Below are 56654 nucleotides of genomic sequence, written 5' to 3'. Positions count from 1 at the left end.
CACCAGGAAGGCCAGCGCCTGCAGCGGGGACAGCACGATCAGGAGCGCGGCGGCGTACCCGATGAAGTGGAGCCCCAGCAGCGCGGACTCCAGGCCGCGCCGCTTGACCGACCCGGCACGCAGCGCGCGGACGCTGTCCCGCTTGAGCGACATTCCCAGCAGGGTGAGCAGCGGGAAGAAGAACCAGGCCTGATAGCGGACCAGGAAGCCCTTGCCGCGGGCGTGCTCCACCGACCAGACCAGCGCGGCCGGGCTGACGTCCGGGTCGAGGTCGTCGTGGTTCGGATTGGCGTGGTGCTTGGTGTGCTTGTCCATCCAGTAGCCGTAGGACATGCCGATCGCCAGGTTCCCGGCGATCAGCCCGGCGCGGGCGCTCGGCGCGTTGGTGCGGAACACCTGCCGGTGCGCCAGGTCGTGTGCCACCAGACCCACCTGGGTGAAGACGACGGCCAGGAAGACGGCCACCGCCAGCGTCCACCACGAGGCGCCGACCAGGGCGAACACGGTCCAGCCGCCGAGGTAGGCGAGGGCGACCAGAATCAGGCGTACGGCGTAGTGGCCGGGCCGGCGGCGCAGGAGGCCGGCGGCGTTGATCCGGCGGTTGAGTTCGGCGAAGTCGCTGCCGGACCGTGTTTCGGCTGTCGTCGTCATGCATACAGATAACCAACGTGGCACCACCGGGACAGGAGTGTCAGCCCCCAGTGCTCCGGTAGGGCTGGCACTACCGACATCCTGGCGGCGTACGGCCAGGATGGGGGCATGGACTCGCGTGACTGGATCCGCGACGGCCTGCACGCCGTAGCGGGCGCGGCGCTGGCCGTCCCCCTGGCCATCGTCAACATCCCGCTCTTCGTGCTCTTCGTGGTGTCGCTCGTGCTGACTCCGGTGCTCGGGCTCGGGCTGGTGCTGCTGCCGCTGGTGACCATGCTGATCCGGGCGCGCGCCGACCTGGCCCGGCGCCTGGCGGCCGGCTACCGGGTGGTGATCGCCCGCCCGTACCGGCCGCGCCCGGAGCGGGCGGTGCCGGGCGGCATCCGGCACTACCGGTGGCTGGTCACCGACCCGGCCACCTGGCGGGACGCGGCGTGGCTGCTGCCCGGGGCGATCGCCGGGCTGGCCCTCGCGCTGGTGTCACTGGGCATCGTCGCCTACGGGGCGGAGGGCATCCTGCTCATCCCGCTCTGGGTGTCGCTCGGCGTCGACGGCTACGGCTACGGCGTGATCTGGCCGATCGACACCATCGGCGAGGGTTTCCTGTCCCTGCCGCAGGGCGCGGCGATCCTGGCCATCGGTGTGGCGGCGGCGCCCCACCTGCGGCAGGCGGAGGCGTACACGGCCCGGCTCTTCCTGGCCCCGACCCGCGCCGCCGAACTGCGCCTGCGGGTCAGCCAGCTCACCGTCACCCGGGCCGACACGGTCGACGCGCAGGCCGCCGAACTGCGCCGGATCGAACGGGATCTGCACGACGGAGCCCAGGCCCGGCTGGTGTCGCTGGGCATGACCATCGGGCTGGCCGAGGAGATCATCGACGCCGACCCGGCCACCGCCCGCAAACTGCTCGCCGAGGCCCGGGAGAACAGCACGACAGCCCTGCACGAGCTGCGTCACCTGGTCCGCGGCATCCATCCGCCGGTGCTCGCCGAGCGCGGCCTTGCGGGTGCCGTGCGGGCGCTGGCCATGGCGTGTGCGATCCCGGCCACGGTCACCGCCTCGCTGCCCGGCCGGCTGGACACGCCCGTCGAGTCGGCCGCCTACTTCGCGGTCGCCGAGGCGCTGGCCAACGCGACCCGGCACTCCGGCGCCGGCAACGCCGCCGTGGAGCTCTGGCACACCGGGGACCTGCTGCTCCTGCGGGTCAGCGACGACGGGCGGGGCGGGGCCGACCCGGACCGCGGGACCGGGCTGCGGGGGATCGAACGCAGACTCGCCGCCTTCGATGGCACGATGAGCCTGTCCAGCCCGCTGGGCGGACCGACCGTCGTGACCATGGAGCTGCCGTGCGCGTTGTCATCGCCGAGGACCTCGCCCTCCTCCGGGACGGTCTGACCCGGCTTCTGCGGGCGTACGACTTCGAGGTGGTGGCCGCCGTCGAGGACGGGCCGTCCCTGCTGCCCGCCCTCGTCGAGCACCGGCCGGACGTGGCCGTCGTCGACGTCCGGCTGCCACCGACCTTCACCGACGAGGGCCTCCAGGCGGCCATCGAGGCCCGGACCGTGGTCCCCGGCCTGCCGGTGCTCGTCCTCTCCCAGCACGTCGAGCCGCTCTACGCCCGGGAGCTGCTCACCGACCGCCGGGGTGGGGTCGGCTACCTGCTCAAGGACCGGGTGGCGAACGTGGCCCAGTTCATCGACGGGGTGCGCCGGGTGGCGTCCGGCGGCACCGTGATGGACCCCGAGGTGGTCGGTCAGCTCCTGGCCCGGCACCAGCCGCCGCTGGCCGCCCTGACCGTCCGCGAGCGGGAGGTGCTCGGGCTGATGGCCGAGGGGCGGTCCAACGGGGCGATCGCCACCAAGCTCTTCGTCGGCGACAAGGCGGTCAGCAAGCACATCAACAGCATCTTCACGAAGCTGGGGCTGCCGCCGTCGGACGACGACCACCGCCGGGTGCTGGCCGTCCTGGCCTATCTCAACGGCTGAGCCTCGCTATCCGGCCGTCCTGCCCGGAGGCCCAGCAGGAGCCGTCCGCGGTGCAGGCCACCGCGTCGAAGCTGCCGGTGTCGAACCGTCGCCAGGTGACCCCGCCGTCGTGGGAGACGTCGCTGCCGGTCGGCCCGACCGCCAGCGCGGTCCGGCCACGCCAGGCCACCCCGGACCGGTACTCGCCGGGAACCGTGCGGGAGACGGTCCAGTGCCGGCCGCCGTCCCGGGTGACCGCCGAGCCGTCCGGCGCCGCCGTGGGCGCCGCGTAGTCGCCGCCGACCGCGAGTCCGTGCCGCGGGTCCCGGAACGCCAGCGAGTAGATCCCGGCGCTCGGGCCGCTGGGCACCGGTGACCCGGTGACCGTCCAGCTCCGGCCACCGTCGCGGGAGGCGAACACCCGGGCGGTGGCGTCGCCGCCGGTGGCGAACCAGGCGTGCCCGCCGGCCGAGACCAGGCAGGTGCCGCTGGCCGCGAAGGCGAACTCGCCGGGCAGCGCGTCCGGCATGCCGTCGGTGGGACGGACCCGCCAGGTACGGCCGCCGTCGGAGGTGGCCAGGATCCGGAACCTCCCGCCGACCGGGTCGGACAGCGCCAGGCCGTGCCGGCGGTCCAGGAAGGTCATGCAGTCGTAGAAGGCGGCCGGTTCGTCGTTGCGGAACGTCTCGGTCCAGGTGGCGCCGCCGTCCGCGGTCGCGTAGATCCGGGAGTCCGCGCCGTTGCCGATGGTGAGGGCGACCGCGTGCCGGGCGTCGGCCGCCTCGATGTCGCGGAACTGGAGCGCGGCGGCCTCGGGCGGCCCGACCGAGGCCCAGGTGCGACCGCCGTCGACGGTGCGCAGCACGGTTCCGGCGGAGCCGGCCGCCCACGCGACCTTCCCGCTGACCGGGGCCAGACCACGGAACCGGGCGGTGACCCCGGTGTCGGTGAGCTGCCAGGAGGGCCCGCGGTCCGGGGTGAATCCGAAACCGCCGAGCATGACGAGAGCGAGCGCTGCTATGGACAGTTTTCGATGCGGCGTCATGTCCGCCGAACCTACCGGGTCAAGCGGCGGATTTCGATGGACTCGGGGACGGCGTGGGTGGCCGCCGGTCGTCCTCACCGGACAGCAGACGGTTCGCGAGCAGCCCGCCGCCCAGCACCGCGACCGCGGCGATCATGGCGGCGATGCCCTGGGTCACCGGGCGCGGCCGCTGTCCGGGCATCCGCCGGAACCCGTCCGGTGGTTCGGCCATCGATGTCTCCCTCCAGCGCCCCTCGTCAGTTACTAACGTTCCGAGGTCTCCTTCGGGTGTCACCCGTACCGGGTCGCCCGAACAACCGGGTATGAAGCCATGTGTCCGGCATTCACGATTGAGGGAGGTTTCGTCAGGAGGTGTGCTGATGGATGACCGGTTCCGATCAAACTTCCGGCGGGGTGCCGTGGCCGGTGTGGCGGTCATGTCGGTGGTCGCCTTCCTGGCCGGCCTGGCGGTCCGGGCCTATGCCGGCGCGGTGCCCGACCGGCCCGCCGTGGTGGACTCCCGTTTCGGCGACCGGCCCGGCCTCAGTCGTCCAGCAGCGCCCGCAGACGAAGACTGTCCGCCGTCGTCCAGCCCGGCGGTGGAGCGATAGTGGCCCATCCGTCCACCGTCTCCGACTTGTAGACGTGGCCGTGCCCGGTCGGGACCTTGTTGGAGAAGACCAGGTCGCAGCTGATCTGCCAGAAGGTGATGCCCGGGTACCAGTGCATGTCGGGAGTGACGTCGGGGGCCCGCCGCCCGTTCAGCCACTCCGGCTGCTTCCAGAGCAGGTCCCAGCTCCACCAGACCACCGGATCGGTCGCGTTCTGGAGGTAGACCACCTTGGGCCGGGTGCCGGTCAGGGTGCGCAGCTCGGCCGCGTCGTCGGCGAACTCGACGGCCAGGCCCGGGTAGTCCGGGTCCCAGACCGGGCTGCCCTCGGCGCGGCCCTCGGTGAGCGCCCGGTGCGCCGGGTTCGCGAAGGTCGGCCCGAGCAGCAGCGCGCCGTCGGCCCCGTCGACCAGGCTCTGCGGGGTGCCGAAGGTCTTCTCCATCCCGTACGTCCCGAGGCTCTCGCCGAACAGCAGCAGCCGGGGCCGCTCGCCCACCGGCATGGCCGCCCACCGCTCGCGGACCGCGCCGATCAGAGCGTCGGCCGCGTCCACCACCTCGGACCGGTCGCCCAGGAAGGCGAAGAAGCTCGGCAGGTACGAGTACTGCATGGACACCAGCGCGGTGTCGCCGGAATACATGTACTCCAGGGAGCGGGGCACCTTGCTGTCCACCCAGCCGGTCCCGGTCGGCGTGATGATCGCCACCACCGCCCGGTCGAAGGCCCCGGTCCGGTCCATCTCCCGGACCACCAGGTCGGCCCGCTCCTCGACGGTGTACGCCGAACTCAGGCCGGCGTAGAGACGGATCGGCTCCAGGGCGGGCCGTCCGGCGAAGGCGGTCAGCTGCTCACCGGTCGGGACGCCGGCCACGAACGCCCGCCCCTGCCGGCCCAGCGAGTCCCAGGAGACCAGTGACCGTGGCCCGCCGGAGCGCAGCGGTGACTGCGGAACCCGCACGCCGTCGCCGGTCCCGCTGTTGACCACGGCTGCCGACCGGTCGGCCATCGAGAACATCTGGGTGATCAGCAGGCTGTCCACGGCGCCGTACGCGAGCAGGGCCACCACCACCGAGCCGGCGCACCAGGCGGCCGGGGCCGGGACGAACTGCCGGAAGAGCCAGGCGCACCCGTGCGTGGACAGCCGGAGCAGCCGGGCGATCAGCAGCAGCAGGCCGAAGGTGAGCAGGCTCACCCCGACGGTGCGGACCACGTCGTGCTCCTCGGCCGGCGGCATGCCCAGGCGGATCCGCAGGTCACGCTGCCAGCGGGTGCCCAGCCAGAGGAAGATCACGACCAGCAGCGGCACCACGGCGAACAGGATGCTCCAGGCGATCCGGACGGTCCGGGCGGTGGGCTGCCGCCACCCGCGGCGGCACAGCGCTCCCAGGGCGGCGCCCAGTGCGTACCCCATGGCGGCGGTGATCCCGGCCACCACGCCCTGGAGGGACCATGCCCGGGGCAGCAGGGACGGGGTGAAGGAGAGGCAGTAGAAGACGGCCGCGAAGGCGGCGCCGGTGAGGCTGAGGCCGGAGCGGACGATGCGCCGCCGGGCCGGGGTGAGCGATGGCTCGGTGGTGTGTGGAGGGGCCTGCCCGGGTGACGGGCGCGGGACGGGAATCCGGCCACGGAAGGGCGCCAGCCAGCCTGTCGGCGACGCCACCACCTGTCTGCGCATCCGGTGCTCCGTTTCGTCGCGGCCGGCCTCGTGCCCGGGGTGACGGAAGCAACCCGGCACGTTCCTCTCCATCATCGGGGGTCTATGCCACCGAGCGCCGCCCCATTTCCCCCTGAATTCCGGCCGCCCAGGTTCGTTCAGCCGGGCCGCCGATTGCCGATGACAAGCGGTGAGGAGGAACTTCATGCGGCTGCGCAACTGGATCGCGGTGCTGGTCAGCGTGCTACTGCTGGCCGGTGCCGGTGTCGTCGGCATTCTGGTCAACCGTTCGACCGTCAAGGCGGTCGAGACGGTGCATCAGAACGACACCACCGCGCTCGGCACCAACAACGGCACCCTTACGGGCCAGCTCCAGAAGAACTCGGCGAGGGAGCTCGCGCTCCTCCTCGGCCAGATCGCCGTCCGCCTGGCCGCCGACGACGCCAAGGACCGCACCTCTCTCGCTGTGGCCGCCAAGAAGAGCACCACCTTCCAGTACGGGATGATCACCACGGATCTCGACGGGAACTTCCTGACCGCGAGCCGGACCGGCGGCCTCCCGGCGCAGAACGACGCCGCCTGGGAGCCGCTGTGGAAGCAGATCAAGACCGAGAAGTTCGGGTTCTCCGGCGTGATGAACGCCGGCGACACCTACGTGGCCGCGGTGGGCATCCCGGTCTCGGTCGGCGGTGGCCCGGTCGGCTACCTGATCGGCCTCAACGAGGTGGGACAGACCCCGCTGCAGAACTACATCCGCGAACTGCGCGGCACGACCCACAAGACGATGATCGTCGACACCGCCGGGCGCGTCGGTGCGGCCAGCGACGACACGCTCATCGGTGAGGTCGTACACCCCGCCATCAAAGCACGGCTGGACCGCGGGGAAGCCCAGTTCGTCGAGTACACCGAGAACGGCCGGGACATGATCGCGGTGGTGGTCGGCGGTCTGACCAGTGACTGGTCCTATGTGCGGACGCAGACCCAGGCCTCCTTCGACGGCGCCGTCTACAGCCGCAGCCAGACCCTGAACCTCACCCTGCTCGCCATGCTGGCGATCGGTGTGGTGGGAATCACCCTCCTCGGCTACCGGACGCAGATCCAGCGGCGCCGCGCCGACGAGCGGTTCCAGGCGCTCTTCCAGCACGCCCCGGACCTGGTGTCGGTCCTGGACGGAACCGGCCGGATCGTCTTCAGCAGCCCCAGCACCACGTCGGTGCTCGGCTTCGCGGCCGGCTCGCGGACCGGGCACAGCGTCTTCGAGGTGGTGCACCCCGAGGACCAGCAGCAGATGCGCGAGGGGCTGACCGCCCTGCTGGCCGACGCGTCCGGCGTGCTGCGCCTGCAGTGCCGGGTGCGGACCGCCGGCGGCGAGTACCGCTGGTTCGACTTCACCGCCTCCAACCAGATGCAGAACCCGGCTCTCAGCGGCGTGGTGATCAACGCCCGGGACATCTCGGAGAACCGGGCCTTCCAGGAGCGGCTGGAGCACGAGGCCCAGCACGACCCGCTGACCGGCCTGCCCAACCGGCGCCGGATGCAGGACAAGCTCCACTCGTCGCTGCGTGCCGACGCGGTGGCGGTGCTCTTCGTCGACCTGGACGGGTTCAAGCCGGTCAACGACGCGCACGGCCACGAGGTCGGCGACGAGCTGCTGCGCCAGGTGGCGGACCGGCTCAGCGCGTGCGTACGCTCCAGCGACGTGCTGTCCCGGGTCGGTGGCGACGAGTTCGTCATGCTGATGCCCGGGGTGGTCGACCCGGGGGACGTCGACGCCATGAGCAACCGCCTGCGGTACGTTCTCGGGCTGCCGTTCCGGATCGACGGGCACGAGATCCAGATCGGCGCCAGCGTCGGGGTGCACCTGGCCCCGGCCGCCGGTGACCCGGACGAGGCCCTGCGGGCCGCCGACCACGCCATGTACGAGATCAAGCACTCTCGGCGGGTCCCGGCCGGCACGGTGACCCGGGTGGGACGACACCGCGCGTCGGACTAAACTTCGTGCACACTGGGTGCACGAAGTTTCCGGATGAACGGTGGTGGCTGCGGTGTCCAAGGTCCTCTCCCGGCGAGACCTCGACTTCCTGCTGTACGAGTGGCTCGGCGCCGAGTCGCTGACCGCCCGTGAGCGGTTCGCCGAGCACTCGCGGGAGACGTTCGACGCGTTCCTCGACGTCTCCCAGCAGATCGCCGAGCGCGACTTCGCGCCGCACAACCGGGCCGGTGACCTGGCCGAGCCGACCTTCGACGGCGAGAAGGTCACGATCATCCCGGAGGTGAGCCGGGCGCTGCGGGTCTTCGCCGAGTCCGGGCTCCCGGCCGCCGGCATGGACGCCGAGCACGGCGGCCTCCAGTTGCCGCACGTGGTGCAGCGGGCCTGCTTCCTCTGGTTCCAGGCCGCCAACACGGCCACCTCGGCCTACGCCATGCTCACCGCGGGCAACGCCCACCTGCTGCTCACGCACGGCACCGAGGAACAGATCCGGCGCTACGTGCACCCGATGATCGAGGGCCGGTTCACCGGCACCATGTGCCTCTCCGAGCCGCAGGCCGGCTCGTCGCTCAGCGACGTGACGACGAAGGCCACCCCGCAGGCCGACGGCACCTACCGGATCGACGGCGGCAAGATGTGGATCTCCGGCGGCGACCACGAGCTGAGCGAGAACATCATCCACCTGGTGCTGGCCCGGGTGGAGGGCGCGCCGGCCGGGGTGAAGGGCCTGTCGCTGTTCATCGTCCCGAAGCGGAACCTGGAGACCGGCGAGCGCAACGGCGTCGTCCTGGCCGGGCTCAACCACAAGATGGGCTACCGGGGCACCACCAACGCGGTGCTCGCCTTCGAGGGCGCGGCCGCCGAGCTGGTCGGCGAGGAGGGCCGCGGCCTGGCCTACATGTTCCACATGATGAACGAGGCGCGGATCGGCGTCGGGTCCGGCGCGGTGGCCCTCGGCTACACCGGATACCTGCACGCCCTCGCGTACGCCCGGGAACGTCTCCAGGGCCGCCCGGTGAGCGGCAAGGACCCGCTGGCCCCGCCGGTGCCGATCGTCGAGCACCCGGACGTCCGCCGGATGCTGCTGGCCTCCAAGTCGTACGTCGAAGGCGGTCTCGCCCTGGTCCTCTACGCGGCGAAGCTGCTGGACGAGCCGTCGCCGGAGAACGACCTGCTGCTCGACGTGCTCACCCCGATCGTGAAGGCCTGGCCGTCGCAGTGGTGCCGGCTCGCCGACGACCACGCCATCCAGGTCCACGGCGGCTACGGCTACACCCGGGAGTACCCGGTCGAGCAGTTCTACCGGGACAACCGGCTCAACTCGATCCACGAGGGCACCGACGGCATCCAGGCCCTCGACCTGCTCGGCCGCAAGGTGACCATGCGGGGCGGCGCCGGTCTGGGCCTGCTGCTCGACCGGATCCGGGCCACCGCGTCGAAAGCGCCGGCCGAGCTGGGCGGCCCGGTGCTGAGCGCCGCCGACCGGCTGGCCGCGACGACCGCCAAGCTCTGGGCGACCGGCGACCCGTCGAGCGCCCTGGTCAACGCCACCGCCTACCTGGACGCCGCCGGCCACCTGGTGATCGCCTGGCTCTGGCTGGAGCAGCTGCTCGCCGCGGAGGGCAAGGATGGTGACTTCTACCAGGGCAAGCGGCTGGCCGCCCGGTACTTCGTCACCCACGAGCTGCCCCGGATCGGCCCCATGCTGGACCTGCTCGACTCCGGCGACACCCTTCTTCGGGACATGGACGACGCCTGGTTGGGATAGGTTCAGGTCATGGCCGGTGAAGCCACGACCATCGAAGTCGGCGACTACGACGTCCGGATCTCCAACCCGGATCGCGTCTACTTCCCGGAGCTCGGCGTCACGAAGCTCGACCTGGTCGAGTACTACCTGGCGGTGAGCGACGGGATCGTCCGCGCGCTGCGGGATCGCCCGTGCATGCTGCACCGGTTCCCGGAGGGCCTGGCCGGGGAGAAGGTGCACCAGAAACGGGTGCCCAACGGCGCGCCGCCGTGGCTGGAGACGGTGCGGGTGACGTTCCCGCGCTACAACCGGCACGCCGACGAGCTGTGCGTGACCAAACCGGCCGACGTGATCTGGGCGGTGCAGATGTCCACCGTGGAGTTCCATCCGTGGAATTCCCGGCGGGCCGACACCGAGAAGCCCGACGAGTGGCGGATCGACCTGGACCCGATGCCGGACTGCCCGTTCGGCACGGTCCAGCGGGTCGCCACGGTGGTCCGCGAGCTCCTCGACGAGCTGGGGATCACCGGCTATCCGAAGACCTCCGGCGGCCGGGGGATGCACGTCTACGTGCGGATCGAACCGAGCTGGAGCTTCTCCGACGTGCGGCGCGCCGCGCTCGCCTTCGCCCGCGAGGTGGAGCGGCGCGCCCCCGACGACGTCACGACCACCTGGTGGCGCCGCGACCGCGACCCGTCCGCGCTGTTCATCGACTACAACCAGAACGCGCGCGACCACACCGTGGCCAGCGCCTACTCGGTCCGCGGCGTGCCCACCGCCACCGTCTCCACCCCGGTCGCCTGGGACGAGATTCAAGATCTGGACCCCAGAGACTTCACCATCCGTACGGTGCCCGCGCGCTTCGCCGAGCTGGGGGACCTGCACGCCGCCATCGACGACCACGCGCACTCCCTGGACGCCCTGCTGGAGTGGGCCGACTACGACGAGCAGTCCGGCCTGACCACCCCCGAGGACTGACCGCCGCGCCCACTGTCAGTCGCAAACGGCCGAAGCATCGGGCGTGAGGCGACGTTTCTCCTCGGCGAGAAGGCGATGTTTCGTCAGACGCTCGGCAGCCAGCCGGATGTGTGCGTCAGTGAACAGCCGGGCCTTTCGAAGACTCCATGCCGACACTCGGTCGCTGAGCGCCCCGATGTCCCTGGTAGGCGGAGGCTGAATGGACGCCCAGTGCACGGTGGCCAGCAGTTCCAGGCTGTAGGGAGCCTCGAAGCCGGCGACGAGATCCAGCACGGCGGACAACTGCGCCCGGTGCTCGGGATGCCGTTCCAGCAAGTCGGCCGAACTCTCCGGGGTCCCGGTCGTGGGCGTGATGGGCGCCAAGTCGGTGACCCTCGACGATCTGTCCCCGAGGCCGGTCAGGTAGTGCCCCTCCAGAGCGGTGAGCACCTGCCCGATACGGTCCGAGTAGGGGCCGTAAGTGCCACGCACGAACCGTAGGTTGAACGGTGCTCCGGCGAGCTGAAGGAAGTAGGCCAGCTTCTGGATCTCCAGCTCACTTACGCCCTCGCGGAACTCCTGCAACCGGGCGCGGTCGAGGTAGACCGCGATCGCGCTCAGCAGCAGCGCGCGTGGGCCGGTGAGCGGTGGGCGAGGAGTGGCATCCGGCATCGTGCTCGGCGGTGGTGCGCCCTCGGGTGCGAAGATCACGCACCGAACATCCGGAATCGTCTGACAAGCGGCCTCGATCAGTGGGCGAACCTCCAGCCACTCCAGGCCGCCGTTTCCGCAACCGAGGGCGGGTATCGCGATCGACTGGACGCCCGTCCGCCGAACGGCGAGGAGTAGGTCGTCGAGCCCAGAGCGGATGTCATCGAGCCGGGCCGTGTTCCGCCAATGGCCTTTGGTGGGGAAGTTGAAGATGTATCGCCGTGGCCCGAACATGCCACGGTCGAAGACGAACATGTGACCGAGTGCGACCTCGCCGCGATCACACGCAGCCCGATAAGCCCGGTAGGCCAGTCCACCAGGGTGTCGAGTTCGCCCAGGTCGACCGTGAGCACGGTGGTCGCGTTGGCCGCGTTACCGTCCGTGCTCACCCAGGTCAGCCCGGCGTCGATCACTGACCCGATGGTGCTGGCGAGGTACACGAGCGGGCGATCGCCGCCCGAGTACCGGCCCGGGGTGTGGTCGCGGTGATCGCACGCGATGCGGTACATCATCGGTGAGCGCGGAGCGAAGTAGAACGGGACATAGTCGCCGACGCAGCCGCCCGGGCCGGTCGGAACGCGTCGCCCACGCCGCATCTCCTTGATACCCGGATCGCCGACCTCCGCCCGCGTGAGACCGCCGCGGGCGGTCACAGCGATGAGCGGCCAACCGTACCGGCGCGAAGTCCTTTGTGGGCGATGGTTACCCCGGGGTGGATCGCCCGGCCGTGCTCTCCCTGATGATCAGCTTGTGCGGCGCGCGCAGCTCGAGCCCGGCGGGTGGGGTGGGGCTGCTGATGCGCAGCAGCAGCCGCTCCACCGCGGTGGTCGCGATCATCTCCTTGTCCGGCGAGATCGTGGTGATCGTCGGGTTGGAGAACCGCCCGTCCTCGATGTCGTCGTAGCCGACCACCGCGACGTCCTCGGGCACGCGCAGCCCTCGCGACAGAAGCGTCCGGATCGCCCCGAGCGCCACCAGGTCGCTGTAGCAGAACACCGCGTCCGGAGGCTCCGCCAGGTCCAGCAGATGCTCCATGGCCTGGGCGCCGTCCGGCCGGTTGAACCGGGGGGTGCTGATGATCAGGTCTTCCCGGGGGGTGCGCCCGCGGGCCGCGTGCGCCTCGCGGAAGCCCCGAGTGCGCCGTTGGGCCGCCTCGCCGGTGGCGTAGGGCTGGTCGCCGATCGCCGCGATCCGCTGCCGGCCCAGGTCGATCAGATGCTCGGTGGCCTGCCGGGAGGCCGCCACGTCGTCTATCCCGACGTGGTCGAAGCTGCCGTCGCTGGACCGCTCGCCGAGTATGACCAGGGGCAGCCTGCGGTCGCGGTTCGTGAGTGCCTGCTGGTCGAGGCCGAGGGGGCTGAAGATGACCCCGTCGAAGAGCAGCCGGCGTGACCCGTCGGCGATGAACGCCCGCTCGTGCTCGGGGTCGCCGTCGGTCTGGTCGATCAAAACGTTATAGCCGCTGACCCGCGCCGCGCGGATCACGCTCTGCAACAACTCGGAGAAGTACGGCGTGTCCAGATAGGGCACGACGACCGCGATCTGGCCGGACCGGCCCTGTGCCAGGTTCCGCGCGAGCACGTTGGGTCGGTAGCCGAGCTCCTCGACCGCCCGTTGAACACGCTCTCTCGTACGCTCCGTGACATTGGCATAACCGTTGACCACGTTGGAGACGGTTCGGCTGGAAACGCCGGCCAACTCCGCGACGTCACGCAGAGTGACTTCTCGACGCATTCTTGCCCCCTCTGGCCGCCCCAAGTTTCCGGCAGGTTACCCCTTGCCGTCGTTATAGGGTCCCGTGCATGCTTTGCTTTGCAGCGCTGCAAAAGCGTAGCAACTCAGTTCGACCATCGGTAAAGACTTAGCTCGGCCCAATAGCCGACCCCCGATGTGCCAGCACCGGAGGTCGGCCCTCTGAGCCCCGTGGGCCTCAGAACTGATCAACTGGATACGCATCTACTTGTCTGTGAGGACCCAGTGAACATCGGCAACTTTAGTGCACGGAGAGTCAGTCGGCGATCAGTTGTGGCGGCCATCGCGGCGACGGCCACCGCCGTGACGCTCGCGGCTTGCGGCAGCGGCGACGACAAGCCGGACGCCGCCGCGAAGCCGACCGGCACGGTCACCGTGAAGGTGTGGGCCTGGTACCCGGAGTTCAAGGCGGTCGTCGACCAGTTCAACGCGACCCACACCGACGTCAAGATCGAGTGGACGAACGCGGGCACCGGCCAGGACCAGTACACCAAGCTCCAGACCGCGCTGAAGGCCGGCAAGGGCGCGCCCGACGTGGTGATGCTGGAGCTCCAGGAGATCCCCACCTTCGCGCTCACCAAGCACCTGGTCGACCTCGGCAAGTACGGCGCGGGCGCCGTCAAGGGCGACTACGCCGGCTGGGCGTGGGACCAGGTCAGCTCCGGTGACCAGGTCTACGCGATCCCGGTCGACGCCGGCCCCATGGCGATGATGTACCGCGAGGACATCTTCAAGAAGTACAACCTGACCGTGCCGACGACCTGGGACGAGTACAAGGCGCAGGCCGAGAAGCTGAAGGCCGCCTCCGGTGGCAAGAGCTTCATGACCGACTTCGGCGCCAACGACGGTGGCTTCATGACCGGTCTGTTCTGGCAGGCCGGCGCCAAGCCGTACACCTACGACATCGCGAACCCGGGCAGCATCGGCGTGAACGTCAACAGCGCCGAGGCCAAGAAGGTCTTCGAGTACTGGGAGGGCATGGTCAACACCGGCCTCGCCGACACGACCGCCTTCCACACCACCGACTTCTACAACGGCCTCGGCTCGGAGAAGTACGCCACCTACCTCGCGGCCGGCTGGGGCCCCGGTTACATCCAGGCCAACGCCGGTGGCGCGGCCGGCAAGTGGAGGGTCGCCCCGCTGCCGCAGTGGACCGCCGGCGCCAACGCCCAGGGTGACTGGGGTGGCTCCTCGTTCGCGGTGACCGACCAGGCCCAGTACCCGGAGATCGCGGCCAAGGTCGCCCTGGAGATCTTCGGCGCCAAGAACAGCGAGGCCTGGAAGATCGGCATCGACAAGGCGTTCCTGTTCCCGACCGTCACCCCGGTCCTGGAGGCGGACACGTTCACCGGCAAGACGTACGACTTCTTCGGCGGCCAGAAGGTCAACGAGGTCTTCGTGCCGGCCTACAACGGGGTCGGCGACCTGGACTGGAGCCCGTTCAACAGCTACAACTTCAACCAGCTGACCACCAACCTGGGCCAGGCGATCGAGAAGAAGACCTCCTGGACCGCGGCGCTGGACACCGCGCAGGAGAACATCAAGACCTACGCCACCCAGCAGGGCTTCAAGGTTCAGTAATGACCGAGGTACAGACGTCCCCCGCGGCCGCTCCGGCGGCCGCGGGCCCCTCGGCCAAGACGGGCACCCAGCGGTCCGCGCGGGTGAAGGAGGCGGCCACCGGCTGGCTCTTCGCCCTGCCGTTCACCGTCCTGCTGGTCGCCTTCCTGCTGCTCCCGATGGCGTACGCCTTCAAGATCAGTCTGTACCGCTCCACCCTCATCGAGGGTGAGGTCTTCGCCTGGTTCGACAACTACAAGCAGGCGATCGACGACCCGCTGGTGCGCGAGGGCGTGGTCCGGGTCCTGATCTTCGGTCTGCTCCAGACCCCCGTGATGATCGGGATCGCGCTGGTCGCGGCCCTGCTGATCGACGCCGCGACCTCGAAGTTCTCCCGGTTCTTCCGGCTGGCGGCGTTCGTGCCCTACGCCGTGCCGGTGGTCATCGGCACGCTGATGTGGGGCTTCCTCTACAGCGACAGCATCGGCCCGTTCGCCTGGACCGGAATCGACTTCACCTCCAGTGACACGGTGCTGGCGTCGCTGGGCAACATCGTCACCTGGCAGTGGGCCGGCTACAACATGATCGTCCTGTACGCGGCGCTCCAGGGTCTGCCCCGGGACGTCTACGAGTCGGCCCGCATCGACGGCGCGAGCGAGGTGCAGATCGCCCTGCGGATCAAGACACCGATGATCTCCTCGGCGCTGGTCCTGGCGACCCTCTTCACCATCATGGGCACCCTGCAGTTCTTCACCGAGCCGCTGATCCTCCAGCCGCTCAACCCGGGCGCGATCACCCAGCACTACACACCCAACGTGTACGCCTACAACCAGGCGTTCTCGTTCCAGCAGTACAACTACTCGGCGGCGATCTCGTTCCTGCTCGGCGCGGTGGTCTTCATCGGGTCGTACATCTTCCTGTTCGCCACCCGGAAGAGGAGCGCGCTGCGATGAGCTTCAGAAAAGGCAGCGTCGCCGCCCACGTCGTGATGGGCCTGCTGGCGATCTACTTCCTGCTCCCGTTCTGGTGGCTGCTGGTCGCCGCGACGAAGGACAACACCGGGCTCTTCCAATCGGCCTCGCTCTGGTTCTCCGACTTCCACCTGATCGACAATCTGCGGATCCTGTTCGAGCAGGACGGCGGGGTCTACCTCACCTGGCTGCGCAACTCGGCGTTCTACGCCGTGATCAGCGGCGTCGGCGCGACGGCCATCTCGGCGCTGGCCGGCTACGCCTTCGCGAAGCTGCGCTTCCCCGGCCGTAACGCCCTGTTCGCGCTGCTGCTCGGCCTGATCATGGTGCCGGCGACGGCGCTCGTGCTGCCCACCTACCTGCTCATGTCGCAGGCGAACCTGGTCGACACGATCTGGGCGGTCATCCTGCCGTCGCTGCTCAACCCGTTCGGCGTCTACCTGCTGCGGGTCTACGTGCACGACTCGATCCCGGACGAGATGCTCGAGGCGGCCCGGATCGACGGCGCCGGCGAGTTCCGGGTGTTCACCAGCGTGGCCCTGCCCGCGATGAAGCCCGCCCTGGTCACGGTTCTGCTGTTCAGTATGGTCGCGTCCTGGAACAACTTCTTCCTGCCGCTGGTGATGCTGAGCGACGACCAGCTCTACCCGCTCACGGTCGGGCTCCGGGCCTGGTACATGTCCGCGATCATGGGCAACGGCGGAGCGGCGACCTTCAGCGTGATCGTGACCGGCGCTCTCGTGGCGATCGTCCCCCTGATCGTCGCCTTCCTGATGTTGCAGCGGTACTGGCGCGGTGGCCTGACCATCGGCTCCGTCAAGTAACCGGTACGCGCATCTCCTCTTCTCATCGTTAAAGGGAACAACCATGCTCCGTGCGCGTGTCGCATTGAATCCGGGTGCCGTCGTGGCGCCGGTCAGCCGCCGGACCTTCGGCTCCTTCGTCGAACACATGGGCCGCTGCGTCTACACCGGCATCTACGAGCCGGGCCACCCGCTCGCCGACGAGGACGGCTTCCGTACCGATGTGCTGGCTCTCGCCCGCGAGCTCGGCGTCACCATGGTCCGGTACCCCGGGGGCAACTTCGTCTCCGGCTACCGCTGGGAGGACGGCGTCGGACCGGCCGGGAAGCGGCCCCGCCGGCGCGACCTGGCCTGGCGCAGCATCGAGACCAACGAGGTCGGCATCGACGAGTTCGCCAAGTGGGCGGAGAAGGCCGACGTCGAGATCATGTACGCGGTCAACCTCGGCACCCGTGGCGTGCAGGAGGCGCTCGACGTGCACGAGTACCTCAACCACCCGGAGGGCACCGCGCTCTCCGAGCAACGGCGGGCCAACGGCGCCGAGAAGCCGTACGGCGTCAAGATCTGGTGCCTCGGCAACGAGCTGGACGGTCCGTGGCAGACCGGGCACAAGACCCCCGAGGAGTACGGCCTGCTCGCGGCCGCCACGGCACGGGCGCTGCGGTCCGCCGAGCCGGATCTCGAGCTGGTCGCCTGTGGCAGCTCCAGCTCGACGATGCCGACCTTCGGGACCTGGGAGTCGACGGTTCTGGAGCACGCGTACGACCTGGTCGACTACGTGTCCTGCCACGCGTACTACGAGGAGCACGACGGCGACCTGGGCTCGTTCCTGGCCAGCGCGGTCGACATGGACTACTTCGTGAACAGCATCGTGGCCACCGCGGACGCGGTCGGCGCCCGGCTGAAGAGCAAGAAGAAGATCAACCTCTCGTTCGACGAGTGGAACGTCTGGTACCTGTCCCGGTTCCAGAGCGCCCCGCTGCCGGAGGAGTGGAAGGTCGCCCCGCCGGTGATCGAGGACCGGTACAACGTGGCCGACGCCGTGGTGGTCGGCAACCTGCTGATCTCGCTGCTCCGGCACAGCGACCGGGTGACCGCGGCCTGCCAGGCGCAACTGGTCAACGTGATCGCCCCGATCATGACCGAGCCCGGCGGCCCGGCCTGGCGGCAGACCATCTTCCACCCGTTCGCCAAGACCGCGGCCCTGGCCAAGGGCGAGGTGCTCCGCCTGCACATCGACGCCCCGACCTACGAGACCGCCCGGTACGGCGTGGCCCCGGTCGTCGACGCGGTCGCCACGCACGACCCGGCCACCGGGGACGTGACGGTCTTCGCGGTGAACCGGGACGTGACGGATCCGGTCGAGTTCACCGTGGACCTGAGCGCGTTCGGCGACCTGGCCGTGGCCGAGGCGTGGACCCTCACCGACGAGGAGGACCTCTACGCCGCCAACACCAGGGAGAACCCGGACCGGGTCACCCTGCGCCCGACCGCCGAGGTGCCCACCGGGGCCGTGACCGTCGAGGGCGGCGCCGCCACCCTGACCCTGCCCCGCGTCTCCTGGAGCGCCATCCGTTTCGCCCGGACCGCCTGATCACGACGTGGGACGGTAGGCGGTCTCCGGGTCGAGCAGCGTGACCCAGGACGGCCGCCACGCCGGCCCCCGTGACGTCATCTCCTCCTGGAGGTTGGTCCGCCACGGCCCGGAGACGCCGTCGTCGTGCCACCACGGCGGCCAGGAGTCGTAGCGGCGTTCCACCTGGACGCCGGTGGCGCTGATCTCCATCCGGAGGAAGAGCCACCGCCCGTACCGTGGATCGGACTCGGTGTGCCGCAGGGCCCGGACCAGCTCGGTGAGCCGGCGGAAGGCGGCGTAGCGCTCCTCGCCGGGCCGGTCGCCCGGCGGGAAGCCGCCGGGCTGGGAGCTGAAGCTGGTGGAGTCGGCGTAGGCCAGCAGGGTGCACCGCCCGTCGCCGTGCGGCGACCGCTCCCGCAGCCAGGAGATCAGGGTGTCCAGCTCCTCGCTGGCGGGCGGCGCCGGCCGGGTCAGCTCCGGGGAGTCCTGCATGGCCGCCCAGACGAGCCGGTCGTGCTCGCCCTTGCTGAGCCGGCGGACCCGGCGCATCGGCGGGCGCCGGCCGGGCTCGATCCGGGGCGGGGAGCTGCCCGGCGCCAGCCCGCCCCGGGTGGCGACGGCCACGGCCGACGCGATGTCCGCGTCCGGGCCGGTGATCAGGGCGGCGATCTGGTCCGCGGTCACCGCACCCCTTATCGCGGCGGCGATCAGCTCCTCGGCGGCGGGGCGGGCGCCGAGCCGGCCCAGCGCGGCCAGGATGTGCTCGGCGGTGAGCAGCGGGGCGAGCATGCCGGTCATGCCGTCGTCGAGCCGGCCCGGGTAGCGGACCCGGGACCAGCGGCCGTTCTCGTGCCAGATCACGAAGCCGAGCCGGTCGCCCTCGGCGAGCGGGGACAGTGCGTCCCAGGGCAGCCAGTCCGGCGTGCCGGTGAGCAGGTCGACCGGCGGATCGGCCCGGGTGGTGGCGCTGTGCTCGTGATGCCCGTAGACGACCGCGCGACGGCCGTCCAGCAGGGCGAACCGTGCCCAGTTCCGCTTGCCCTCGGCGAACTCGGCGCCGCGACCGTCGATGGTCCACGGCCCGGCCTGTCCGGTCGCGGCACACGTCGCGCTCAGTGTCGCCCAGCGGGTCCAGAGCAGTCCGGGCGCGGGCAGATCCACGTCGGTCAGCATCTGTCCACTGTGCCAAATGAGGACGAGGCAGTGACAACCACGGGTACGGCTCCGAAATGGACGGTCTCCTCGCATCGGTCTTCTACGATGCGATCGTCCTTTGAGAGGGGGCTGTATGCCATCAATCCGACCGCGTCTGCTCATCGCGGGCGTCCTGGCTGTCGCCGTCGCCACGACGGCGGTGGTCTCGGTGCCGGGAGCCGCGTCGGCCGCGCCCAAGTCCGCCACCACCAGCGCCGCCGAGAAGCGCCGCATGGACCGCCTGCCCACGCCGAAGCTGGGCTGGTACAAGTGCTACCAGATCGCCGAGTGCGCCACCGTGAAGGTGCCGCTCGACTACGACAAGCCCAAGGGCGCCAAGACCGAGCTGGCCGTCGTACGAATCAGGGCCAAGGACCAGAAGCGCAAGATCGGCAGTCTGTTCGTGAACCCGGGCGGCCCGGGCGGCTCGGCCACCCAGTTCGCGCTCTTCGCGCCGGACTTCCTGAGCGACCCGGTCCTGGAGCGCTTCGACGTCGTCGGCGTCGACCCGCGCGGCATCGGGTTCAGCGCCAACATCAAGTGCTTCAAGTCGGTCAAGCAGCAGACCGCCGTCTTCGACAAGATGAACGTCGCCTTCCCGTTCGGGTCGGCCGAGGAGAAGCGGTACATCGCCGGCGCCAAGGCCTTCGGCAAGGCCTGCTCCACCACCGGCAAGACGCTGGCCGGCGCGATGTCCACCGCCGAGGTGGCCCGCGACATGGAGCTGATGCGCCGCGCGGTCGGTGACAAGAAGCTGACCTACCTGGGCTTCAGCTACGGCACCGCGCTCGGGCAGTACTACGCCAACCTGTTCCCGGACCGGTTCCGCGCGCTCGCCGTCGACGGCAACATCGACCCGCGGCAGTGGGTCGGCGCGGGTAGCAGCGGCAACAAGATCCTGGACGCCCGGATGCACTCGGCCGAGGGCGCGAGCCGTGCCCTCCGGGAGATCCTGATCCGCTGCGACCGGGTTGGTGCGGAGTACTGCGCGTTCGCCGCCGGTGACCCGGTCGCCAACTACGCGGCGATCGCCCGGAAGCTGCGGGCCAAGCCGCTGGTCGTCACCGACGAGTTCGGCACCTTCAAGATCACCTACGCGGACTTCGTCGGCGCCAGCCTCAACTACCTCTACAGCACGTACGCCGGGGAGATGGTCACCCAGCTGGCCGCCGAGGTCGCCGCGTTGCAGGCCGGTGGCACCGCCGCGGCCGCCGCCGAGGTGTCGCTGCGCAAGCGGGTCCAGGCCGCCAAGGAGATCGGGTACGACTTCCCGTACGACAACGGCTTCGAGGCGCAGAGCGCGGTCATCTGCACCGACGGCAAGCACCCGAAGAACGCGAACGGCTGGCCGGTGGCGACCGCCTCCCGTGACCTCCAGGCGCCGTACTTCGGCCGGATCTGGGGCTGGCTCAGCGTCCAGTGCGCGAGCGGCACCTGGACCGTGCGGGACGAGGACGCTTACCGCGGCCCGTTCAACAAGCGGACCAAGGCGACCGTCCTGGTGATCGGCAACTACTGGGATCCGGCCACCAACTACGCCGCGTCCGTGTCGTCGAGCCGGCTGCTGCCGAACTCGCGGCTGCTGACCAGCGACAACTGGGGGCACGCGGCCTACGGCACGGGAGTCTGCGTGACCGCCGCCATCGACCGCTACCTGCTGACCGGCAAGGTGCCGGCCAAGGGCACGGTCTGCAAGGCCGAGCACCAGCCGTTCACCGAGAAGCTGGTGACCGGTGAGGAGCCGGGCGAGCTGTCGACCAAGTCGGCCGTGGCGCCGGGCAAGACGCTGCCGCCGGTGGTGGCCCCGAAGCCGGTCTCGGTCCTGACCGGGGGCCGCTGATCTCCGCCGCCGGGCCGGTGTTCGTGGGCGGTCCGGCGGCGCTGTGACGGACGCCGGGTCATACGGCCCGGCGTCCGCCGTCAGTGGGCTTCCAGTCGGCGCTGTCGTGGCTGTCCGCGGTGAGGCCGGTGACCGAAGCGATCAATAGCAGGACGAAGAAGACAAGCATCGCGATTTCCATACATCAAGGGTCGCGCCGTTCCGGCCGCCGGAACAGTGGCAGGAATGCCATACATCTTCAAGATGCTGCCAACCTCGGGTACGGTGGCCACATGTTGAGAAGCGTCGCTGTGATCGCCCTGCCCGAGGTGGCGGTCTTCGAGCTCGGCGTGCTCTGCGAGCTGTTCGGCTACGACCGCACCGCCGAGGGCCTGCCCGGTTACGACTTCCACGTGTGCGGGGTCGGCGGCGCCCCGGTGCGGACCCACGCCGGCTTCAGCATGACCCCGGAGTTCGACCTCACCCCGGCCGAGACCGCCGACCTGGTCGCGATCGCCCCCAACGACATGCGCGAGGTGCCGTCCGAGGTGCTCGACGTGCTGCGCCGCGCCCACGAGCGCGGCGCCTGGGTGATGAGCGTCTGCACCGGCGCGTTCACGCTCGGCGAGGCCGGCCTGCTCGACGACCGCCGCTGCACCACGCACTGGCGCCACACCGACGACCTGGCCGCCCGATACCCGCGGGCCAAGGTCGACCCGGGCGTCCTCTACGTGGTCGACGACAACATCATCACCAGCGCCGGGACGGCCGCGGCCATCGACTGCGGCATCCACCTGATCCGCGAGGAGCAGGGTTCGGCGGTGGCCGCCCAGATCGCCCGCCGCATGGTGGTGCCGCCGCACCGCGACGGCGGCCAGGCCCAGTTCATCCAGACGCCGGTGCCACCGATCTCCTGCGAGACCCTCCAGCCGCTGCTCAACCACGTGCTGGAGACCCTCGACCACCCGCACACCGTGGACACCCTGGCCGACCTCGTGCACATGGCCCCGCGCACCTTCGCCCGCCGCTTCCGCTCCGAGACCGGCGCCACCCCGCACGACTGGCTGACCGCACAGCGTGTGCTGCTCGCCCGCCGGCTGCTTGAGGACACCGATCTCGGCATCGACGCGATCGCCGCCAAGGCCGGTTTCGGCAGCGCCCAGACGCTGCGGCACCACTTCACCCAGCGCCTGAGCACCACCCCGCAGGGCTACCGGAACACCTTCAAGACCAAGAACTGAAGAGCTTTCCGGTCCAGGTCCGCGTTGGCTTCCGGCTTCTTTTTCCGGTACGCGTGTCCTCGCCCCGCCTTTTCAGGGCCGTTCCGCCCGCCCGGCCACTCTCGCTGCCCGCTCCAGCCTTTGCCGCCCCCGCCGGGCTGAGTCCCTGCCGCTCCGCTGCGCGAAGCGGCCCTAATCGGGAGGAAGTAGGTCTACTTTCGAGTTAGATCGGTTGGACACCCCCGCATGTGCCGCCACTCGCGCCGGGTGCGGGCATATTGCATTGAAGGCTTTCGGAGGTGGGCGCACACGAAAGCCGCCACGTGGGCGGCCATCGCGGCGACAGGCCACGTAGGCGACCACGACGCCGCCGCTGTGTGCGCCGGGTAAGCGCGACCACCCGCCCGGCGCGACCGAAAGCTGATCGGACCTCTCTGAACCCTTCCCGGGCTCATTCGCCTGCCGCGGCCCGCCAGTCCGCCAGCGTGGTCGGCGCCAGGTCGGCGGACGGCCCCGCCACCAGGGCGTCCACCGGGATGTCCGCGCCGAAGAACGGTCTGCCGTCGCTGGTGACCCGCTGCCCCGGGGCGGCGAGCAGACGGCCGATCTCGTCCAGGGCGAACACCTCCGGTCCGGCCATCTCGACGGTCCCGTTCGACGGCGTCGCACCGGCCAGCCCGGCGAGACGAGCGACCAGATCGGACAGCGCGATCGGCTGCACCCGTACCGGCGCCAGCCGGATCTCGTCGCCGTCGGTGTTCGCCCGCATGAGCACGTCGAGGAACTCGAAGAACTGCGCGGCCCGGACGATCGTGAACGGCAGCCCGCCCGCCCGGACGGCCGCCTCCTGGGCCAGTTTCGCCCGGTAGTACGCCAGGTCCGAGGCCCTCTCCAGCCCGATGATCGACAGGGTAACGAGATGCCGTACCCCGGCCTCGCGCCCGGCCGCCGTCAGGTTCTCGGACGAGACCCGGAAGAACTCCGCCGCCTCCTCCCGGGCCGGCGGATTGGTGACGTCGAAGACCACGTCCGCGCCGGTGAGGGCCTCTTTCAGGCCCATCCCGGTGAAGGCGTCGATCCCGGTCGACGGTGACGCCGGCACCACCTCATGGCCGTCCTCGCGCAGCGCTTCCACCAGCAGTCGCCCGGTCTGGCCGGTGCCGCCCACCACTACGATCCGCATCGCGTTCTCCCTGCTTCGGTGTCGCTTCCGCGGAAACGACCTGTCGCCCCCGCGGAAACGACCTCGGTGTCGCTTCCGCGGACACGACGAGGCAGCCCAGCGGGATGTGACAGCCGGGTTCAGCGGCGGGGCAGCTCGCTCTGTGCGGCGCTGAGCCAGTCGAGGGCGTATTCGAGTTCGGTGGCCGCGCCCCGGCGACGGTGTGAGCGGTGGTCACGGGCCGCGGCGGCGCAGGTCTCGATCCGGCGGCGCAGGGCGGCGTACAGATAGGGGTCGTCGATCGGCGCCCGCCCGGGATGCGTGTCCCGGTCCCACCGGCGGCGGAGCCGGCGCAGCACCGCCACCGCGGCCGGCGCCGCCCAGAGCCCGGCGACCGCCACCAGGGCCAGCGGAACCGGCCGGACCGCGACGGCCCCGCCGGCCCACAGCAGCCCGCCCGCCACACCGGCCCACAGCAGCCCGCCGGCCACACCGGCCGCGGCGGCCGCTCCGATCAGGACCGCGACCGGATCCGCGGGACCGGCCACCGGGAACCGCCGTGCCGCCCGCACCCGGCGCCGGGCCTGCGCGAGCCGGGCGAAGACCACCTGGTCCGGCCGGTCCGCCGACCAGTCCCGGCTCTGCGCGTCGGTGATCACCGCGTCCAGGTCCCGCTCGATGTGCCGCAATCTCGGCACGACGGTCCCGGAGAACGGATCGTTGCGCGCCCGCAGCCGCCGGAAGACCCGCTCGTTCATGCCGGCGCTCCGCCCGGTCGATCGTTCGTGCCGGCGGCTCCGGCCGGGCGCTCGTTGGTGCCGGCGGCCCTGGCCGGTCGATCGTTTACGTCGGCGGGCCTGGCTGGTCGCGTGCTCACGGCATGTCCTTCCGCAGGTCGCCGAGGTGGCGGTCCAGGCAGTCGATCGCCTGGCAGAGCAGCAGGTCGGCGTGGGCGAGGCGCCGGACCACCGGGTCGGTGCGAATGGCCCGCCGCAGGTGGGGCGCCGTCCAGTGATCCGCGCCGGCCCGCCGCAGCGCCGCCGACACGAGCCGCACCCGGGCTCGCAGGAGATGCTCCGGAACCTCGGTGAGCGTGGCCGCGCCCCGAACGGGGGACGGCTCCGGGCCCAGCCGGCGACGGCCCAGCGCGACGCGGACGCGGCGGCCGGCCCACGGTCCGGCGGCCAGCGTGCCGAGCAGTGCCGTGCCCGACACCGCGAGCACCCCGGCGACGCCGAGCCCCAGCGCCTCGGCGGCCGCCGCGGAGAGGACCACCACCACGAACGTCACCGCGGTCACCGCCACCACCCACACCGGGGTGGCGATCATCCCGGCGGCCTCGACCAGAACGCCGTCGAGCGAGGTCAGCCGGGTGCACGCGGAGCGGAGCCAGACCTGACCGGCGCCGGCCGCGTCGCCGACCTCGGCCAGCCCGTCCGCGACCAGCGCGCGCACGGCGGTGAGTTCGGCATGCAGGGCGCGGCCAGACATGCTACGAGCCTCGCATCGCGACGCCCGCCGCGCAGCTCCCGGAGTGTCGTGTTTCAGCGTCCCAGGGCCCGCAGCCAGGTGACCGCCGCGTCCGCCGTGGACACCAGTGGGGCGTCCGGCGCGGGTGGCCGGTCCACCATGAGCACCGGTACGCCCAGCTCACGGGCCGCCACCAGCTTGGCCGCCGAGCCGCCACTGTCCTTCGTGACCAGTACCCCGACGCGGTGCCGGATGAGCAGCTCCCGCTCGCCGTCGACGGTGAACGGGCCACGGTCGAGCAGCACCTCCAGATTCCGCGGCGTCACTCCGGTGGGTGGCTCCACCGACCGGGCCAGGAACCAGCATTCGTCCAGCCCGGCGAAGGCCGCGATGCCCTGCCGCCCGGTGGTGAGGAACACCCGCCGCCCGAGCCGGGGCAGCAGCGCGGCGGCGGCGTCCAGCGACGCGACCCGGTGCCACTCGTCGCCCGGACCGGCGGTCCAGCCCGGCCGTCGCACGACCAGCAGGGGTACGCCCACCGCCGCGCACGCGAGCACCGCGTGGCCGCTCATCGTCGCCGCGAACGGATGGGTGGCGTCGACCACCACGTCGACGTCCGCGTCCCGCAGGTAGCCGGCCAGCCCGTCCACCCCGCCGAACCCGCCGATCCGGAGCTCTCCGGCGGGGCGCAGCGGATCGGTGGTCCGCCCGGCCAGCGAGGTGATCACCGTGTGCTCGCCGGCGACCAGCCCGGCCAGCCGCCGCGCCTCGGTGGTCCCGCCCAGGAGCAGGATCCTCATGACCGGCAGCGGTCCACCGAGTACAGGTGGCTGTCGGGGAACTGCCCGGCGGTGAGCGCCGCGCCCACCACGATCACGGCCGTCCTTCGTACCCCCGCGTCTTTGACCTTGGCCGCGATGTCGGCGAGCGTGCCGCGCAGCACGACCTCGTCGGGCCGGGAGGCCCGCGCCACCACCGCGACCGGGCAGTCCGGCCCGTAGTTGCCGGTCAGCTCGGCCACCACCGCGTCGATCCGCTGGACCGCGAGGTGCAGCACCATGGTCGACCGGCTGGCGCCGAGGGTGGCCAGGTCCTCGCCGGGCGGCATGGCGGTGGCCCGTTCCGCGGTCCGGGTCAGGATCACCGTCTGCGCCACCCCGGGAACGGTGAACTCCCGGCCGAGGGCGGCGGCGGCAGCGGCGAAGGCGGGCACCCCGGGCGTCACGTCGTATGGCACCCCGGCCGCGTCGAGGCGGCGCATCTGCTCGGCGACCGCACTGAACACCGACGGGTCGCCGGAGTGCAGCCGGGCCACGTCCTGCCCGGCCCGGTGCGCCGTCACCATCTCGGCGACGATCTGGTCCAGGTTCAGGTCCCGGGTGTCGACCCGGCGGGCGCCCGGCGGACAGGCCTCCAGCAGTTCGGCCGGGACCAGGCTGCCGGCGTAGAGACAGACCGGCGACGAGGCGATCAGCCGGTGGCCACGCAACGTGATCAGATCGGCGGCGCCCGGCCCGGCCCCGATGAAGTGGACGGTCATCGGGTCACCGACCAGATCGTCACCGGCATGAACGAGCGCCAGCCGGTGAACCCGCCGACCGGCGACCCGCGCTGCACGGTGATCCGGCTCAGCTCGCCGCCGAGTTTCGCGTACGCGGCCGCCAGCACCGCCTCCGACTCGACCGTCACCGCGTTCGCCACGAGCCGCCCGCCGGGGCGCAGCGCGGCCAGGCAACGGTCCAGTACGCCGTCGCGGGTCAATCCGCCTCCTATGAAGATCGTGTCCGGTTCCGGCAGCCCGTCGAGAGCCTCCGGGGCCCGGCCGTGCACCACGCGCAGACCGGGTACGCCGAGCGCCGCCGCGTTCGCCGTGACGGTCGCCGCCCGCTCGGCCGACGATTCGATCGCGACCGCCCGGCAGGACGGGTGCGCGCGCATCCACTCGATGCCGATGCTGCCCGAGCCGGCGCCCACGTCCCAGAGCAGCCGGCCCGGCGCGGGGGCGAGCGCGGCCAGCGTGACGGCCCGCACCTCGCGCTTGGTGAGCTGCCCGTCGCCCTCGTAGCGGTCGTCCGGCAGGCCGGGCACGATCGGCAGTTCCGGCCCGTCGCCGCACTCGACGGCGACGATGTTGAGCGGGTCGCCCTCCGGCAGCGCCCAGCCGTCCGCGGCGCCGGTCACCGCCCGCTCGCCCGGCCCGCCGAGCTGCTCCAGGACGGTCATCGACGCGGTGCCGTGGCCACGGTCGGCGAGCAGCGCCGCGACCGCCGCCGGGGTGGCCGCGCCCGCGGAGAGCACCAGGATCCGGCGGCCGGGATTGATCAGCCGGCCGAGCGTCTCGACCGGGGCTGTGACCAGGCTCACCACGTCGACGGCGGCCAGATCCCAGCCGAGGCGGGCCGCGGCCAGCGACACCGACGACGGGTGCGGCACCACCCGGATCCGGTCCGCGCCGAACAGACGGACCAGTGTGGAGCCGATGCCGTGAAACATCGGGTCGCCGCTGGCCAGCACGCACACCCGCTGCCCGCGCTCCGCCCCGATCAGCCCGGGCAGGGCCGGCACCAGCGGAGACGGCCACCGGACGCGACGCGCGGCGACCACCTCACCGGGGAGCAGATCGAGCTGCCGGGCGGCGCCGAAGACCACGTCGGCGGACGCCAGGGTCCTCCGCGCCGTACCGGAAAGTCCGGGCCACCCGCCGGCGCCGACGCCGATCACGGTGACCACGTCCTGGTGTTCCATGCCCTGAACCTAGCGCCCGGGATTTTTCCCGATCTCGTTGAGCCAACCGGGCGTGATGCGCGTACGACACTGTGACGGCTTCTGATGCGGACCGGGGCCGTCACGTCGGCCGCATGGGGTGGCAGGCGCCGCGAGACGACTGCTGAGCAGGTGAGGACGTTGACCATTCCGGCCTTCCGGGATCAGCGCGAGATCCCCGACGACGACGGGTATTTCGCCGGGCTGCGCTCCGACGACGGCCCGAGCTGGGACAACCCGTCCATGCCCCCGTGGCCGGACACCCAGTACGCCGCCGAACCGGCCCAGCCCCAGTACGGCCAGCCCTACAACACCCCGGACGGGTTCCGCCGCGGCGAGGTCACCGAGGTGTCGATGACCGACCCGACCGGCTGGAAGGCCGGCACCGGCGTCCCGGTCGTCGACGACCGGCCGCCCGGCGAGTCGACCAGCGGCAACCGGCTCTTCACCGTCCTGCTGTTCTTCTCCGGCCTGGGCACCAGCATCGCGCTCTGGCTGTTCAACACGCGGGCCGGCGCGGTCAGCGACACCGCCAGCACGATGATCGCGGCCGGCCGGGTGACCGGGCTGATCGGCGGCTACCTGCTCTTCGTCCAGCTGCTGATGATGAGCCGGGTGTCCTGGCTGGAGGAGTGGGTCGGCTCCCGCGACCTGCTGCGCTGGCACCGCTGGCTGGGCACCTCGCTGCTGGCCGCGGTGGTCGCGCACATCGTCTTCATCGTCTACGGCTACGCCCTCACCGCCGGCACCGGTGTCGTCGACCAGGGCTGGACCGTGATCACGACGTTCCCCGAGATGATCAGCGCCACGATCGCCACCGGGCTGCTCGTCTTCATCGCCCTGATCTCGATCCGGTTCGTCCGCAACCGGCTCAACTACGAGCTCTGGCACCTGGTCCACCTGACCAGCTACGGCGTCCTGCTGCTCGGCTACGGCCACCAGATCGCGGCCGGCGCCGACATGAGCGGCCGGTACGCCTCGGTGTTCTGGCCGGCGCTCGGCTGCATCACCATCGCCGCCCTGTTCTGGGGCCGCATCGTCGAGCCGGTCTGGCTGAACGCGCGGCACCGGTTCACCGTGGCCGAGGTGGTCGCCGAGGGCGCCAACACGTTCTCGATCTACATCGAGGGCAAGCGGCTCGACAAGCTGCCGGTCCAGGCCGGCCAGTTCATGCGCTGGCGGTTCCTGACGGCGAACGGCTGGTGGCAGTCCCACCCGTTCTCGCTGTCGGCCGCCCCGAACTCGCAGTGGCTGCGGCTCACCGTCACCATCGCCGGCGGCCACACCCGCAAGCTGGCCACCATGAGCCCCGGCACGCCGATCTGGGCGGAGGGACCGTTCGGGACGTTCACCGCCGAACGGCGTACCCGGCGGCGGGCCCTGCTGATCGCCGGTGGCAGCGGCATCGCCCCGATCCGCGCCCTGCTCGAGGACATGCCGCCGGACACCATCGTGATCTACCGGGCCAGCCGTCCGGACGAGCTGGTCTTCCGGACCGAGCTGGAGGAACTGGCCGAGGAGCGGGACGCCTGGGTGCGCTACATCGTCGGTGGCCGCAACGACCCCGGCCCGCGCCGGCTGTTCACCCCCGACGGGCTGCGCGGCCTGGTCCCCGACGTGAACCGCCGTGACGTCTACCTGTGCGGCCCGCCCGGGCTGGTCAACGCCGCCGTCGACACGCTCAAGCAGCTCGACGTGCCGGAGAGCCAGCTGCACCTGGACCCGTTCGAGTTCTGACCCCTATCGACTGGGAGTTTTCGCGATGCGACGTAGTACCGCAGCAGCCGTCGGCACCCTCACCGGTGCGGCCCTGATCCTCGGGGTCCGCCTGAGCGTGCAACCGCCGGCCGTCCCGGTGTCCGCCGCCGCGCCGGACGACGCGGGCGGGGAGCCCGAGGACGCCGCCGCCGAGTCGACCGCCGAACCGGACCCGGGCACCACCAAGAAGCCGTCCGGCAAGAAGACCAGCGCCCCGGCGGACGACGAGAAGGCCGGGCTCAAGGCCGGCACCTACAAGGGCAAGGCCGTACAGAACCAGTACGGCACGATGCAGGTCACCATCAAGATCAGCGGCGGCAAGATCACCGCGGCGGACTCGACCTTCCCGACCGACGGGTTCTCCGGCACGATCAACCCGAAGGCCGTGGAAACGCTGTCGGCGGCCACCCTCAAAGCGCAGAGCGCCGACGTCGACGCCGTCTCCGGGGCCACCTTCACCAGCCAGTCCTACGTCACGTCCCTCCAGGCGGCGCTGGACAAAGCCGGAGCGTAGGGTTCGGGCCGTGCGCCACACGGAGCAGGTCATGGGTACGGTCGTCAGCATCGAACTGGCCGACGACCTGCCACCGGCCCGGCTCACCGAGCTCGTCGGCGAGACGTGCGCCTGGCTGCACGAGGTCGACGCCCGGTTCAGCACCTACAAGGACGACAGCGAGGTGTGCCGGTTCCGCTCCGGCGCGCTCCGGCTCGAGGACTGCTCCGCCGACCTGCGCCACGTCCTCGACCGCTGCGCCGACCTGTGGCGCGACACGGACGGCTACTTCGACGCCTACGCGGGCGGCCCCCTCGACCCGTCCGGCTACGTCAAGGGCTGGTCCGTCGAGGTGGCATCACAGCGTCTCGCCGCCGCCGGCTCGGCCCGGCACTACATCGGCGCGGGCGGCGACATCCGGATGCGCGGCGCGGGCCCCGGCGGCCGCCCCTGGCGGGTCGGCGTCCGCCACCCCTGGGAGGCCGACAAGCTCGCCTGGGTCCTCTCCCTGACCGACGGCGCGGTGGCCACCTCCGGGACGTACGAGCGCGGCGCCCACGTCTGGAACCCGGTGGCCGGGCGCCCCGCCAGCGGCCTCCGCTCGGTCACCGTGGTCGGCCCCGACCTGGCCGTCGCCGACGCCTACGCGACCGCCGCCCTGGCCATGGGCGAGCCGGGCCTGTCCTGGCTGGCCGGGCGAGTCGCCGACGGCTACGAGTCCGCCGCGGTCACCGACGACGGTCGCGCTTTCACGTCCGCCAACCTCCCGATCGTCTCCTGACTCCCGCCCGCTCGGCGCTTCCCGGCCTCCGCGTCCGATCAACCCCATTCCCGGTACGGCGTACCCGCACCCGGCACCCACCCCGTCCCGTGGCACCGAAGGACCTTTCTGCAACACCGGCGTGTGCCCCGCTTCCGGGCTGACCTCGGTGGCCGGGCTCGCGATCTCCCCGCGACTCCATGTCTCCGCGCGGCCTCAGGCCGCCAGGCATCCGGGCTGCCGCTCCCGGCCGTCACGCCGGCCGCGCCAGGCGGGTGGTGGCGCTTCTACCGGTCGCCCCGAGGAACCCGCCGAAAGTCACTCACCGCTTTGCGCGCTTTGCCCGGCAGCTTTCGTGATCTTGGTGAGTTGACCACCTTCCGAGGTGGTCAACTCACCAAGATCGGCCCGAAAGGCCGCTGGATGGGTTCGTCGCTCACGCGGAGTTTCGGCCGGTCGGGGTTTCGGAGGTGAGCGCACACCAAAGCCGCCACGTGGGCGGCCGTCACGGCGATAGGCCACGTAGGCGACCACGACACTGCCGCCGTGTGCGCCCACCCGCCCTGGTGTGAGCGCGACCACCCGCACCGGGCGACCGGCGCTACTGCCGAAGCGGGCAACCCCGGTGCCTGGCCGGCAAAACCGCGACCACCTGCCTCAGGTGGCCGGTGTTACGGCGGAGGGCACCCGCGAGTGCGGCCGGCGACACCGTGGCCACCCGCCCGACGTGACCGGACGGCCGTGAGCGGCGGCAGATGGGGTCGGGGCGACTGGACCGGCCCGCCCGGCCATCGATCTACGCCCGGCGGGCGCGGCACAGGCCGCAGCGGGCAGCAAGATCGCGCCGAGCGGACGGGACGGCCCTGATCAGGCGGGGGCGAGGACACTCGTACCGCAAAAGGAGCGAAACGCGGACCTCGACCACAAAAGCCCTCTAAGGTCGTTCTGCTCCTGGCCATGGTCCGGGAGCCTGGGGCTGAGTGGCCGCGGGCCTCGTCGCGGTGCGGTGGATGCGCATGCCGCGGGCCTGGTAGTTGGCGAGGGCGGCGGGGCCGTCGAGGCTGCACGTGTTCACCGTGATGCGGCGGACCGGGGGCAGGCCGGGGTGGCGTTCCGGGAGAGTCCAGGCGTGCCGGAGGGCGACCGTGAGCAGGTGGCCGCCGATGCCCTGGCCGGCGAAACGCGACAGCAGCCCGAAGTAGGCGATCTCCACCTCGCCGGGGGAGTGGCCGTCCAGCTCGGCGTAACCGGCCGGAGTACCGCGGACCGACGCCACCCAGGTCTCCACGCCGGGCTGGTCCAGGTAGTCCTGCCACTGCTGCCAGGTCCAGGGCAGCCGGTCCGACCAGAACCAGTCACCACCGATGGCGGTGTAGAGGTAGCGGTTGAACTCGGGGCTGGGCAGCTCGGCGCGGGTGATGGTCACCGGGGTCGCGGGCTGCCCGGCCGGGCGCAGCAGGGCGGGGTCGTCCTGCTCCAGGTACCAGGTCGTGATCTCCACGCCGCACATCATGTCGTGTCGCGTTCCGGCCGGTCAGCCCCGGATCGCGACACGCGGGGGACCCCCGGTTTGGAGGTGGTGGTGGGGTTCGGATAAAGTTCTGACGTCGCCGGGGGAAACGCCGGAGGGCAACGCGGAAGTGGCGCAGTGGTAGCGCATCACCTTGCCAAGGTGAGGGTCGCGGGTTCGAATCCCGTCTTCCGCTCGGAGTGGCTTGCCACTGGAGGCCACCTCGGTGGAGTGGCCGAGAGGCGAGGCAACGGCCTGCAAAGCCGTGTACACGGGTTCAAATCCCGTCTCCACCTCGCAATACCAGGGCGATTGGCGCAGCGGGAGCGCGCTTCCTTGACACGGAAGAGGTCACTGGTTCGATCCCAGTATCGCCCACCAAAGTTTATGCAGGTCAACGACCCGTCGCCGAACATTCGGTAACGGGCCGTTGCCCGTTTTCCTGCTTACGTCGGAGCAGGTGGAGAGCGCAAGATCATTTTCGGATCCAGCTCCAGATATCCCGGGTGGATCGCGTGCAGAGGATGGGTCGACGCCGCCCGGACTCTGCCGCACACGCTGCGCCGTGTCGACGCCGGCGATATTCACGGTGCCGCCTGGACCGGGCAGGTCTTCGTGCTGACTCACCACCCCGAGGACGCCAAACCCGCCGACCGGGTCACCTTCCTCGACTGCGGCGTGGCCGAGGCGGCGCGGATCGCGCTGGCGGTTGGTCGAAGGCGGGCCGCGATCGATGTGCCGCGCCCCTGGATGACGAGAGTGCAGTCACCCAGGGGCTGTCTCACACCGGCGAGACAGCCCCTGGGAGCCGGCTGCCTACCCGTCGCAGGCGATCTTGTTGCGGTTCTGGTCCAGTCGCTGCCGGTCCTTGCCGACCACCTTGAGTGCGGTGAAACCGTGCTCGCGGAGCCAGGCGCACCGGTCGTCGGCGCCTTGAGGGAAGGCGATCGGCACGCATTGGGCGATCGTGCCGTAATTGCGGTCGCAGCCGTCGATCGTGGGCGCCACCCGGTGCGGGGTGGCCGGTTTCCGTTTCGCCTTCTGCCGGTCGGCGCCTGGCTGCCCGGCGAACCGCTGGATGAACGGTGCCGGCGTGGCGTTCCGGTGTGGTTTGGCCGGGGACCTGCCGGCCGCCGCCTTCCCCGGGGTCTGTTCTGGGGCGCCGGTGGTGCTCGTCGGCGCGGCCGGGACGGTCGACGGCAGGACCTGCTGCGCTGCCACCGAGGTGGTCCAGACCGGGGCCGGGTCGTTCTGTGCGGTGTAGGCCCAGTTGACGCCGCCGACCACGGTCAGCGCGGCCAGGACCACCCCGGCCAGTCTCATCCGGGTCATGCCGCCCTCTCCGCTTCGTTCCGGCGTCGGCATGAGTTCAACCCTGAGCCCGATGATTCGTTCGCAAGCTTGCTCATCCCACCTTCACCCACTTCGCGACCGAGGGGACTCCGTTGGTGCCGACCACGAACAGCATGTACCAGCCGGGCGGCGCCAGGTTGGGGTTGCTGGTCAGGTTGAGGTCGATCGAGTTGCCGTTCACGGTCATCGGCAGGTCGACGAACCGCTGGTTGGGATCACTGGAGTGGGTGACCGCGGCCGGGCGGATCAGCTCCGCCTTCAGTACCGGGCCGTCCACGGTGATCGTGTTCGAGCTGCCGTAGGCCCAGTTGGCGCTGGACAGGCCGGTGATCTGCGGCCGGGCGCCCCGGAACAGGTACGGCGGCGAGTAGACCGACACCCGCATGTCGAAGGTGCCGTTGCCGGGGTTGTCGCCGACCGCCATCACCCGGCCGTCCGGCAGCAGGAACGCCGACGAGTGGTAGCCGCGCGGCACCGGGTCGGTGGCCAGGCCGGGGGTGAACGTGTTGGCGGCCGGGTCGTACATCGATGCCTCGTAGACGGGGTCGGCCCGGTTGTGCAGCGCGCCGCCGGTCTCGAAGACCTTGCCGTCCGGGAGCAGGACCGCGGAGACGTACATCTTTCCCTGGTCTCCGGTCTGCGGAACGCCGCCGGTCAGTGTGCCCTGCGGGAGCGCCGGCCCCACCGTGTAGACGGGGGACGGCTGCTTGAGGTCGATGATGTCGGTGAGCCGGTGGGCGTCCGGGTTGCTCTCGATGTTGCCGCCGCCCAAGGTCAGCACCTTCTGGTCCTGCGCCGGCGGCAGGAGCACGCTCATCGACTGGTCCCGCTCGTCCTTCTTCCGCAGCCCGGGGACGGGCGTGATGGTGTTGGCGTGGTAGTCGTAGATCGCCGAACCGGTGCCGGGGGTGCCGTTGCCGAACACGTGGCTGCCCGTGTAGAAGAGGCGGCCGTCCTGCATCAGGATCATCGATGGGTAGAGGCCCCAGAAGTTCCACGTCTGGTTGGCCTCGTTGATGCCGAGCCAGCGCTCCTGGGCGGCGGAGAAGTACTGGGTGGCGACCATGCCGTGGGAGTCCTCGCCGAGGCCGCCCAGCGAGATGACGTCGCCGTTGCCGAGCATCGTGGCCGACGGATACCAGGAGCCCGCCGTCATGTCGTTGACCCGCTGGTAGCTGTTGGTCGCCGGGTCGAAGATGTACGAGTTCTTCAGTCCCTTGTAGCCGTGGCTGCCGTCCGCCGCCGGGTAGTCCTTGTTGCCGCCCATGACCAGCACCCGGCCGTCCTTGAGCTGCACGTGCCCGGCGCAGAACAGGTCCTCCGGCGTGGGCACGGCGGTGAACTGCCCGGTGCCCGGCTTGTAGATCGCCGTTGTGAAGGTCTTGGCGGCGAACGCGTCCGGATCGTTGCCGGAACCGGCGATCAGGAGCACGTCACCGTTGCGCAGCACCACGGCGTGGATGCCGCGGACCGGGGACTGGAACGGCATGACCTGCCAGGCGCCCTTCACGCACTTGTCGCCGGCGCTGCACGACTCGTCCGGCGTGGGCTGGGTGGCGTCGACCATCGTGTAGTCGTCGGTGAGCAGCGTCCCGTTGCCGTAGATGGTGACGCCCCAGACGATCTGGTCGGTGTTCGCCGGAATCTGCGGGGTCCGGACGGTCTGCGGCGCCCAGTCGGCGGTCACCGGCAGGCTGGCCAGATCGGTCCAGTACACCCAGCCCTGTGCCACGTCGTGCCGGAACATGGTCATCACCGTGTTCGGCGTGGTCGTCTTGTACCAGACCGACAGGTCGTACTGGTGACCCGGTGTGACGTTGGGGGCGCACGAGGTGTCCTCGAGCATCATGGCCTTGCGGTCGCCCTGGCCGGCGTTGGCCAGAGTCACCGACATGGACCGGGCGCCGCTGTGTGCGTCCGCGCTCACCGCGAAGGTGTGCCCGTTGTCGCCCCACCCGGACTGCTCCCAGCACACCGGAAATCCGTCGCCGGCGAGCGATTCCAGGCCCGGGTTGGCGATCAGGTTCGCGCCGGCTGACGCCGGGCGTTCCGGAAGAGCCATGAACAGTACGAGAGTGAGCACCAGCAGTTGGGCTATGTGCAGCCGGTTACGCCGGCTCAGCAGTGGTCGTGATCGGGTCATGGCTTCTTCCCGGCTCGGTAGATGAGCCTGTCGGAGATCAGGAAACGGACGGCGAACGACGTCACCAGGGTCAGCAGGTTCCCGGCCAGCACGCCCAGGTGCAGGCCGCTGACCAGCAGGGCCAGTAGCGGGATGCGCAGCAGCAGGTCGGCGTTGCCCATCAGGAAGAACCGGCCGAACCGGCTGAGTGGGGCGCGCCGCCGGTGGTTGCGGTAGAGCAGCGTGTCGGTCAGGGCGAAGTTCCAGACGACCGCCACCACGTTGGCCATCACCGCGGCGGCGGTGTAGTGCACGTCGGTGGCGTGCAGCAGCGCCCACAGCACGGCCTGGTTGGGCAGCAGGCCGGAGAGGCCGATCAGCGCGAACGCCAGCATCCGCAGCCGGCCCGGCCCGAACCGCAGCCCGGCCACGTGCTTGAGGAAGCGGATCCCCTCGGCGGCCGTCGATTTCGACTCCCCGGCGTGCCGGGTCTGGAACGTGTACGGCACCTCGACCACCCGGCCGGGCCGGTTCCGGACGACCAGCTCCAGCAGGATCTTGTATCCGAGCGGCCGCAGCTGCCCGGCGTCGAGCGAGCTGGCACGGATCGCGAACAGGCCGCTCATCGGGTCGCTGACCGCCAGCAGACTGTTGCGGAACAGGGTCTTGACCAGCAGAGTCGAACCGCGGGACACCAGCTTGCGGTAGCCGTCCGCGAGTCCACCGGTGCTGCCGCCGTTCGTGTACCGGCTGCCGACGACCAGGTCGGCGCCGTCGCGTAGCCCGGCCGCGATCAGATCCGGCACGATCTCCGGCGGATGCTGGAGGTCGGCGTCCATCACGACGATCCACTCGCCGCGGGCGATCCGCATGCCCTCCACCACGGCGCCGCCCAGACCGCCGACGCCCTCGTCGCGGTGGTGCACGGTGACCGCGATCGGGTAGTCCGCGGCCAGCGCGGCGATCACCTCGGGTGTGCCGTCGGTGCTGTCGTCCACGAAGACGATCTCGGTGTCGTCGTGCGGCAGCGCGGCGGCGAGACGTTCCAGCAGGGCGGCGACGTTGTCGCGTTCGTTGAAGGTCGGCACGATGATGCTCTGCCGCAGGGTGGTCGGCGCGGGGAGTACCCCGATCTGCCCGGGCAGCACGGCCCGGGTCCGGCCGGGCTTCGGGTTGCGGTCCAGCGACAGGGTCTTCTCACCGGGGGTGGCGGTGGCCTGATGGGGCAGACCGACGGCGGCCCGGCCCTGTGCCTGGGTCGTCATGGGTTCTCCTTGTCGATACGGCGGATCTCGATACGGCCGTCCGGTGGGCCGAAGCTCGCCTCGACCGTCGAGTTCGTCAGCAGGCTTCGCACGCCGGGCAGCGCGGACGGGTCCTGGCGCAGCGCGGGCGTCGAGACCAGGTAGTCGACGTCGCGCCAGCCGTTCGGCAGGCGGGCCGCCACGGCTGGGTCCAGGTCGAGCTTGTAGAACCAGATGACCTGCTGCTCCGGGAAGCCGGCCTCGACACAGTCCAGCCACAGGACGTCGTCGACCACCACGGTCGAGCCGGCCCGGTCCGGGATCGAGGTGCGCAGGTACTCGGCGGCGGCCGTGTACCCGGCGTTGTCGGCGGCGGTCAGCGCCCGCTGGTTGCCGGTCCACCAGCGCGGGCCGATCAGCACGGCGGCGAGCAGGATCGTCACGGTCGCCAGGGCGGGCCGCCACCAGCGGCGCCGGGCCGGGAGGCGGTGCGCCGCGACGTCCAGCATCCCGGCCGCCGCGATGGCGAGGAACGGCAGGATCTGTACGACGTACATGGCCGGGAGGTAGCCGCCCGGGCGCATGGCGACCAGCGCCAGGATCACGGCCGCGACGGCCGCCGGGCGCAGACGGCGTACGAACAGGGCCGGCACCGTGGCGGCCAGACCGGCCACCAGGATCACCGGGTCGTAGAAGAGCCACGACTCGACCAGCTCGTGCGAGCCGGAGCCGTCGGTGAAGATGCTGCCCGTGCCGGAGCGGTTGGCCAGCTGGAACTGCCACGCCCCGATCAGCGACACGTGACCGGGACCGGGGAACAGCTCGCCGCGGAGCAGCGCGTACAACGGGTAGAAGACGCCGACCAGTACCAGGCCGCTGGTGTAGCCGCCGACCGCCCACGGGCGGGTGGAGCTGCGGGCCGCGTTCTGCCACAGCGCCACGCACACCGCGGGCAGGGTGACCAGCATGGTTTCCTTGCTGAGCACGGCGATCGCGGTGGCCGCGCCGGCGGCCGTGTAGTGCCACAGGTTGCGGCGCGGGGAGAGGACCAGGGCCAGCGCGCCGAGCATCCAGGCAACGGCGAAACTGTCCAGGTAGATTTCCCGGTACATGGTGACGGTCAGCGGCGAGAGGCCGAAGAACAGCAGCGCGGCGGACGAGGACCAGACGGCCATTCCGAGCCGGCGGCAGATCAGGTAGACCAGCAGCACGCACGCCGCCACCACCGGGATCATGGCGACCCGGCCGGCGGTCACGGCGGGGCCGGTCACTCCGAAGACGTCCGGGATCCAGGAGAGGGCGGCCAGCTGGATCCAGGCCAGCGGCGGATGGTCGTACCAGTAGGTGTAGTGGGCCAGGCCCTTGCCGGTGGCGACCGCCCAGGCCTGCGCCAGGTACGTTCCCTCGTCGTCGCTGGCCATCGGGAAGCCGGTGATGTTGATGGTGAGAACCGCGAGTACGAGCGCGGTCAGCCCGGCGGCGAGCAGTCCTTCTCCGCCGGTGAGCTCGCGTTGCCGTACCCTCGCCGGTTGGTGATCGTGCTTCGGAAGCCGACGGCGCGGCAGGGTGGGCTCGAGGCCGCCGGCTCGCGCCTTGGGGATGACAGCGGTGCCGGCCGTAGCCTCGCTGGTAGTCGTCATGCTGTGCCTTCCGGTTCCACGGGAAGCCGCTCGGTGCGGTCGGTCATGCCGTACCGACCTCGGCGTTGTTGTTGATGTGCGCGCCGACGTGGGCGGTCAGCTCCCAGTTGCGGCGGCCGGTGTACTCGCGCCAGACGGCGCGCAGCGCCGCGACGCTCAGGACCAGGGCGTACGGGAACGCGCCGAGGATCAGCCGGGCATAGTGGACCGGTTTGATCTTGAGGTCGTACTGCTTGCCGAAGTCGCGCAGGCCGACCGTCTGGAAGACGATGTTGGCGGCCATCGGCACGACCGGTACGAAGGTGGCCAGCGCGATGCCGACCGGCAGATCGGCGAAGATCGCGGCGGCGATGCCGATCGGGATCGCGATGCCGGAGAAGGCCTGGAAGAACGGGCCGAGCAGGGTGTATCGGGCCAGCAGCCGCTGCCCGAACGACGGCAGCCGCCGCCACTCGCCCTTGCGCAGCACCTGCAGGAAGCCCTGATTCCACCGGGTGCGCTGCTTGAGCAGGCTGCCCAGGGTGTCCGGGGTTTCCTCGCGGGTGACCAGCGAAGCCTCGTACGCGACGACCACCCTGGCGCCCCGGCTGGACAGGCGCACTCCCAGGTCGCAGTCCTCGGCCAGGCAGGTGCCGTCCCAGCCGTTCGCGCCGCGCAGCACGTCGGAGCGGACGAACACGGTGTTGCCGCCGAGCGGGATGAACCCCTTGTCGGCGTGCAGGTGCAGCCGGCTGCGGAACCAGAAGAAGTACTCCAGGCAGTTGTGCAGGCTGAACCAGCTGGAGTGGAAATTGATCAGCTGGACGCCGCCCTGCACCACGTCCGCGCCGGTCGATCGGAACGCGTGGTCGACGTGCTCGAGCAGTTCCGGGTGCACCTGGTCCTCGGCGTCGAAGACACCGACAACGTCGCCGCGCACGTACGGCAGAGCGGTGTTCAGGGCACGTGGCTTGTTCTTGACCTCGTTGTGGTCGGTGACGACCAGGACGCGGCCGGGCGCGTTCTCCGCCGCCCGGTGTGCCACGGCGGCCGTTTCCGGGTCGTCGTGGCCGACGATCACGATGATCTCGTAGCCCTGATGGGTGGACCGGAGCAGCCGCTGGATCGTGTGCTCCAGCACGGACTGCTCGTGCCGGGCCGGCAACAGCAGGGAGAAGGTCAGCCGGTGGTCACCGTCCGGCTCGGTGAACCGGGTCCCGGCCAGGGTCTCCGGGGTGCGCCACGCGTGCATCGTCCACCAGAGGGTCACCGCCGCGAACGTGGCCAGCACAGCGGAGATGAGAATCATGACGGCGGCAGCCAAGGTCGTCGCCTTTCATCAATTGGGATCACGTCACCAGGAATGGAGCGGCCCGACCTTATCGCGGAATCATGTGCGCAATTCAAGTCGATCATCCGGGCTCCTGCTTCCCGGTGATTTGTTTCGCATTTGTTTCTGCCGGAAAATGCGTCGGATCGGCGACATCACGTCTATTCCGGTGACGAAAAAGTAGCCCGTACCGCCCATCTGAGCGTGTGCGAGCGGCAGGCCCTCCGGGTCCGGAAAGAACATAAGCCATGTCGGCTCTTTCCCGCGTCCCGCGTCCGAGGGAACGTCTCCCCGACGTCGTGGCTTCCCAGTGCTTCTAAAAAATACTTTCTGCCCGATTTACAGCATCTGGCGGTGCGAGCCGGACGACGAATATTCGGCTTTGGGGTGGTTCGGGTTGTGGCGGCGATGGACTTCCGCTTCCGTCGATCATCGGCGCGAGGTGAGTTACGGACGGGGCCTCGTCGGCGACAAGCTGTCTCGCCGACGGATGCTTTCTCATCCGGCGCCGCGTTGACAGCGTTATCCCCCGCACGACATGGACAACGAGAATTCAACCGGGGGGATGATGGCAACCGATTCCGTGTCCGATCTGGGAGCGGCGCTCGAGTGCCACACACTCGACACTTTCCTCTTCACCTTGACCGACCGTCACGCGGAGCCGCAACCATGAGCATCCGGCTCAGGGTCGGCTCGTGGCCTGCAACTGGTCGACCAGGAACCGGCAGAACCTGTCGTAGCAGACCCCGACCATGAGGCGGCTCAGCGCGTCGTTCGCCTGCGTCGATTCCGGTGTGCCCGGGAACATCTCGCGCAGCAGGGCGAACGTGTCGACCGCCTGCTGGAGTTGTTCGGCCGCCATGCAGTCACGGCCCAGGTCGAGCAGCGTCCGGGCGATCTGCTGCGGGTCGGCGGCCTGTCCCTGGGCGATGAGCTCGTCGAGTGTGAGTTTGCCGAGGGCGATGTTGCGGTCGGCGCGGCGGATCCGGTCCGCGTAGGTGGCGTGGCCGAGGTGGTGCAGCCGCAGTGTGGCCGCGGGCACGGTGCCCTGGTCCGGGGGCGAGGAGCCGGGCCCGGCCAGCCGTTCGTGTACCCGGCCGGTCCAGGAGAGCGAGCCGGGCCGGTAGAGCCGGGTCTCGAGCTGGGTATGGGGACCGGCGTGGTGCGCTCCGTCGACCTGTACCAGGAGGGCGTCCGTGGTGACCTCGGCCAGCAGCCGCCGCAGCGCGCCGGGGTCGGCCGTCACCCGGTGGTCGGCGTCGACGGCGAGGATCCAGGTCGCCGGGCAGCCCTGCTGTGCCTCGTTGCGGGCGGCCGAGAAGTCGTCGTGCCAGCCGCCGTGGGTGACGGTGGCGCCGTACCGGGCGGCTACCGCCGGAGTGCTGTCGGTGGAGCCGGTGTCGTGCACGTGGATCTGGTCGACCACGCCTGCGAGCGACTCCAGGCAGGCGGGCAGCATCGCGGCCTCGTTCTTGACGATCAGCACCGCGGCCAGCAGTGGCCGGGCCATGAACATCTATTCGGCAGGCCGGGCCGCGAACTGAGCGGATCAGCCGCTGCGAACGGGCAGGCGGCCGCGCGGACGGGTGGGCCGGTGGTTCAGCCTGGCCCGGACCTGTTCGGCGCGGGGGTGGCCGAGTTCGTCCAGGACGTCCAGCGCGTGCCGCCAGTGAGTGTGCGCGGTGTCGATGTCACCGATGGTCCGGCAGGTGTCACCCAGGTTCATGGCCGTCTCGGCCTGCTGGTACCGGTCGTCGAGGTCGCGGAACAGGTCGAGGGCATGCTGGTAGCACTCGGTGGCGTGCTGGTGGTGGCCGAGGTGGAGGTGGATGTAGCCGAGGCTGTCCCAGGTGGCGGCGGTGCCGTGGCGGTCGCCGAGCTCCTGGTGCAGGGCGAGGGCCCGTTGGCAGTGGGTGAGGGCCAGCTGGTGGTCGCCGAGGTGTGCGTGGTGCCACCCGACGGCGTTGAGCGCGGTGGCCTGTCCGCTGCGGTGGCCGGCGGCCTGGTAGAGGGCGAGGGCCCGCTCGTCGTGGGGGAGGGCCTGCCGGTGTTCGCCCTGTTGTGCGGAGAGCCGGGCGAGGGTGCGGTGGCTGAGTGCCTGTCCGGCGAGGTCACCGAGCCGGCCGAACAGTCCGAGGGCGTGTTCGAGGTGGGTGCGGGCGTCGTCGTAGCGACCGAGCCAGGTGTACGCCACCGCGATGCCCCGGTGGGCGTGGGCCTGGGCGTGCCGGTCGGCCATGCGTCTGGTCGCCCGCAGGGCGGCGGCATAGGTCGCGGCGTGGTCGTGCCAGTGCCCGCGCCGGTTGAAGTAGGTGGTCAACGCCCAGGCGAGGTGCCAGATGTGCGTGTCGATCCCGGCGTCGGCGGCCCGGTCGATGGTGGCGAGCAACGCGGCGTGTTCGGCGGTGAACCAGGCCAGCGCCTCGTTGTGGTCGCCGAACTCCTCCGGCGTGGTCCCGGCCGGCGGCGGGCCGGGGATGATCGGATCGCGGTGCGGGGCGAGCTGCCGGTCCGCGGCGTGCGCGGTGTGCAGGTAGTGGTCGAGCACGCGGCGCAGCGCCGCGTGCCGCTCACCGGCGGGGTCCGCGCAGTCCGCGCCGGCCTGTTCCGCCGCGAACAACCGGACCAGGTCGTGCATGCGATAGCGGCCGGACACCGGCTCATGGAGCAGGTGCGCGGCGATGAGCCGGCGCAGGAGGACGCGGGCGGCGGCCGGCGACAGGCCGGCGAGACTCGCGGCGGCGGGCAGGCCGATGTCCGGGCCCGGCGCGAGGCCGAGCAGCCCGAACATCCGCGCGGCGTCCCGCGGCAGGGCCATGGACGAGCACGACAGCACGGTACGGAGACTCACCGCCAGTTCGCCGCCGTCCAGCGCGTCCAGCCGGGTGGTGGACTCGCGCAGTTCGGCGGCCGGCGCCGCGAGCGGCAGGTCGGGGCGGATCGAGGCGCGGGCGGCGACGACACCCAGCGCCAGCGGTAGACCCGCGCAGTGCCGGAGGAGCGCGGTGACCGCCTCAGGTTCGGCGGCGACCCGGTCGGCGCCGAGGTGGCCGGTGAGGAGTCGGCGGGCATCGGCCTCGGTCAGCACGTCGAGCGGGAGTGGCCGGGCACCGTGTTCGGTGATCAGGCTGGTGAGCTGGTGGCGGCTGGTGACGAGCACCGTGCCGGTGGCGGGCACCAGCGGGATCACCTGGGCGCTGTCGCGGGCGTTGTCCAGGACGATCAGCATCCGGCGATCCGCGACGAGGCTGCGGTACAGCGCGGCCTGCGTGGTGGGATCGGGCGGGATGGCCTCGGGCGAGACCCCGAGCGCGTCGAGGAACCCGCGTACGGCCACGGCGGGCGGCACCGGGTCGATGGCCGGGTCGAACCCGCGCAGGTTCACGTAGAGCTGCCCGTCGGGGAAGCGTGACAGGTTGTCGTACGCCCACCGTAGGGCCAGCCAGGTCTTTCCGATGCCGCCGGTGCCGTCGATCACCGAGATCGTCACCGCGCCGCCGTCCTGATCGGCCCCGGCATCCAGTGTGGCGGTCAGTTCGGCCAGCTCGCCGGTCCGGCCGGTGAACGCGCGCGGCGGCGCGGGGAGCTGGCGCGGGACCGGAACACGCGCGGCGGCCGCGGTCGACGGCCGGGCCCGCGGCGCGACGGTCAGGGCCGGGTCGGCGGTCAGCACCCGCCGGTGCAGGTCACGCAGCGGTGGACTGGGGTCGATGCCCAGATCGTCGGCGAGGTGCAGCCGGATCCGCTGGTAGCACGCCAGCGCGTCGCCCCGCCGGCCGGCCCGGTACAGGGCCAGCATCAGCTGACCGGCCACGCGTTCGTCCAGCGGGTGCGCGGCGGCGCACGCTGGCAGCTCGCCCAGCAGTTCCGCGTGCCGGCCGCAACGGAGCGCGGCCTCGTTGCGGTCCAGTTCGGCGGCCCATCGAGCCATCTCCAGCTCGTCACGGACCGCGGTGAGCCACGGCGTGTCGCACGTGGCCAACGGCGATCCGCGCCACAGCGCGAGCGCCCGGGCGAGCAGCACCGCGGCGGTCTCGTCGTCGGCCGTGCGGGCTTGCGCGACGAGGCGCCGGAACCGGTGGACGTCCACAGTGTCGGGATCCGCCGTGAGCACGTAGCCGCCGGGCCGGCGGGTGATGGTCACGTCATCGGTGGCCAGGGCCTTCCGGAGCCGGGACAGGTAGCTGTAGAGCGTGCCGCGTGCCCGCTGGGGCGGATGGTCGCCCCACACCCGGTCCAGGAGCCGGTCCAGCGGCACGACCCGGTTCGTGTCCAGCAGCAGGGCCACGAGCACGTAGCGCTGCTGGACGTGGCCGACGTCGACCGGGCGGCCGTCGATGTGGACCTCCAGGTCGCCGAGCAGGCGGAACTCCACAGCCATCTCGACCACCGCCTCAGTGCCAGCGCCCCCGGGTACGTCCGTACCGCTCAGCCTGGCCGGTGCGGCGCCCACGGTTCAACACTCTGTCACCGACCCGATCCTGGAACGCCCTGACCGGCGCATTCAAGGATTCGCCAACGTTTACCCACGGTCGCCCACCCATCGTCGGGAGGTCTTGTTGGACATCCCAACCCACGGAAGGCCGGTTCATGACAGACCAGCTCAGCCAAGCCCTCGTCGGCGTGCTCGAGATCGACGGCAAGCAGCAGGCGTTCGAGGCCAGCACGTTCACCCTGCGGGTCAGCGAGGCCGGCGGCGGCGCCCGGGCCGATGGCATGGGGACGCAGGTGACCGAGTCGTTCTCGATCTCGGGCGGCACCCTCGTCACCTCGGTGACGGTCCGTTCCGGAGGCACCACGACCACCACGACCACCACCAGCGACGACCGCGGCACCACGACGACCACGACGACGACCGACGCGAACGGCACGTCGACCTCGATCAAGATCACAAAGAAATGAGTACGCCGACGAAGGGCGCCGCCACCACCGGTGGCGTCGTAGCCGAGCGACACGAGCGCGACGTGCTGGCGATCTTCGCGGAGCTCCGCGAGGAACGGCGAGTCGTCGACGCCGTCATCGACGTCGCGTTCGAGCTGACACTCCAGCGCGGCGAGACGACCAGGAGCGCGCGGTCCGACTTCGTGACGTGGTCGCGGTCGGTCGTCGCGTCGGCGCGCAGCGGCAAGGATCCCGATGCCGACTGGAGCGAGGCGCTCGACACCCTGTTGCGTGGTTACCTGGCGATCGCCGGCGCGGCCGACACGACCGCCGGGACGGTCGCCGACCGCGTCACGGCGGTCAACGAACGGCTCGGCGGGTCACTCACCGCCCCCGAGCAGCACATCGCCGACCTCGTGGCCGGAGTGCTGATCGGCAGTGTGTCGATGTGGTCCGATGCCGACGGCGCCGCGAAGAAGGCCGGCGGGGGGATCGACAAGTCCCAGATCGCCCGCGCGGACGTCACGGGGGCGATCACCGGCGCGGCCGGTGCCGCCGTCGCCACCTGGTGGAGCGGGCCGGCGAGCGGCGGCGCCGTCACCGGCGCCATCGTGACGGGTGCGGTGCTCGGGTCGGCCGTCGACCTGGTGATGCAGGACAACGCCAACGACGCGCTCGAAGACGCGGAGCCGGAGGGCGGCCGCGTCGGGCCGTGAACACGTGATCATGGGTCCGGCCACGCCCTCGGAGGGCGTGGCCGGACCGGTCACTTGGTGAGCGGGGCGGTGAGGGTGGCGCTCGGGGCGACCAGGACGCAGGAGATGCTCCGGTCCTGCCGCCATTCGCTGTCGTCTCGCGGGTAGAGGTAGTAGATGTCCATGTTCTCGGTCTGCGGGGTCAGGTACGGCTCGAAGGCCGCGCCGCACCGCTTGTCGCTCTCCGCCTCGACCTTGGCCGTGCCGGGGTAGGAGCCCTCCGGGAAGGTGTAGACGTGGTAGACCTCCGCCTGGTGCGGATCGGTGCAGGCCACCGTCGGAAGGTCGTAGATCGCTCCGGTCCCGTCGAAGTCGCGGATGCAGTCGCCGGCCTTCAGATCGGTGACCACGACGTCGTCGATCCCGGCCGCCGCGTCCCGCCGCTCGTCGACGACGATGACGGCGAAGATCGCGGCGATGAACAGGACCTGCAGTCCGGCGATGATCAGGGTGGCGATGGCGAGCCCGCGGCCACGCTGGGGCTGCCGTTTGATCTTCCGCAGCGCGATGACGGCGAAGATGGCCCCGACGAGGCCGCTGACGAGGAAGGTGGTCAGCAGGCCGGCGATCGCCCACCCGTTGGTGCCCTCCTTCGGCGGCGGCGCGAACGGGTCGCCACCGAAGCCCGGCGGGTACTGGCCGGGGGCTACCGGTCCGCCGAACGGCTGCTGGCCGGGGGCGGGCGGAAAGGGCTGCGGAGGCGCGGGGGGAAAGGGCGGGGGAGCAGCGGCCGGCGTCGCCGGCTGCTGGAAGGGGTCGGAAGGAACTTGGTTGTGCACGGTCGCACGGTAGTTCCCCACCCCACCCGCGCGGTGTCCCTACTTGATCAAGAATCGGTATCGACCGGGACAGCTGGAACACAGGGGTCTTTGAGGTAGCTCTGAGGTTGTGTTCGATGGAAAAGCGGCCGGTCGAGGTTACCTTCTAATCGAAGTTCATCGATATGTAACCTGCGGTCCGGACAGTGTTCACGGGGGGAGTCCGGCCGGAACCCTCGAGAGGTCGTGTCACTATGCCCCGGCTCGCCATGTTCGCGCTAGACCTCGTAGCGGTGTCCGTTCTGGTCTTCGGGCTGTACTTCCCCCGGCACCGGCGGCGGGACCTGGTGGTGGCCTATCTCGGCGTCAACGTGGGCGTTCTCGCGGTGGCCGGGTCACTCAGCTCCAGCACGGTCGGGGCGGGACTCGGGCTCGGGCTCTTCGGGGTGCTGTCGATCATCCGGTTGCGGTCCACCGAGCTGGACCAGCACGAGGTGGCGTACTACTTCTCGGCGCTCGCGCTGGGCATCCTCGGGCCGCTCAGCGGTGGGGAGCAGTGGCTGGTGCCGGCGCTGATGGGGCTGATCCTGACGGTCATGTACCTGGGTGACCACCCACGGCTGTTCCGGTCGTACGGGCGGCAGGTGCTGGTGCTGGACAGCGCCGTCACCGATCCGCTCACCCTGACCGTGCAGTTGGAGGGCATCCTCGGGGCCCGCGTGCACAAGGCCACCATCGAGCGGCTGGACCTGGTCAACGAGACGACCGTGGTCGAGGTGCGCTACTCGTACGCCCAGGGAAGGAAAGCGCCGACGCTCGCCGGAGTGAACCGGTGAGCGCGACCACCCACCTGGATCCGATCTCGCTGGCCGAGCTCACCGCGAAGGCCGAGTTGCAGACGCGGGTCGACCGCAAGTACGTCCTTCCCCTGGAAGCGGCCCGGGAGCTGGTGGAACTCCTCGATCCGCGAACCCGGGTGCTGGAGATCGACGGCGAGCGGACGTTCCGCTACCGGTCGGTCTACTTCGACACCCCGGACCTGGTCAGCTACCGGCTCACCGCGCATCGTCGGCGGCGGCGGTTCAAGGTCCGCACCCGGACCTATCTGGACTCGGCGCTGTGCTGGCTGGAAGTGAAGACCGAGGGCTACCGCGGCGGTACCGTCAAGAACCGGCTGCCCTACCACGCCTGCGACCACGACACGGTCGAGCCGGGCCGCTGGTTCGTCGACGACGTGCTGGGCCACAGCGCCGGGCTGGATCTCGCGCCGACGCTGCTCACGCACTACCGGCGAACCACGTTCTACCAGCCCGCGGACGACTCCCGGGCGACCGTCGACGTCGATCTCACCTGGACCGGCGTGGACGGCACCGCACTGACCCTCCCGCACGTCGCGGTGGTCGAGACCAAGACCGGATCGGCCGTCTCCCCGGTCGACCGGCTGCTGTGGGCCCGCGGGCACCGGCCCACCAGCATCTCCAAGTACGCGACCGGGCTCGCAGCGTTGCGCCCGGATCTGCCCGCCGTCCCCTGGCGCAGACTCATGCGCCGCCATTTCCCCTGAAAGACAGGACACACGATGCCCAGAATCCCCCGTCTGGCCGTCCCCGCGGTGCTCACCGCAACCGCCCTGGCCACGTGGGTGGCCCCCACCCCCGCGTTCGCCGCCGGGCCCGCCGCCGCGGCCGCGCTCGCCGCCAACCAGGCCTCCCACCTGAGCGCCGCCGACCTGACCTGGAACGAGTCCGACGTCGCGGCGGTCACCCTGACCGGCACGAGCGCCACCACGACCAGCTCCAACGTGACCGTCTCCGGCAGCACGGTGACCGTCACGGCGGCCGGCACCTACCGGTTCAGCGGCACCCTCACCAGCGGCCAGATCGTCGTCAACAGCACCGGCGCCGGCATCGTCCGGCTCATCCTCAACGGTGTGACGATCACCGGCAGCACCGGCGCCGTCAACGTGGTCGCCGCCGACGAGGTGCTGGTGCACCTGACGGCCGGCACCACCAACCGGCTGACCGACGGCGCCGCCTCCGCCGACGCCCCGCTCGCCTCGGCCGCCGACACGACCATCGCCGGCACCGGGTCGCTGATCCTCACCGGCAACGCCAACGACGCCATCAACGTCAAGGACGGCCTGGTCATCGCGGGTGGCACGATCACCGCGACGGCGCCGGACGACGCCATCCGCGGTCAGGACTACGTGATCGTCTCCGGCGGCTCGATCACCGCGACGGCCGGCGGCGACGGCCTCAAGTCGGACAACGAGGAGGACGCCACCCGCGGGTACGTGGCGGTCACCGGCGGCACGGTCAACGTCACCTCGACCGGCGACGCGCTGACCGGGCAGACCGACGTGATCGTCAACGGCGGCTCGATCACCGCGCGGACCACCGGCGCCGACTCGGCGAAGGGCCTCAAGGCCGGCGTGCTCACCGTGATCAGCGACGGCACGGTCAACGTCAACGCCACCGACGACGGCGTCCACTCCGACGCCGCGGTCACCATCGACGGCGGCGCCACGACCGTGGCCAGCGGTGACGACGGCGTGCACGCGGAGACCGACGTGCGGATCGGCGGCGGCACGGTCAACGTCACCAGGTCGTACGAGGGGGTCGAGGGCCTCAAGGTGTACGTGACCGGCGGCACCGTCTCGGCCGTCGCCACCGACGACGCGTTCAACGCCTCCGACCCGACCTACGGGGAGATGCAGAACTCCCCGAACGCGCTCATCTCGATCACCGGCGGCGCCGTGAGCGTCAACGCCGGCACCGACGGCCTCGACTCCAACGGCGCCCTCACCATCGGCGGCGGCACGGTCGTGGTCAGCGGCTCCGGCACCCGCGGCGGCGGCGAGGGCGGCCTGGACGCCAACGGCGCCGTCACCATCGCCGCCGGCACCCTGATCTCCACCGGGATCAGCGCCACCACCAGCACCCTCCCGACCTCCGGGCAGGGCTGGGTGTCGGTCACCCTCAGCGCCAACCAGCCGGCCGGCACCGTGGTGCACATCGCCACCACCTCCGGCACGCAGATCGCGTCGTACACCGCGGCGAAGGCGTTCCGCGGCGTGGTCTTCTCTTCAAGCCAGATCACCAGGGGTACGACCTACGCGATCCGGACCGGCGGAAGCGTCTCCGGCACGGCGGTCGGCGGTGGCCTCTACCTGGGCGGCACGCTCAACGGAACGCAGGTGGCCACGGTGGTGGCCGGTAACCGGTAGGTCCGTTCATTCCGGCTCCTCCGGCGCCGCGGGCAGCCGGACCCGGAACGTGGTGCCTCCGCCCGGCGGCGACTCCACGTCCGCGGCGCCCCCGTGAGCGGAGGCGACGGCGGCCACGATCGACAGGCCGAGGCCGCTGCCGCCGTCCTCCTGGGCCCGGGCCGTCTCGCTCCGGTAGAAACGCTCGAACACCCGGGCCGCGTCCTGCGGGGCGAGGCCCGGGCCGGAGTCGGCCACCTCCACCACGGCGTGCCCGTCCTCCCGGCTCACCCGGACCGTGGCGGGCACGCCGGCCGGAACGTGCCGCAGCACGTTGCCGACCAGGTTGCCGAGAACCTGGCGGAGCCGTTCGGCGTCGCCGACGACCAGCACCGGCTCCGTGGCCACCAGCTCCAGCGCGCGGTCCGGCTGCACGGCACGGGCGTCGGCCACCGCGTCGGCGGCCAGCTCGCTCAGGTCGACCAGCTCGTTCCCCAGTGGACGGCCCTGATCCAGCCGGGCCAGCAGCAGCAGCTCGTCGACCAGCGAACCCATCCGGGCCGCCTCCAGCTCGATCCGGCGCATCGCCATCGCCAGGTCGCCGGGACGGTCGGCGGCCCCGCGGCGGAACAGCTCCGCGTACCCCCGGATGGTCGCGACCGGCGTGCGCAGCTCGTGTGAGGCGTCCGCGACGAAGCGGCGCAGCCGCTGCTCCGACTCCTCGCGGGCGCGGAACGCCCGCTCGATTTGGCCCAGCATCGCGTTGAGCGCCGCTCCCAGCCGGCCCACCTCGGTCTTCGGCGAGTTGTACGGCACCCGGCGGCCCAGATCCCCCTGCCCGATGGCGCCGGCCACCACCTCGATCCGGGTCAGCGGCCGCAGCGCCGTCCGCACCGCGCGGGCCGACAGCACCGCCATCGCCAGCAGCACCACGACGCTGGAGACGATCGCCACGTTGGTGGTCCGCTGCACCAGCTCATCCGAGTCGGTGGAGTGCATGCCGACCAGCACGATCCCGCTGCCGTCACTGAGCCGGGCCACCCGGACCAGCCAGTACGGCCCACCGCCCACGCTCGGCGCCCGCTGGAAGACGGCGTCCGCCCCGGCCGGCAGCGGGTCGGGCAGATCCGGCGACCGGCCCACGGCCAGCGTGTCGATCACCCGGCCGGTGGGCGAGCGCAGCTGCACGAAGGACGGGATGTCGCCCGTCTCGGCGGCCTGCCGCCAGAGCAGGCCGAGGTCGTCCGCCGGCGCTCCGGGCGCCAGCCGCCGGCCGGTGGGCGGTGTCGCGGTCAGCCGCCGGTCCAGGTCCGCGCTCATCGCGGTCAGCACGTCGTGGGTGCGGTCGTTGCGCCAGTCCTGGATCGCCCCGTAGATCGCGCCGACCGACAGGAACAGGCCGAGGGCGAGGAGGCCGACCATGGTGAGGACGAGCCGTCTGCGCAACGGCACGGGTCAGCCCCGCGGGGTGTCGGGCCGGACCACATAGCCCACCCGCGGCACGGTCCGGATCAGCGGCGGGCCAGCCGCGTCCAGCTTGCGGCGCAGATAGCTGATGTAGGTCTGGACCACGCCGTCGTTGCCACCGAAGTCGTACTCCCAGACGTGGTCCAGGATCTGCCGCTTTGTCAGCACCCGGCCGGCGTTGGCGACCAGGTAGCGCAGCAGTTTGAACTCGGTCGGGGTGAGGTCGATCGGGCGGCCGTCGCGGCGCACCTCGTACGCCTCCTCGTCGATCTCCAGATCGGCCACCGTGAGCCGGGTCGCCCGGGTGTCCCGCCGGGTGCGCCGCAGCACCGCCCGCACCCGGGCCACCAGTTCCTCCAGACTGAACGGCTTGGTGACGTAGTCGTCCCCGCCCACGGTCAGCCCGGCGATCTTGTCCTCGGTGGCGTCCCGCGCGGTCAGGAACACGATCGGCGCCTCGCAGCCGTCCTCGCGCAGCCGGCGGCAGGTGTCCAGACCGGACCCGTCCGGCAGCATCACGTCCAGCACGATCAGGTCGGGGCGCATCGCGGCCGCCTGCTCCAGCGCCTGCCGGCAGGACCCGGCGGTGGCCGGTTCGAAGCCCTCGTAGCGCAGCGCGGTGGCCACCAGATCGGCCAGGTAGCGCTCGTCGTCGACTACCAGAATCTTGATACCCGTGTCCGTCACGCTCACGAGTCTCAACCCTACGCAGCGCTGAATTTCTTAGGGATCGCTGTGACACCGAACTCTAAGAACGAGCGCAGAGCGGCGGAAGAACGCGGTGCTGTCCTGGATTGCATGGAACGAGTCTCTGAGATCGTGTTGCGCCGCAAGCGCCTGGTCGGACTGCTGGTGCTGCTCGGATTCCTGCTCGGCATGGCGGCCACACCGCTGACCGTCAGCCGGATCTCCGAGGAGTACGCCTACCCCGGCATGGAGTCCTACCAGGCCAATCAGGCGGTCCTGGAACACTACGGCAACGGCGGTTACCAGCGGCCGTACGTTCCGGTCGTGGTGCTTCCGGCCGGGCAGACCGTCGACTCGCCGGGCGTGCGGGACGCGCTCGGCCGCGCCTTCGCCGGGGTCGGCGCCGAGCTGGAGGCCCGGGTGGCGTCCTATGCCGACACCGGCGACCGGCGGTTCGTCAGCGAGGACGGGCGGACCACGTACGCCCTGGTCTTCACCGGCCCGACGGCGGACGGCAGCCCGCCGGGCGGTGGCCTCGGCGAGGTGCCCGACGAGACCCCGCAGATCATCGAGACGATGCAGCGGGAACTGCCGGCCGGCTCCGAGCTGCGGGTCACCGGCCTTGACACGCTGGCCACCGGGGTCGACTCCGGCGGGCTCAACGTGCCGCTGAAGATCGGTGTGGCCGCGATCGCCGCGGTCATCGTGCTGCTCATGGTCTTCCGGTCGGCGCTCGCCTTCGTACCGCTGGTCATCTCGGCCGTCGCCATCCCGGTGGCGTTCCTGATCCTGCTGGTGCTGACCCTGTTCACCGAGGTGCACGACAGCGCGCTGACCACGATGCCGTTGCTCGGCCTGGGCATCGCCATCGACTACGCGCTGCTGCTGATCACCCGATGGCGGGAGGAGCAGGCGCACGGCCACCGCGGCGACGAGGCGGTGCACCGGGCGATGCGGACCGCCGGCAAGGCGATCATCTTCAGCAGCGGCGCGGTGGCGATCGGCCTGATCACCATGGCCATCCTGCCGATCCCGTTCCTGCGCAGCCTGGGTGTGGCCGGCATGATCATCGCGGCGGTGAGCGCGCTGATCTCGCTGACCCTGCTGCCGATCCTGCTGGCCACCATCGGCCGGCGGCTGGACCGGCAGCGGCTGGAGCAGGGCGCCGGCCGCGGCGAGCGGCTGATCCAGCGGGAGGCGAACGCGGGCCGGCTCTGGACCGCCTGGGCCCGGCTCATGGTGCGGTTCCGCTGGCCGGTCGCGCTCTCCTCGGCCACCCTGCTGGTGGTCCTGTCGATCATCGGTCTCCAGATCAACCTCGGGTTGCCGGAGAGTAGGAACCTGGCCGACAGCGGGCCGGGCCGGGAGGGGCTGACCGCGCTCACCGACGCCGGGCTGCCGTCCGGGGTGCTCAGCTCCTTCGACGTGTTCGTGCCGGCCGGTGTGGATCCGGGACCGGTGGCCGACGGGTTGCGGGCCACGGAAGGCGTGTACACCGTGGTCGCCCTGCCGTCCTGGACCGCCGACGGCACCGCGCTGCTGACCGTGGTGCCGGTGCACGAGAGCCCGTCGGCGGCCGGTGCGGCGGAGCTGGCCGCGCTGCGCGACTCGCTGCCGGAGGGGGTGCTGGCCGGTGGCAGCGCGGCGCAGACGGTCGACTACGTGAACACCACGTACGGCGCCTTCCCGTACGTCCTGGCGCTGATCTTCCTGGTCACGTTCATCATGCTGGCCCGGGCGTTCCGGTCCCTGCTGCTGCCGCTCAAGGCGATCGTGCTGAACCTGCTGTCGCTGGGCGCGGTGATCGGGGCCATGGTGGTGTTCTGGCAGTGGGGCTGGGGCACCGAGCAGGCGCTCGGCATCCAGCCGAACGGCACGGTGGGCACGTTCGTGCCGCTCACCATCTTCGCGTTCCTGTACGGGCTGTCCATGGACTACGAGGTGTTCATCCTGGCCCGGATGCGCGAGGAGTACGACCGCACCGGCTCCACTCCGGAGGCGGTGGTGCAGGGCGTCGGGCGTACCGGCCGGCTGGTGACCTCGGCGGCGCTGATCCTGTTCTTCTCGTTCGCCTCGATGGCCGGTGGCGGCGAGTTCGACGTGGCGGTCTTCGCCACCGGCATGGGCCTGGGCATCCTGCTCGACGCCACGCTGATCCGGGCGGTGCTGGTCCCGGCCACGGTGGCGATGATGGGCCGCTGGAACTGGTGGCTGCCGGTCTGGGCGGCCCGGCTGCTGCGGGTCGAGCCGTCGCCGCTGCGCGACGAGACCCCGCGCGAGACCCGGGAGCCGGAGCTGACCCCGGCCTGAGCCACCGAAGGGAACGGCCCCCGCATCCGATGCGGGGGCCGTTCTCGTGTGCGGGTGTATCAGACGGCGGGGGCGGTGAGCACGGCCGCGGCGTTGAAGCCGCCCACGCCCCGCGCCACCACCAGCGCGGCCCGCAGGCCGGCGCCCTCGCGAGCCTCGGTGACCAGGTCCAGTCCGGCCGCCGCGGCGTCGGCCGGGTCCACGTTGACGGTCGGCGGCACCACGTCGTGCCGCAGGGCCAGGGCCGCCCAGGCCAGGTCGAGCGCGGCCGCGCCCGAGCAGAGCCGGCCGGTCATCGTCTTCGGCACGGTCACCGGCACCCGGCGGCCACCGAACACCTCGCTGATCGCCGCGGCCTCCCGGCGGTCGCCGAGCGGGTCCCCGGCGCCGTCGGCGAAGACCACGCCGATCTCGTCCGGGGACACGCCGGCCCGGTCCAGGGCGGTGCGCATGGCCCGGGCCAGCTGGCGGTGGTCCGCGGCCGGCTCGGACGGATGGTGCGCGTCGTGGGTGGAGGCGGTGCCGGCGATCTCGGCGTAGACCCGCGCCGTCCGGCCCCGGGCCCGGTGTGCCGCCTCCAGCACCAGCATCGCGCCGCCCTCGCCCGGCACGTAGCCGCTCGCGCCGGCCGCGAACGGCCGGTACGCGAGCGCCGGGTCGGCGCCGCGGTGCAGGGTGGCCACACTGCTCTGGCAGGCCAGCGCGTACGGCGACAGCGGCGCCTCGGTACCCCCGGCCACCACCGCCGAACTGCCCCGGCGGATCAGCCGGCGGGCCTGGGCGACCGCGTCGATGCCGCCCGCACCGTCCGCGACCAGCACCCCGCACGCGCCCTTGAGCTGGTGCCGGATGGAGATCTGCCCGCTGCTGGCGGCGTAGAACCAGCCGATCGACTGGTACGCGCTGACCGTCCGCGGCCCGTCCCGCCAGAGCGCCTGGATCTCCCGCTGCCCGAACGCGTTGCCGCCCGAGCCGCTCGCCGTGACCACCGACAGGTCCATCGGCACCTCCCGGCGCGGATCCAGGTCCGCGTCGGTGAGCGCCATCTCGGTGGCGGCCAGCGCCATCCAGGTCCACCGGTCGGTCTGTACGGCGAGCCGGTTCGCCACGAACTCGGTGTGTGTGAAGCCGGCCACCTCCCCGGCGACCGAGATCGGCAGATCCCGGTCGGCCGAGGAGGCGGAGCCATCCGTGGGGGCGGGCGGCTCGGGTGCCGAGATCGGGGCGATCCGGGCGGTGCCGGCCAGCGAGTTGCGCCAGTGCTCGGCCACTCCCACACCGGTCGGCGCCACCACGCCGATGCCGGTGATCACCGGCATCCGCGCGCTCACGGCTCGATCCGGGAGAACACCATCGCCGACTGGAAACCGCCGAAGCCGCTGCCCGCGGAGAGCGCGTGGTCCACCCGCGCCTCCCGGCTGACCAGGGGCGTGTAGTCCAGGTCGCACTCCGGGTCGGGGTCGGTCAGGTTCGCCGTCGGCGGGATGATCCCGCGCTCGATGACCAGCGCGCAGGCGGCCATCTCGATCGAGCCGATGGCGCCGAGCGAGTGCCCGACCACCGACTTGATCGAGCTGATCGGGATCTTCCGTACGGTGTCGCCGAGCGCCCGCTTGTAGGCGGCCGTCTCGTGGCGGTCGTTCTGCTTGGTGCCGGATCCGTGTGCGCTGATGTAGCCGATGTCCTCCGCGGTGATGCCGGACTGCGCGACCGTCTCGCTGATCGCCTCGCCCAGTTCGAACCCGTCCGGCCGCAGCCCGGTCATGTGGAACCCGTTGGCCCGGGCCGCGTACCCCGACACCTCGCAGTAGATGCGGGCGCCGCGGGCCCGGGCGTGCTCCAGCTCCTCCACGATCAGTACGGCCGAGCCCTCCCCGAGCACGAAGCCCTGCCGGCCCGCGTCGAACGGGCGGGAGGCGAGTTCCGGCTCGTCGTTGCGCGGGGTGGTGGCCCGGATCGCGTCGAAGCAGGCCACCGTGATCGGGGAGATCGGCGCGTCCGAGGCGCCGGCGATCACCACGTCCGCCTCGCCGTCCTGGATCAGGCCGTGGGCGTGCCCGATCGAGTCGATTCCCGAGGTGCAGCCGGTGGAGATCACCGCGGCCGGGCCGTGCGCGCCGTACCGGACCGCCAGCTCGGTGGCCGCGCTCGACGGCACCAGCTGCTGGTACATGAACGGCATGAGGTGGTTCTCGTCCACCGTCCAGGCCCGGCCGTGATCGCTGGCCACCACGTACTCGTCCTCGAGCCGGATCGTGGCGCCGACCGCGCTGCCCAGGCTCACCCCGATGCGGTCGGCGTCGGTCGCCGCCAGGTCCAGGCCGGCGTCCCGGACGGCCTCGTCCGCCGATGCCAGGGCCATCTGCACGAACCGGTCGGTGCGGCGGATCACCTGCGGCGCCAGGCCGTACTCGGCCGGGTCGAAGTCGCATTCGGCCGCGATCTGCGACCGGTACGCGCCCGGGTCGAAGCGGGAGATCCGCCGGATCGCCGGCTTGCCGGCCACGATCCGGCTCCAGAACTCCTCGCGGTTCGCGCCGCCCGGCACCACCACCCCGATGCCGGTCACCACGCTGCGCCGGGTCATCCGGTCACCACCGGCACCGGCGCGAGATGCTCGTTCGGGCCCGGCTCGGTGTCCACGTGACCCAGCTCGGGGCGCGGCGCCAGCGGGCTGAGCTGGAAGACCACCAGGGCGGTTTCGGCGCCGACGTTGGTCAGCCGGTGCCGGACGTTGCGCGGCACGAGCAGCGCATGGTCCGGGCGGACCGTCACCGGACGACCGTCCAAATCCACCCGCAGC

General features: G+C 71.2%; 48 protein-coding genes, 3 tRNA genes and 1 pseudogene (2 of these 52 only partly in view). 23 read left to right on the top strand and 29 right to left on the bottom strand.

From position 1 onward, the window contains the following. Window positions 1–651, bottom strand: the 5' portion of a protein-coding gene (locus IEZ13_RS02230; protein ID WP_183216114.1) for a fatty acid desaturase family protein. It extends 354 nt beyond the left edge of the window; only the first 651 of its 1005 coding nucleotides appear in the window; the start codon lies at window positions 649–651; the stop codon falls past the left edge of the window. 108 nt (window positions 652–759) lie between these two features. Between IEZ13_RS02230 and IEZ13_RS02225 the strand changes: the two genes are divergently transcribed. Beyond that, the gene (locus IEZ13_RS02225; protein WP_183216112.1) at window positions 760–2046 is read left to right on the top strand and encodes a sensor histidine kinase; all 1287 of its coding nucleotides are present in this window, start codon (window positions 760–762) and stop codon (window positions 2044–2046) included. After that, the gene (locus IEZ13_RS02220) at window positions 1998–2636 is read left to right on the top strand and encodes a response regulator transcription factor (RefSeq protein ID WP_183216110.1); all 639 of its coding nucleotides are present in this window, start codon (window positions 1998–2000) and stop codon (window positions 2634–2636) included. The genes IEZ13_RS02225 and IEZ13_RS02220 overlap by 49 nt, the downstream gene beginning before the upstream one ends. Here IEZ13_RS02220 and IEZ13_RS02215 read toward each other — a convergent pair. From IEZ13_RS02215 to IEZ13_RS02205, 3 genes are all read right to left on the bottom strand, one after another. Next, window positions 2626–3660, bottom strand: coding sequence for a sialidase family protein (locus tag IEZ13_RS02215; RefSeq protein WP_229794410.1), 1035 nt, complete (start codon window positions 3658–3660; stop codon window positions 2626–2628). The two genes, IEZ13_RS02220 and IEZ13_RS02215, sit on opposite strands and share 11 nt — an antisense overlap. A 19-nt stretch (window positions 3661–3679) precedes the next feature. Then, window positions 3680–3871, bottom strand: coding sequence for a hypothetical protein (locus IEZ13_RS02210; protein WP_183216108.1), 192 nt, complete (start codon window positions 3869–3871; stop codon window positions 3680–3682). 311 nt (window positions 3872–4182) lie between these two features. Continuing rightward, window positions 4183–5925 (bottom strand): alpha/beta hydrolase, encoded by a 1743-nt coding sequence (locus IEZ13_RS02205; protein WP_183216106.1) that lies wholly within the window; start codon window positions 5923–5925, stop codon window positions 4183–4185. A gap of 184 nt (window positions 5926–6109) precedes the next feature. On the opposite strand from IEZ13_RS02205, the gene IEZ13_RS02200 reads away from it, so the two are divergent. Genes IEZ13_RS02200 through ligD form a run of 3 tightly spaced genes read left to right on the top strand, consistent with a single transcriptional unit; the run spans window position 6110 to window position 10619 of the window. Further along, on the top strand, window positions 6110–7897 hold the full coding sequence (locus IEZ13_RS02200; RefSeq protein WP_183216104.1) for a sensor domain-containing diguanylate cyclase: 1788 nt from the start codon (window positions 6110–6112) through the stop codon (window positions 7895–7897). Between the two features lie 52 nt (window positions 7898–7949). After that, the gene (locus IEZ13_RS02195; protein ID WP_183216101.1) at window positions 7950–9662 is read left to right on the top strand and encodes an acyl-CoA dehydrogenase; all 1713 of its coding nucleotides are present in this window, start codon (window positions 7950–7952) and stop codon (window positions 9660–9662) included. Window positions 9663–9671: 9 nt separating this feature from the next. Then, entirely contained in the window at window positions 9672–10619 is a 948-nt protein-coding gene (gene ligD, locus IEZ13_RS02190; protein ID WP_183216100.1) for a non-homologous end-joining DNA ligase, read from the top strand. Between the two features lie 15 nt (window positions 10620–10634). On the opposite strand, the gene darG is transcribed toward ligD, so the two are convergent. The 3 genes and pseudogenes from darG to IEZ13_RS02175 form a co-directional block, all read right to left on the bottom strand. Continuing rightward, window positions 10635–11621 carry a type II toxin-antitoxin system antitoxin DNA ADP-ribosyl glycohydrolase DarG gene (gene darG / locus IEZ13_RS02185; protein WP_423243933.1) on the bottom strand — a complete coding sequence of 329 codons (987 nt, stop codon included), beginning with the start codon at window positions 11619–11621 and terminating at the stop codon, window positions 10635–10637. Window positions 11622–11626: 5 nt separating this feature from the next. Continuing rightward, window positions 11627–11962: pseudogene (locus tag IEZ13_RS47810) on the bottom strand (DUF4433 domain-containing protein); the annotation flags it as partial. A gap of 49 nt (window positions 11963–12011) precedes the next feature. Next, complete coding sequence (locus IEZ13_RS02175) at window positions 12012–13043, bottom strand: LacI family DNA-binding transcriptional regulator (RefSeq protein WP_183216094.1); 1032 nt, start codon at window positions 13041–13043, stop codon at window positions 12012–12014. Between the two features lie 291 nt (window positions 13044–13334). On the opposite strand from IEZ13_RS02175, the gene IEZ13_RS02170 reads away from it, so the two are divergent. The 4 genes from IEZ13_RS02170 to arfA are packed head-to-tail and all read left to right on the top strand — an operon-like array spanning window position 13335 to window position 17989. After that, on the top strand, window positions 13335–14642 hold the full coding sequence (locus tag IEZ13_RS02170; RefSeq protein WP_183216092.1) for an ABC transporter substrate-binding protein: 1308 nt from the start codon (window positions 13335–13337) through the stop codon (window positions 14640–14642). Next, window positions 14642–15574 (top strand): carbohydrate ABC transporter permease, encoded by a 933-nt coding sequence (locus tag IEZ13_RS02165; protein WP_183216090.1) that lies wholly within the window; start codon window positions 14642–14644, stop codon window positions 15572–15574. Before IEZ13_RS02170 ends, IEZ13_RS02165 begins: the two co-directional genes overlap by 1 nt. Further along, window positions 15571–16416 carry a carbohydrate ABC transporter permease gene (locus IEZ13_RS02160; RefSeq protein ID WP_183216088.1) on the top strand — a complete coding sequence of 282 codons (846 nt, stop codon included), beginning with the start codon at window positions 15571–15573 and terminating at the stop codon, window positions 16414–16416. Before IEZ13_RS02165 ends, IEZ13_RS02160 begins: the two co-directional genes overlap by 4 nt. A gap of 43 nt (window positions 16417–16459) precedes the next feature. After that, window positions 16460–17989 carry an arabinosylfuranosidase ArfA gene (gene arfA / locus IEZ13_RS02155; RefSeq protein WP_183216086.1) on the top strand — a complete coding sequence of 510 codons (1530 nt, stop codon included), beginning with the start codon at window positions 16460–16462 and terminating at the stop codon, window positions 17987–17989. Here the strand turns inward: arfA and IEZ13_RS02150 are convergent, their stop codons facing one another. After that, window positions 17990–19144 (bottom strand): hypothetical protein, encoded by a 1155-nt coding sequence (locus IEZ13_RS02150; RefSeq protein ID WP_183216084.1) that lies wholly within the window; start codon window positions 19142–19144, stop codon window positions 17990–17992. 115 nt (window positions 19145–19259) lie between these two features. Here IEZ13_RS02150 and IEZ13_RS02145 point away from each other — a divergent pair, with 115 nt between their 5' ends. Continuing rightward, complete coding sequence (locus IEZ13_RS02145) at window positions 19260–21005, top strand: alpha/beta hydrolase (RefSeq protein WP_183216082.1); 1746 nt, start codon at window positions 19260–19262, stop codon at window positions 21003–21005. A gap of 58 nt (window positions 21006–21063) precedes the next feature. On the opposite strand, the gene IEZ13_RS47410 is transcribed toward IEZ13_RS02145, so the two are convergent. Beyond that, complete coding sequence (locus IEZ13_RS47410; RefSeq protein ID WP_260178652.1) at window positions 21064–21186, bottom strand: hypothetical protein; 123 nt, start codon at window positions 21184–21186, stop codon at window positions 21064–21066. Between the two features lie 91 nt (window positions 21187–21277). On the opposite strand from IEZ13_RS47410, the gene IEZ13_RS02140 reads away from it, so the two are divergent. Further along, entirely contained in the window at window positions 21278–22225 is a 948-nt protein-coding gene (locus IEZ13_RS02140; RefSeq protein WP_183216080.1) for a GlxA family transcriptional regulator, read from the top strand. A 430-nt stretch (window positions 22226–22655) separates the two neighbouring features. Here the strand turns inward: IEZ13_RS02140 and IEZ13_RS02135 are convergent, their stop codons facing one another. From IEZ13_RS02135 to cbiE, 6 genes are all read right to left on the bottom strand, one after another. Then, window positions 22656–23387, bottom strand: coding sequence for an SDR family oxidoreductase (locus tag IEZ13_RS02135; protein WP_183216078.1), 732 nt, complete (start codon window positions 23385–23387; stop codon window positions 22656–22658). Window positions 23388–23506: 119 nt separating this feature from the next. Further along, window positions 23507–24124 (bottom strand): hypothetical protein, encoded by a 618-nt coding sequence (locus IEZ13_RS02130; RefSeq protein WP_183216076.1) that lies wholly within the window; start codon window positions 24122–24124, stop codon window positions 23507–23509. A gap of 115 nt (window positions 24125–24239) precedes the next feature. Next, a complete protein-coding gene (locus tag IEZ13_RS02125; RefSeq protein WP_183216074.1) occupies window positions 24240–24857 on the bottom strand; it encodes a hypothetical protein in 618 nt (205 codons plus the stop codon). Window positions 24858–24910: 53 nt separating this feature from the next. Then, window positions 24911–25636 (bottom strand): cobalt-precorrin-6A reductase, encoded by a 726-nt coding sequence (locus IEZ13_RS02120; RefSeq protein ID WP_183216072.1) that lies wholly within the window; start codon window positions 25634–25636, stop codon window positions 24911–24913. Then, window positions 25633–26376, bottom strand: coding sequence for a precorrin-4 C(11)-methyltransferase (gene cobM, locus IEZ13_RS02115; RefSeq protein WP_183216070.1), 744 nt, complete (start codon window positions 26374–26376; stop codon window positions 25633–25635). The genes IEZ13_RS02120 and cobM overlap by 4 nt, the downstream gene beginning before the upstream one ends. Beyond that, window positions 26373–27581: a precorrin-6y C5,15-methyltransferase (decarboxylating) subunit CbiE gene (gene cbiE / locus IEZ13_RS02110; protein WP_183216068.1), complete on the bottom strand. Its 1209-nt coding sequence runs from the start codon at window positions 27579–27581 to the stop codon at window positions 26373–26375. Before cbiE ends, cobM begins: the two co-directional genes overlap by 4 nt. A gap of 159 nt (window positions 27582–27740) precedes the next feature. On the opposite strand from cbiE, the gene IEZ13_RS02105 reads away from it, so the two are divergent. From IEZ13_RS02105 to IEZ13_RS02095, 3 genes are read left to right on the top strand one after another with little or no spacing between them, the layout of a single operon-like run. Further along, window positions 27741–29336 carry a ferredoxin reductase family protein gene (locus IEZ13_RS02105; RefSeq protein ID WP_183216066.1) on the top strand — a complete coding sequence of 532 codons (1596 nt, stop codon included), beginning with the start codon at window positions 27741–27743 and terminating at the stop codon, window positions 29334–29336. Window positions 29337–29361: 25 nt separating this feature from the next. Then, a complete protein-coding gene (locus IEZ13_RS02100; protein ID WP_183216064.1) occupies window positions 29362–29871 on the top strand; it encodes an FMN-binding protein in 510 nt (169 codons plus the stop codon). Between the two features lie 31 nt (window positions 29872–29902). After that, window positions 29903–30631 (top strand): FAD:protein FMN transferase, encoded by a 729-nt coding sequence (locus tag IEZ13_RS02095; RefSeq protein WP_183217177.1) that lies wholly within the window; start codon window positions 29903–29905, stop codon window positions 30629–30631. Window positions 30632–31544: 913 nt separating this feature from the next. Here the strand turns inward: IEZ13_RS02095 and IEZ13_RS02090 are convergent. Continuing rightward, the gene (locus IEZ13_RS02090; RefSeq protein WP_229794451.1) at window positions 31545–32120 is read right to left on the bottom strand and encodes a GNAT family N-acetyltransferase; all 576 of its coding nucleotides are present in this window, start codon (window positions 32118–32120) and stop codon (window positions 31545–31547) included. 124 nt (window positions 32121–32244) lie between these two features. Between IEZ13_RS02090 and IEZ13_RS02085 the strand changes: the two genes are divergently transcribed. The 3 genes from IEZ13_RS02085 to IEZ13_RS02075 all read left to right on the top strand — a co-directional run bounded on the left by IEZ13_RS02085 (window position 32245) and on the right by IEZ13_RS02075 (window position 32501). Next, window positions 32245–32316 (top strand) — tRNA-Gly (locus tag IEZ13_RS02085). Window positions 32317–32345: 29 nt separating this feature from the next. Continuing rightward, window positions 32346–32416 (top strand) — tRNA-Cys (locus IEZ13_RS02080). Between the two features lie 10 nt (window positions 32417–32426). Next, window positions 32427–32501, top strand: a tRNA-Val gene (locus IEZ13_RS02075). A 435-nt stretch (window positions 32502–32936) separates the two neighbouring features. Here IEZ13_RS02075 and IEZ13_RS02070 read toward each other — a convergent pair. The 7 genes from IEZ13_RS02070 to IEZ13_RS02040 form a co-directional block, all read right to left on the bottom strand. After that, entirely contained in the window at window positions 32937–33452 is a 516-nt protein-coding gene (locus IEZ13_RS02070) for a hypothetical protein (protein WP_183216059.1), read from the bottom strand. Window positions 33453–33525: 73 nt separating this feature from the next. Next, window positions 33526–35616 carry a galactose oxidase early set domain-containing protein gene (locus tag IEZ13_RS02065; RefSeq protein ID WP_183216057.1) on the bottom strand — a complete coding sequence of 697 codons (2091 nt, stop codon included), beginning with the start codon at window positions 35614–35616 and terminating at the stop codon, window positions 33526–33528. Then, the gene (locus IEZ13_RS02060) at window positions 35613–36860 is read right to left on the bottom strand and encodes a glycosyltransferase (RefSeq protein WP_183216055.1); all 1248 of its coding nucleotides are present in this window, start codon (window positions 36858–36860) and stop codon (window positions 35613–35615) included. The genes IEZ13_RS02065 and IEZ13_RS02060 overlap by 4 nt, the downstream gene beginning before the upstream one ends. Continuing rightward, the gene (locus IEZ13_RS02055) at window positions 36857–38479 is read right to left on the bottom strand and encodes an ArnT family glycosyltransferase (RefSeq protein WP_183216053.1); all 1623 of its coding nucleotides are present in this window, start codon (window positions 38477–38479) and stop codon (window positions 36857–36859) included. Before IEZ13_RS02055 ends, IEZ13_RS02060 begins: the two co-directional genes overlap by 4 nt. A 43-nt stretch (window positions 38480–38522) precedes the next feature. After that, complete coding sequence (locus IEZ13_RS02050; RefSeq protein ID WP_229794409.1) at window positions 38523–39782, bottom strand: glycosyltransferase; 1260 nt, start codon at window positions 39780–39782, stop codon at window positions 38523–38525. A gap of 688 nt (window positions 39783–40470) precedes the next feature. After that, complete coding sequence (locus IEZ13_RS02045; RefSeq protein ID WP_183216049.1) at window positions 40471–41298, bottom strand: glycosyltransferase family 2 protein; 828 nt, start codon at window positions 41296–41298, stop codon at window positions 40471–40473. 39 nt (window positions 41299–41337) lie between these two features. After that, the gene (locus tag IEZ13_RS02040) at window positions 41338–44169 is read right to left on the bottom strand and encodes an AfsR/SARP family transcriptional regulator (protein ID WP_183216047.1); all 2832 of its coding nucleotides are present in this window, start codon (window positions 44167–44169) and stop codon (window positions 41338–41340) included. Between the two features lie 209 nt (window positions 44170–44378). Between IEZ13_RS02040 and IEZ13_RS02035 the strand changes: the two genes are divergently transcribed. Both IEZ13_RS02035 and IEZ13_RS02030 read left to right on the top strand, forming a co-directional pair. Then, window positions 44379–44690 carry a hypothetical protein gene (locus IEZ13_RS02035; protein ID WP_183216045.1) on the top strand — a complete coding sequence of 104 codons (312 nt, stop codon included), beginning with the start codon at window positions 44379–44381 and terminating at the stop codon, window positions 44688–44690. Beyond that, the gene (locus IEZ13_RS02030) at window positions 44687–45385 is read left to right on the top strand and encodes a hypothetical protein (RefSeq protein ID WP_183216043.1); all 699 of its coding nucleotides are present in this window, start codon (window positions 44687–44689) and stop codon (window positions 45383–45385) included. Before IEZ13_RS02035 ends, IEZ13_RS02030 begins: the two co-directional genes overlap by 4 nt. 50 nt (window positions 45386–45435) lie before the next feature. On the opposite strand, the gene IEZ13_RS02025 is transcribed toward IEZ13_RS02030, so the two are convergent. Next, window positions 45436–46203 carry a DUF4190 domain-containing protein gene (locus IEZ13_RS02025; protein ID WP_183216041.1) on the bottom strand — a complete coding sequence of 256 codons (768 nt, stop codon included), beginning with the start codon at window positions 46201–46203 and terminating at the stop codon, window positions 45436–45438. A gap of 272 nt (window positions 46204–46475) precedes the next feature. Here IEZ13_RS02025 and IEZ13_RS02020 point away from each other — a divergent pair, with 272 nt between their 5' ends. The 3 genes from IEZ13_RS02020 to IEZ13_RS02010 are packed head-to-tail and all read left to right on the top strand — an operon-like array spanning window position 46476 to window position 49408. Continuing rightward, complete coding sequence (locus tag IEZ13_RS02020) at window positions 46476–47018, top strand: DUF4956 domain-containing protein (protein WP_229794408.1); 543 nt, start codon at window positions 46476–46478, stop codon at window positions 47016–47018. Beyond that, window positions 47015–47746 (top strand): polyphosphate polymerase domain-containing protein, encoded by a 732-nt coding sequence (locus tag IEZ13_RS02015; protein WP_183216037.1) that lies wholly within the window; start codon window positions 47015–47017, stop codon window positions 47744–47746. The genes IEZ13_RS02020 and IEZ13_RS02015 overlap by 4 nt, the downstream gene beginning before the upstream one ends. Before the next feature lie 15 nt (window positions 47747–47761). Next, window positions 47762–49408 carry a carbohydrate-binding domain-containing protein gene (locus IEZ13_RS02010; protein ID WP_183216036.1) on the top strand — a complete coding sequence of 549 codons (1647 nt, stop codon included), beginning with the start codon at window positions 47762–47764 and terminating at the stop codon, window positions 49406–49408. A 6-nt stretch (window positions 49409–49414) separates the two neighbouring features. Here IEZ13_RS02010 and IEZ13_RS02005 read toward each other — a convergent pair whose 3' ends face one another. Both IEZ13_RS02005 and IEZ13_RS02000 read right to left on the bottom strand, forming a co-directional pair. Then, a complete protein-coding gene (locus IEZ13_RS02005) occupies window positions 49415–50839 on the bottom strand; it encodes a sensor histidine kinase (protein ID WP_203833611.1) in 1425 nt (474 codons plus the stop codon). Window positions 50840–50842: 3 nt separating this feature from the next. Further along, complete coding sequence (locus IEZ13_RS02000) at window positions 50843–51547, bottom strand: response regulator transcription factor (RefSeq protein ID WP_183216034.1); 705 nt, start codon at window positions 51545–51547, stop codon at window positions 50843–50845. 105 nt (window positions 51548–51652) lie between these two features. Here IEZ13_RS02000 and IEZ13_RS01995 point away from each other — a divergent pair, with 105 nt between their 5' ends. Beyond that, window positions 51653–53851: an MMPL family transporter gene (locus tag IEZ13_RS01995; RefSeq protein ID WP_183216032.1), complete on the top strand. Its 2199-nt coding sequence runs from the start codon at window positions 51653–51655 to the stop codon at window positions 53849–53851. A gap of 59 nt (window positions 53852–53910) precedes the next feature. On the opposite strand, the gene IEZ13_RS01990 is transcribed toward IEZ13_RS01995, so the two are convergent. The 3 genes in view from IEZ13_RS01990 to IEZ13_RS46275 are tightly spaced (each overlapping or abutting the next) and all read right to left on the bottom strand, a layout consistent with a single transcriptional unit that may run on beyond the window. Continuing rightward, window positions 53911–55182, bottom strand: a complete 1272-nt coding sequence (locus IEZ13_RS01990; protein ID WP_183216030.1) for a beta-ketoacyl synthase N-terminal-like domain-containing protein — start codon at window positions 55180–55182, stop codon at window positions 53911–53913. Then, window positions 55179–56438: a beta-ketoacyl-[acyl-carrier-protein] synthase family protein gene (locus IEZ13_RS01985; RefSeq protein ID WP_183216028.1), complete on the bottom strand. Its 1260-nt coding sequence runs from the start codon at window positions 56436–56438 to the stop codon at window positions 55179–55181. The genes IEZ13_RS01990 and IEZ13_RS01985 overlap by 4 nt, the downstream gene beginning before the upstream one ends. Next, window positions 56435–56654, bottom strand: the 3' portion of a protein-coding gene (locus IEZ13_RS46275) for a cupin domain-containing protein (RefSeq protein ID WP_229794450.1). It continues 206 nt past the right edge of the window; 220 of the gene's 426 nt are visible here — the last part of the coding sequence; its start codon lies beyond the right edge, outside the window — the gene reads right to left on this strand; it ends in the stop codon at window positions 56435–56437. The genes IEZ13_RS01985 and IEZ13_RS46275 overlap by 4 nt, the downstream gene beginning before the upstream one ends.

It is taken from the genome of Actinoplanes campanulatus (assembly GCF_014647795.1).
In the GTDB taxonomy this organism is placed as follows: domain Bacteria; phylum Actinomycetota; class Actinomycetes; order Mycobacteriales; family Micromonosporaceae; genus Actinoplanes; species Actinoplanes campanulatus.
The sequence above is the reverse complement of the archived record's forward strand: the minus strand, read 5'-3'. Positions and strand labels throughout refer to the sequence as shown.

What these genes read in the sequence shown, in the direction of transcription:
- IEZ13_RS02225 (WP_183216112.1), top strand. Translation starts at nt 760, where the DNA reads ATGGACTCGCGTGACTGGATCCGCGACGGCCTGCACGCCGTAGCGGGC.
- IEZ13_RS02215 (WP_229794410.1), bottom strand. Translation starts at nt 3,660, where the DNA reads ATGACGCCGCATCGAAAACTGTCCATAGCAGCGCTCGCTCTCGTCATG.
- IEZ13_RS02210 (WP_183216108.1), bottom strand. Translation starts at nt 3,871, where the DNA reads ATGGCCGAACCACCGGACGGGTTCCGGCGGATGCCCGGACAGCGGCCG.
- IEZ13_RS02205 (WP_183216106.1), bottom strand. Translation starts at nt 5,925, where the DNA reads ATGCGCAGACAGGTGGTGGCGTCGCCGACAGGCTGGCTGGCGCCCTTC.
- IEZ13_RS02200 (WP_183216104.1), top strand. Translation starts at nt 6,110, where the DNA reads ATGCGGCTGCGCAACTGGATCGCGGTGCTGGTCAGCGTGCTACTGCTG.
- ligD (WP_183216100.1), top strand. Translation starts at nt 9,672, where the DNA reads ATGGCCGGTGAAGCCACGACCATCGAAGTCGGCGACTACGACGTCCGG.
- IEZ13_RS02175 (WP_183216094.1), bottom strand. Translation starts at nt 13,043, where the DNA reads ATGCGTCGAGAAGTCACTCTGCGTGACGTCGCGGAGTTGGCCGGCGTT.
- IEZ13_RS02165 (WP_183216090.1), top strand. Translation starts at nt 14,642, where the DNA reads ATGACCGAGGTACAGACGTCCCCCGCGGCCGCTCCGGCGGCCGCGGGC.
- IEZ13_RS02160 (WP_183216088.1), top strand. Translation starts at nt 15,571, where the DNA reads ATGAGCTTCAGAAAAGGCAGCGTCGCCGCCCACGTCGTGATGGGCCTG.
- arfA (WP_183216086.1), top strand. Translation starts at nt 16,460, where the DNA reads ATGCTCCGTGCGCGTGTCGCATTGAATCCGGGTGCCGTCGTGGCGCCG.
- IEZ13_RS02150 (WP_183216084.1), bottom strand. Translation starts at nt 19,144, where the DNA reads ATGCTGACCGACGTGGATCTGCCCGCGCCCGGACTGCTCTGGACCCGC.
- IEZ13_RS02145 (WP_183216082.1), top strand. Translation starts at nt 19,260, where the DNA reads ATGCCATCAATCCGACCGCGTCTGCTCATCGCGGGCGTCCTGGCTGTC.
- IEZ13_RS47410 (WP_260178652.1), bottom strand. Translation starts at nt 21,186, where the DNA reads ATGGAAATCGCGATGCTTGTCTTCTTCGTCCTGCTATTGATCGCTTCG.
- IEZ13_RS02140 (WP_183216080.1), top strand. Translation starts at nt 21,278, where the DNA reads ATGTTGAGAAGCGTCGCTGTGATCGCCCTGCCCGAGGTGGCGGTCTTC.
- IEZ13_RS02135 (WP_183216078.1), bottom strand. Translation starts at nt 23,387, where the DNA reads ATGCGGATCGTAGTGGTGGGCGGCACCGGCCAGACCGGGCGACTGCTG.
- IEZ13_RS02130 (WP_183216076.1), bottom strand. Translation starts at nt 24,124, where the DNA reads ATGAACGAGCGGGTCTTCCGGCGGCTGCGGGCGCGCAACGATCCGTTC.
- IEZ13_RS02125 (WP_183216074.1), bottom strand. Translation starts at nt 24,857, where the DNA reads ATGTCTGGCCGCGCCCTGCATGCCGAACTCACCGCCGTGCGCGCGCTG.
- IEZ13_RS02120 (WP_183216072.1), bottom strand. Translation starts at nt 25,636, where the DNA reads ATGAGGATCCTGCTCCTGGGCGGGACCACCGAGGCGCGGCGGCTGGCC.
- cobM (WP_183216070.1), bottom strand. Translation starts at nt 26,376, where the DNA reads ATGACCGTCCACTTCATCGGGGCCGGGCCGGGCGCCGCCGATCTGATC.
- cbiE (WP_183216068.1), bottom strand. Translation starts at nt 27,581, where the DNA reads ATGGAACACCAGGACGTGGTCACCGTGATCGGCGTCGGCGCCGGCGGG.
- IEZ13_RS02100 (WP_183216064.1), top strand. Translation starts at nt 29,362, where the DNA reads ATGCGACGTAGTACCGCAGCAGCCGTCGGCACCCTCACCGGTGCGGCC.
- IEZ13_RS02095 (WP_183217177.1), top strand. Translation starts at nt 29,903, where the DNA reads ATGGGTACGGTCGTCAGCATCGAACTGGCCGACGACCTGCCACCGGCC.
- IEZ13_RS02090 (WP_229794451.1), bottom strand. Translation starts at nt 32,120, where the DNA reads ATGTGCGGCGTGGAGATCACGACCTGGTACCTGGAGCAGGACGACCCC.
- IEZ13_RS02070 (WP_183216059.1), bottom strand. Translation starts at nt 33,452, where the DNA reads ATGACCCGGATGAGACTGGCCGGGGTGGTCCTGGCCGCGCTGACCGTG.
- IEZ13_RS02065 (WP_183216057.1), bottom strand. Translation starts at nt 35,616, where the DNA reads ATGACCCGATCACGACCACTGCTGAGCCGGCGTAACCGGCTGCACATA.
- IEZ13_RS02060 (WP_183216055.1), bottom strand. Translation starts at nt 36,860, where the DNA reads ATGACGACCCAGGCACAGGGCCGGGCCGCCGTCGGTCTGCCCCATCAG.
- IEZ13_RS02055 (WP_183216053.1), bottom strand. Translation starts at nt 38,479, where the DNA reads ATGACGACTACCAGCGAGGCTACGGCCGGCACCGCTGTCATCCCCAAG.
- IEZ13_RS02045 (WP_183216049.1), bottom strand. Translation starts at nt 41,298, where the DNA reads ATGGCCCGGCCACTGCTGGCCGCGGTGCTGATCGTCAAGAACGAGGCC.
- IEZ13_RS02040 (WP_183216047.1), bottom strand. Translation starts at nt 44,169, where the DNA reads ATGGCTGTGGAGTTCCGCCTGCTCGGCGACCTGGAGGTCCACATCGAC.
- IEZ13_RS02035 (WP_183216045.1), top strand. Translation starts at nt 44,379, where the DNA reads ATGACAGACCAGCTCAGCCAAGCCCTCGTCGGCGTGCTCGAGATCGAC.
- IEZ13_RS02030 (WP_183216043.1), top strand. Translation starts at nt 44,687, where the DNA reads ATGAGTACGCCGACGAAGGGCGCCGCCACCACCGGTGGCGTCGTAGCC.
- IEZ13_RS02010 (WP_183216036.1), top strand. Translation starts at nt 47,762, where the DNA reads ATGCCCAGAATCCCCCGTCTGGCCGTCCCCGCGGTGCTCACCGCAACC.
- IEZ13_RS01995 (WP_183216032.1), top strand. Translation starts at nt 51,653, where the DNA reads ATGGAACGAGTCTCTGAGATCGTGTTGCGCCGCAAGCGCCTGGTCGGA.
- IEZ13_RS01985 (WP_183216028.1), bottom strand. Translation starts at nt 56,438, where the DNA reads ATGACCCGGCGCAGCGTGGTGACCGGCATCGGGGTGGTGGTGCCGGGC.